The organism is Microvirga sp. VF16 (genome assembly GCF_016864375.1).
Taxonomy (GTDB): domain Bacteria; phylum Pseudomonadota; class Alphaproteobacteria; order Rhizobiales; family Beijerinckiaceae; genus Microvirga.
Genome location: NZ_CP069355.1, coordinates 1,310,307 through 1,367,977 on the forward strand (window position 1 = coordinate 1,310,307; position 57,671 = coordinate 1,367,977).

Sequence of the window (57,671 nt, forward strand, 5' to 3'; positions counted from 1 at the left end):
GTCGGAATCGATGCGTAGGACCGCTCGTCCAGAATCGCAGGCGACCACCTCCGCTAGAAAGGTGTTGCTGGCGCCGACAAAATCCGCGACGAAGGTACAGGACGGCGCCTCATAGATCTTCGACGGGGTATCGTATTGGACGATCCGCCCTCGATCCATCACGATGATTCGGTCACTGAGCGACAGCGCCTCGATCTGGTCATGCGTCACGTAGATCGTCGTCACGCCCGTGCGCTGCTGGAGATCGCGCAGCCAGTCGCGCGCGCGGTCCCGCAGCTTGGCGTCGAGATTCGACAGGGGCTCATCGAGCAGCAGAAGCTTCGGCCTGTAGACCAGCGTGCGGGCCAAGGCCACGCGCTGCTGCTGGCCGCCGGACAGTTCGCCCGGGTAGCGGCTGGCGTAGGAGGCCATGTCCACCAGCTCCAGCGCCTCCATCACGCGTTTTCTGGCCTCGGTGCCCCTTATGCGCCGGATCTCCAGTGTAAAGTCGAGATTTTGCGCGACCGTCATGTGCGGCCAGAGCGCATAAGATTGGAACATTAGCCCAAGATTGCGGTACCGCGCATCGACGAAAATATCTCGATCGCCGTCATAGAAGGTCTCACCGCCGATAACGATGCGGCCGGAAGATGGACGGTCGAGTCCGGCCAGTGCATTTAGCGTCGTCGACTTGCCGCAGCCAGAAGGGCCGAGCAGCGTGAGGAACTCGCCCTCCCGGACCCGGAACGACACCTCCTTGAGAATTTCGATGTTGTCAATCCTACGACAGAGATGTTCGACCGCGACTTCAGCCATGTAGCTTCACTCCGAACTGGCGCGTGGCAATGAGGATGAGCACGGCCGTGATCGCAATCTGAAGCACGGCCAGCGAGGAGACAATTCCCGTGTACCCGGGGATCCAGGCGGTGAGCATGGTCATCGAGATCACCTCGTTGCCGGGCCTGTAGAGGAAGATCGCGGCGGCATATTCCTTGAGGAACAGGATCATCATCAGCGTGTAGCAGGCGAGAAAAGCCGGCTTCAGCACGGGGGCGATGATGCGACGCATGGTGAGTGCCCAGGAGGCCCCAACGACCTGCGCGGAGCGGTCGAAGTCGCGCGTCACCTGCAACAGAGCCGGCGCCACAATGCCGTATCCCGCCGGCAGGTGGCGAATGACGTAGGCCAGCCCGAGGATCCACAGCGTGCCGGCGATCACACCGAGGCCGGGCATGAATATGGCGGCGTAGAATACCCCTAGACTGACGATGAGGCCGGGCACGGCACGCGGCAGTTGCGCCAGAAGGTCCACCGTGGCGCGGAAGCGGAAGGTCGATCTCTGGGCGACGAAGGCGATGACCCCGACCAGTGCTGTGGCAACGAAGCCGCCGATCACTGCCAAAAGCAACGTGTTCATGACAGACTGTCGATAGGCTGAGTTGACCAGCAGGTCGCGATAGTTCTCCAGTGTCAGCACCTCGAGCGGTGAAATGAACGGGGACAGGATGCTGACGAAGGAGCGCAGCAGAAGCCCGAACGCAAGCGCACCCATGGTTAGCGCGATATAGGCCGTGACAAAACCGAAAGCCGGCCAGCGCCAGGCGCCAAGGTCGAGCGGCTGGAGCCGCGTTCCCTTCGGACCGACGCTGATGAAGCGATGGACACGGCACAGAAGAACCTGTTGCAGGGCGACAAGGCTGCACACCATCACAAGCAAAATAATGGCCGCCGCCGAGACGAGCCCATAATCCGGGCGCCCGGCCTCGAAGCCCTTGTCGTAGATGAAGGTAGTGATAAGTTGGATGCCGACCGGACCGCCGAGCAGTAGCGGGATGGCGAACATCTCTAGCGCAGCCACGACATTCATGATGAAGGCGGAGACGAGGGCCGGCCGCATGAGCGGGATGGTGATGCGCCAGACGATGCGCAGCGGGCCTGAGCCGGACGCGCGGGCTGCGGCTTCCAGCCGCGGGTCCTGCTGCTGCGCCGAGGAGATGCAGTAAAGGATTGTCATGGGCGCCATCGCCACGCCCGACATCAGCGACAGGCCCCAGATCGTGTAGATATCCCAAGGTGCGGGCGCACCCATGATGCGCATGTAAGCACCGCTGAGATAGCCGGAAGGCCCATAGGTTAAGATCGCTCCGAAGCCGATGACCAGCGGTGAGACAAACATCGGCCAGAGGAGGATGTTCGACAAGGCACCGCGTAAGGGAATGTTGGTGCGCCCGACCAACAGTGCGAGAACGGTGCCGAAGACGGTCGAGAACAAGATTGAGATCACGCAGAACAACAGCGTGGTGCCGGCCAACGCGGGAATTTCCGGCAACCCGAAGAGGTGTTGGAAATTCCGGAGCGTGAAAGATCCGTCCCATGCATAGATCGGCTGCGCGCTGAAGGTTTGCAGGAGCAGCGGCGCGAGCGGAATGGCCACCAGCACGAGGCATAGAAGCGCGATCGCGTACTGGCCGATGGCCTCACTGCGCTGGCTCTGGCGGCGCTGGGCGAGTGCCGGCGCTCCAACAGTATAATCGATGCTGCTCATCTCAGAACCCCTGCACCCTTCGTGGCGCTTTACTTGGCGCTGAATGCGTCCTTCCACTTCGCAGTGAAAGCCTCCCGATTGGCCATCAGGTCCCGGTCGTAGCCGACGACGATCACGTTTTTTGCGCCGATCTGGTCGACGATCGCACTGTAGCTGAAGAAAGGAACGTCCTCCTTCTTGACGTCCGCGCGGTAGGGCGTGACGCCTCCCTTGGCGAGCGCGATCTGGCCCGCGCGCGACAGGAGCGTGTCGAGCAGCAGCTTGGCCGAGTTCGGGCTGGATGCCGCCTTCGTCAGCGCAAGGCCCCGCAGCACAAGAGGTGTACCGTCGGCTGGGAAGGCCCAGTCCACCACCTTCTGGGCATCCGGCCGGCTCAGGCGGGGAATGTTGACTCCCGACAGAAAAATTCCAGTTGCATATTCGCCGGTGAGCACTTTGTCGCGGATCGTGCCCGCGCTCCGCTCCGGCCGGCTCGAAACGCCGATCGGCTTGATCACCTCGTCCCACTTGCCAGGATTCGCCTTGTTCCATTCCCAGAACAGCGACAGGCCGAGCGGATTGGCCGCCGCGTCGTATGTAGAGATCTTGCCTTTCAGGCCCGGTGCAAGCCTGGCGATATCGGCAAGGGATTTCGGCGCCTTGTCCTTAGCGATAAGGAATTTGTTGTAGGCGATAATAAAGGGATCCGTGGAAGCGGTGTAGAGCCCGGGAAGCGGGCGGCTCCAGGCCGGCAGATCCGGCGTGTGCGGCGAAACATAGTCGACGATCTCGCCCTTGTCCGCGAATTCGAGCCAGCGGTCGGCGCTCCCGGTGAGAATCAAGTCTGCAGTGCGCGTCTTGGTGGAGCTCTCCGCATAGTATTTCTCCCAGAGGTCACCGCCCATATTGGTAGTCGCGACCTTGATCCAGGGATATTTGCTCGCAAACAACTCGAGCACGGGTTCCCAGTACTCCGGCTCCAGGTTGGAGTAGACCAACACGCCCTTCTCGGCCTTGCTGGCTTCGACCAGCGCCGGATTGTCCTTGATTTCGGCCTGCGTGGAAAAGAGACCTGCGACGGTGAAGCACACCGTTAATCCGGCCTTCAACAATGCTTTCATGTTTTCTCCCCGGGACTTGAATCGGCAAGAGTGCGCATTGATAACATCTCCTCGACCACGCGACGCGAGCGTTCGATGTGGCGGCGCATCAGGAGTGCGGCGAGCTCGCTGTCCCGCTGCTTGAGTGCTTCGAGAATCGCGACGTGCTCGAAATGGGTTTGGCGGCTGCGCTCAGTCAGGGTTTCCCAGACACGCTGGTAGTAGTTGCGCGCGTGACGCCAGAGATCGTGCGATAGCAGGCGAAGCAGTTCCTGGTTGCCGGCAATCTCGGCGATGCGCGTGTGGAAATCGCGGATCGGGGGCAGACGGTCGCGCTTGCCTCGCTCGATGCCATCGATGTTCTCCGCCTCGCCGGCGAGCAGGTGCTCGAGCTCAGCGATCTGATCTGGTCCGATGAGCGCCGCGGCCCGCCGGCAAGCCAGCGCCTCCAGTTCAGCGCGGATCTCGTAGAGGTCGCTTGCCAGCTTCACCGACAGCTCCGTCACGCGCACCCCACTATAAGGCAGGCGTTCGATCAGCCGGCGTTCTTCCAATAGCCGGAGCGCCTCGCGCAGGGGGGCCCGGCTTACCCCATAGCGCTGGGCAAGCTCGGATTCGCGGAGGCGCGCCCCGCCAGGCAGATCGCCGGATATGATCGCGTCGGCGATCGTTTGCACGATGCGGTCGGAGAGCGGAGACTCCGGGTCGCCGACCAGAGTGTGAGGATTTTTGTCGACAATCATCATGGTAAGAAGATTGACGGCTCACTTTCTTTCTGTCAAGTTGCGGTCATGCCGGTGAGGCGCACCAAATTTCGCCATAAATTGTCGACAAATGGGTCTGCCGCCTGGGCAGACGGTGGTCACAGTGTGGGGTCCAGAATGTCTGAGGGGGTACGTTTCGTCTGCTCGTCCGGGGCAATCGGCGCAGGCATTGATCTCCCGTCCTTTCGTGAGACCTTGGCCCGCAAGCCGCATTTCGTCGCCTCGGATGCCGGCACCATCGACGCCGGCCCGTATCACCTCGGCGCGGGCAAGGGGGCGTATGCGCGGGAGGCGATGCACCACGACCTCGACATCCTCCTCAGTGAGGTCCCCAAGGGCACACCCATCCTGATCGGCTCGGCGGACACTGCCGGTGGCGACCCGCATGTCGACCGCATGCTCGACATCGTGAAGGAGATCGCCGAGACGCGCGGCAAGTCGCTGCGTGTCGCGGTCATCCGTTCCGAGCAAAGCAAGGGCTATCTCAAGGGCCTCATGGACGAAGGGCGTTTACGTCCACTGGAGAACGCCCCTCATTTCGACGAGGCAGCCCTCGAGCGCAGCACGCGCGTCGTGGGGATGATGGGCGTCGAACCCCTGCAGGATGCCATCGGGCTCGATGTCGACCTTGTGCTCGCCGGCCGGTGCAGCGACTCAGCGCTGTTCGCCGCGGTGCCGATCCTGCGGGGGATCCCGGAGGGCCTCGCCTGGCACGCCGGCAAGATCGTGGAATGCGGAACGCTCACCTGTGAGACCTACAGGAAAGGCACGATGTATGGCGAACTCTACCCGGATCACGGGATCATCACACCGCTCGGCGAAGGTCTGCGCTGCACGCCTCAGAGCGTGGCGTCGCACAGCCTCTATGAGAATGGCGATCCCTATCTGCACCGCGAATGTTCTGGCACGCTTGACCTCACCCATTCGGTATTTACTCAGCACGATCCGGTCAGCGTGAAGATTGTCGGGGCGCGCTACATTCCCGCCGACCAATACAGCGTCAAGCTGGAGGGGGTGGAACTTGCCGGGTACCAGACGGTCATCATTGGCGGCATTCGAGATCCGTTCATCATCCGGCGCTTCGATGTCTGGATTGCCGAGGTGAAGGCGGAGATCGCGCAGAAGGTTACAAAGCTCCTGGGAAGCCGCCTGGCACCGGACGACTGGCGCATCGACGTGCACGCCTACGGCCGCAACGCCGTGATGGGCAGCCGGGAGCCGCTGATCGACCGGATGCCGCACGAGATTGGCCTCGCCGTCTGCCTTACGGCGCCCACGCAGGAGCTGGCAACGAAAATCGCCGAACTAAGCCGGCAGCCACTTCTGCATCATCCCATCCCGGACTGGTCGGGCTCTATCACCGGCTTCGCCTGCCTGTTCAATCAGGCCTATCTCGAGCGCGGGCCGTTCTGGCGGTTCAACGTGCACCACGTTGCCCTGCCTCACCATTACCGTGACATGTTCCGCACCGACGTCGTGACGTTCGGGTGACTGGAGGCCGACATGAGACTGCATGAGTACACCAGCCTGATCCGCAGCAAAAATGCGGGCCCGTTCTCCCTGACATTCGATATCATGTTTTCGGATGAGGAGATGTATCGGCATGTCAAGACATCTGGTGTACTTAATGTCCGGCGCCTTGCCGAACTGTTGTGCTGCTCCGAAAACCAGATCCGGTTCTTCGAGTGCGATAATGCTCTGGCCTTCAAGGTGACCATCCCCCGCGCCCTGCCTGCAGGCGACCCGGCCGATGCCGACCTGCACGGCGGACAGCAGTTCGCGCCGCTGATGGATATTGAGATAGGACCCCTGAGCTAGTATTTTGGTCAGGGAGATGCCGCGATCATTCAAGGTTTGGCCCTCCGCTCCGAGAAGAATGATGGAGCAGAGACTGCATGGCACCGGCACGATAACACTTACCGTCCGAGCTGAAATGGAGCGATCAAAGGCTCGGGTCAAAAACGTCCCGCCCGACCGGGGGCACTTGGTGCCATGATAAGGGCGGTTGCGGGGCGTGACCCAGCGGTGAAAGTAACACGCCTGATGGATCCAGCACGGCGGCAGTGGGGAGTTGAGTTCCTGCGTTACTGCCTTTGAGGAAGCCATGTCCCTTGTTGAACACATCTGCGCGTACGCGAACGATCTTGTCACCATCCGGTGTGATCTACATGCCCACCCGGAGATCCGGTTCGAGGAGGAGCATACCTCCGGTATCGTGGCCGAGCGCCTGGGGAGCTGGGGCATCGAGGTGCACTGTGGCATCGGCAAAACCGGCATCGTCGGCGTGCTGCACGGAACTGGATCGGGCTTTCGCCGCATCGGCCTACGGGCTGATATGGACGCGCTTCCGATCGAGGAGGCAACGAGCGTTCCTTACCGATCCAAAACACCCGGCAAGATGCATGCCTGCGGGCACGATGGCCACACCACAATGCCGCTGGGGGCAGCTCGCTACTTGGCCGAAACCCGCGCCTTCGGCGGGAGCGCGGTGTTCATCTTTCAGCCAGCCGAGGAGGGCCTCGGCGGCGCCCGTGCGATGATTACAGACGGATTGTTCGAGAGCTTCCCATGTGACGAAATCTATGGCCTCCACAACTCGCCTGATGCTCCAAAAGGATTGGTGTCCGTGCAATCAGGCTTCGCTATGGCAGCGGCGGATTTCTTTGACATCCACATCACCGGGCGGGGCGCTCACGGCGCCCGTCTGAACTAGGCAATCGACCCCACGGTCATCGCGTTCACCCTTGGACAGGCGATGCAGACAATCGTGAGTCGCAACGCTAATCCGCTCGAAGCCGCGGTGATATCAGTCACTCAGATCCATGGAGGCGCAGCTTACAACGTGATCCCCGAGACTGTGCGCATGGCCGGCACAGTGCGAACCTTCGATCAGAGTCTGCGGGAGCTCAGCCACCGACGCATCCGTGAGCTTGCCGCGGGCATCGCCAGTGCCTTCAATGCCACCATCGATGTCGAAATCCGGGACATCTTCTCGGTTTTACACAACAGCACGCGGCCGCTGCAGCGCAAGCCGCAACCGAGCTGTTCGGCCCATCTCTTGTCGATTCGACTGCGCCGCCGAAGATGGAGAGCGAGGAGTTCGCGGACATGCTGCAAGTTGTACCGGGCGCCTATGTATGGCTGGGTCAGACGCCCGGTCTGACGCTCCACAACGCTGGCTACGACTTTGACGACGGTATAATCCCACTTGGGGCATCACTTCTGGCACGCCTCGTTGAGAAACGCTCGGAATAGCAGGCGCAATTATAAAAGCGGATAGCTCCGCCCGTTTGAGTGAGAGCTGGAAGCGACTGATAAAGCCCACGGAGCCAAGACGGGATGTCGAGATCGTCACGTTCCATCTTTGCAGCGAGCGTCAGGATCCCCCGGCAATGTGGTCCGGTAGCTCCTCGACACTATACGCCCGGCACGGATCGGTTTGAGCGGTTTTGCGGTCGACGTCGGCTAAGGCTGCATCTCTGATGGTGGTGCCGAACTCTTGGCTGGGCGTCGTATCTGGTCAAGTGCCTCCAGCCTCAAGACTCGCATGGTCGATGACAGAGAGATCCGCCATCAAAGATGACTACCACATCCTTAGCCTTTTCAGGCGGCTGCGCGTCTCCAGCAACGCCGTGACGGTAGCCTGATGCCGGCTGCGCCATTCCTCCGCTTCGCCGAGAGCGTTCTCGTAGCGCTGCTCAAGGACCGTCTTCTCTTTACGAAGCTCCGTCAGTTCCTGCGCGAGGCGCTTGATCGTGTTGCGCAGGGCCAGCTTGATCATGGCCGCTCGGCCGGCGGAGCGGGCAGGGACGGTCTCGCCCTCCACCTCCACGACCTGATGCTGCCCGTTCGTGCGGAGCTACTCGATGGCGTCCAATGCTGCTATGTGCATCCTGCATGTTGCGCATCGGGAATTTTTTCATTCCGCTGTTTTAAGGCATGTGGACAATCAGGTGCCTTTGGGATTCCCGCCGTAGAGAAAGTTTGATTCAAGGCTGCAAACTGGAGGTCAGCTTTGAATCGGTGGGTGCTCAAGGATGAACAGTGGGAGCGTGTCGCACCATTGCTCCCCGGGAAGGCCGGCGATCCAGGTCGCACAGGCTCGGACAATCGGCTGTTTCTGGAAGCGGTGTTGTGGATGGTGCGCACCGGGGCACCCTGGCGCGACCTGCCCGAGGCGTTTGGCTCCTGGAACAGCGTGTTCCGGCGCTTTCGTCGCTGGGCGCAGGCCGGGATCTTCGAGCGGCTCTTCCAACTCCTATCCGGTGATCCCGATTTCGAGTACGCGCTCATCGATGGCACGATCATCCGCGTCCACCAGCGCGGGACGGGCGCTAAAGGGGGACTTGTCGTCAGGCCATCGGGCGCTCACGCGGCGGCCTAACCACCAAGATCGTGGCCCTGGTGGATGCACTCGGCAACCTGGCGGACTTTCTGCTACTGCCGGGCCAGCGTCATGACAGCGTCGGAGCCGATCCCTTGCTCGAGGGGCTCGAGATGGGCGCTCTGATTGCTGACAAGGGCTTCGACAACGATGCGCTGCGCCAGGAGCTCGATGCCCGTGGCGCGACCGCGGTTATCCCGCCCAAGGCCAATCGTGCGCGGCCGATGGCGTGTGACTCTGCGATGTATCGATGGCGTCATCTGGTCGAGAACTTCTTCTGCGCCCTGAAGCAGTTCCGCCGCATCGCCACTCGCTATGACAAGACCGATCCGAGCTTTGAGGCCATGATCTATCTCGCCGCCAGCTTCATGGCCCTCAAATGATTGTCCACACGCCTTAGATGCCGTAATGGGCCTGCCGCTCACGAGGTAGCGGAACGGGGTGGCTGTCCCTCAGAGTGATGGTGTTGAAACGGGGGCCGAACGGATCGGCCCCCAAGCATCGCGAGGGACAGCCATGGACTACTATGCCGGAATTGACGTGTCTTTGGAACTGAGCAGCGTCTGCATCCTCGATGCCTCCGGGCAGATCATCCGCGAGGCGAAGGTCGCCAGCGAGCCTGAGGCGCTTGCCACCTTTCTCGCCAGCCTGAACCTGCCGCTCACCCGCGTCGGCCTGGAGGCCGGGCCACTCTCGCAGTGGCTGCATGCCGGCCTTGTGCAAGCCGGGTTCGAAGTCGTGCTGCTGGAGACCCGGCATGTGAAGGCGGCGCTCTCGGCCATGATCGTCAAGACCGATCGGCGCGATGCGCGCGGCATCGCCCAGCTGCTGCGCATGGGCTGGTTCCGCCCCGTCCACTGCAAGTCGCCGCCGGCGCAAGAAGTGCGGGCCCTGCTCATGGCCCGCAAGCAGCTGCTGGCCAAGATGCGAGATATCGAACTCAGTCTGCGTGGGCTGTTGCGCGGCTTCGGCCTGAAGATCGGCGAGATCAGCAAGGGCCAGTTCGCCACGCGGGTGCGTACCCTCACGGCAGGCCATGCGATGCTGGAGAAGATTGCCGAGGCCATGCTGCGCGCTCGAAAGGCTCTGCAGACGGAGTTTGCCAGGTTGCATCGGGCCATGCTGGCGATTGCTCGAAAGAACGAGGTCTGCCGGCGGTTGATGAGCGTACCAGGCGTCGGTGCGCTGATTGCGGTCACCTTCACGTCCGCGGTGGACAATCCCGAGCGGTTCTCGCGATCGCGAGCCGTGGGGGCGCATTTTGGCCTCACCCCGAAGAAGTACCAGTCGGGCGAGACCGACATCACGGGAGCGGTGAGCCGAGTGGGCGATCCGATGGTGCGCACGGCGCTGTATGAGGGCGCCCACATCCTGCTGACCCGCGCGGTGCGCTTCTCCGCGCTCAAGCGCTGGGCGCTGGAGGTGGCCAAGCGCCGGGGCATGCGGCGGGCCAAGGTGGCGCTGGCCCGGAAGCTTGCGGTTATTTTGCATCGCATGTGGATCGACGGCACGACCTTCCGCTGGAACCGGGAGGGCGTCGCCGCATAGAAGGAGCAAGCGTTCGGAACAGGGCGCGTTCAGCTCTGTTCTCCTGAGGTCCCGTCGCCGGGACGATGGAGGCGGTCAAGCCGTAAGTAGTGCCGTGAGCACCTCATCGAGGTGGAACACGCGTCTTAGATGGGCTGACCGCATCCTCTCTGATGGCATGGTGGGGCGGCCGCGCGCCGACCCCGAACAGAAGCAAGACTTCGGCGACGTGACAGTCACTCAGGGACTTGACACCCAACGGCCCATTACAGAAGCACTACTTTGGCGTTTTCATCAGTGATCCAAGGGTGAAGTTGGCTCGGCAGATCGGACATCGCAGGCGCATGGCGTGCGCGAGATGATCAAGCAGCATGCGCCGAATGGCCGGCAGCGTCGGTTGTGGCGGTGGCCCGCTGGATCTTCTTTTTTTCCCGCTGAGCGGCGCGCAAGCGCAGATGCTGCAAGAACAAATACGCAATTAGCGTCAGCAGGGCATGCCGATGCAAGCCCCGCCACGAGCGGCCCTCGACGTGATCAAGCCCAAGTTCTTCCTTGAGTTGCTGGTGCGCCTGCTCGCAGATCCAGCGCGCCTTGATGAGGGAGGCGAGCTGTTTCAGCGAAGTGTCGGGCGGTAGGTTGGACAGATAGTACTTGCGCTCGCCCGACGAGCGGTGCTCGCCCACCAGCCAGACCTCGTCGCCGGGCAGATGCTGGCCAGTAAGCCCGTGCAGGCGCACCTCGGGCCCATCGGCCACCCGCACGCGCACGGCCGCGCACTTCGCCCGCAACGGCCCCTTGGTGCCGCGTCGCCACGTGATCCGCTGCCATGAGCTCTTCGCCAGCTGGGCTTCGGCCGCAATAGAATCCTCGTCCGGGACAAGCGTCTTGCGCGGCCCTCCACGGGTGACGGGTGGCAGGACTAACCGCACGTCTGCCGGATACACCTTCTGAATGCGCGGAATGCCCACCGCCCATGACAAGCCGAGCGCTGACAAGCCCTGCCGGAACGGAGCACTGATGCCGTAGCCGGCATCGGCCAGAACCGCCCCGAAGCTCACGCCCGCTTGCAGCAGGCGTTCGAGTTCATCGAGCGCGATCTCGGGCTTGGAGCGCTCCACCCAGAAGGTCTCAGGCACCCCGGCGTGCTGCAGGCGCTCCGGATCTTTGATCCAGGTGTCGGGCAGAAACAGCCGTAAGGCGATTGGGATCGGCACTTCACCCTTGGCAAGGGTGAGCGAGACCAAGCTCTGGCAGTTCGCCTTCATGCCCAGAGCTCCGGCATATTGCGAGGCCACGCCTACGGACTGCGTGCCCTTCTTGGGCAGAGCGGTATCCTCGATCACCAGGACGGCATCAGGCCCGCCGACGAGCCGGTTGGCCTGCGCCAGGAGTTCAGCTTCCAGCGGCGCCTCGTCCCAAGGGCCCACCGCCACGAAGTGATGCAGTTGGGCATAGTCGGCCGGAGCCACGCGCGCCGCCATCGGCTGCAGGCTCTTGCGCTCACCGGGACCGATCAGCCCGGCCACATAGAGCGGGCACATGCGCCGGCGGGCCGGGTGACGAAGAGGTTTGAGAAACGGCTCAAGCCAGGACTGAAGTTCGTGGTCCCACGCGACCGAGGTGCTCATGACTCACCTCCAACCAGGATCTCTCAGCGGAAGAAATCTTCTGAATTCGCCCGGTTCCTCATACCTGCCAAAGTAGTGTTAGTATCGAGAAGCAATTGCGTTGTCGTAGAGCGCGCAATAGTCTGCGGCGACGTCCGCGGCGATTGACGCGATCAGCGGGGAAAGCCGTGAAGAGGGGTTCTCTAGATAGACAGCAAAGTAATCTGTCGAGGGGAAATCTTGATTTACATTTAGTACCTTCAAGTTGCCCGAGCGGAGCTCATCCTGAATAACGATTGGCGGCAGTATAGAGATACCAATTCCTGCCGCGACCATGCTGATTGTCGTCGTAAGTGAATCTGAGTAATGAATGACGCACTCCTCCAAACGGCGTTGCGACATGTACTCGACTAAGCGTCGGTGATTATGAGTTCCGATGGCGTATGAGATTATCGGGTGCAGCAACAGGTCTTCTTTGGTAAGGATGTCGTCATGAGTCTGAAGCCGGCGATCAGCGATCCAAAACATCCCGAAGGTGCAAAGATTGACCACCCGGTATTGGTCTTCGTGAGGCTCGTGAAAGCCCAAGACGACGTCGAGTTCTCTTTGCTGCAACTTGCCCAAGATCATCCGGGACGTATCGGTGGTGATTGAGACACGTATGCGCGGGAACTGATTCCTGAGAGTCTCCATGATGCCCGGCAGGATGGTCAGAGCCATACTAGGCAAGACGCCAATGCGGACCGTTCCTTCAACGGTTTTTTGTGGGATTACTTCACTGACCAGGTTATTGTATCGGGCAATTATATCGCGCGCGCCGGAAACGAAAGTTCGTCCCTCATCCGTCAATCGCACATCGCGGCTATCGCGCTCGAAGAGCCGAATGCCCAGCTCCTGTTCGATAGCAGCGATGCGGCTGGAAATCGCTGCTGGCGTGATGTTCATGCGATCCGCGGTGACGCGGAAGCTCCGCAGCTCGGAAAGCCAGACGACGGTCTGCAGGAAACGAATGTTCATCGCATGAATAATGTCTAATCGCGTGTGCGATAGTCGTGATCTGAGAGAGACTCTAGCCTGGGCAACCTACCAAACCTCCGGTATGCCTTCCTCCAAAATTTCAGTCTGCCACCACCCAGGATATGACAACGCGCAAGTCGATGAATGTCGCCGCTTGCCAAGGGCGCCGTACCCGGAACGTTGTGTTAGGGTACGGCTGTACAACTTACGAAGCAAGCTTGGCAAGGACTTTCGCGGAAGCACCCGTCACAGCGCCGAGCTTTTCACCTTCACGAATACTTGCCTCGCGAGTTCTGCTGGTCGCTTGGCGCCTCAGCGCCTCTTCCGAAATGGCGTGCACTTCGTTGGCGGGAATGACAAGAACGCCACTTTCGTCAGCGAGAATGGCGTCCCCGGGCATGACGACGGCACCACCGCAGGAAATCGGAGTGTTCATTCCGCCACCGAGATCATAAAGCCGGGTCGTAATAGGTGACAGGCCGCGGCACCACATCGGAAAATCAGATTCTTGAATTTCCGTCAGGTCCGTGCACGGTCCGTCGACGATGCCGGCTACGGCGCCTGCCGCCTTGGCGGCAACCGTCACTCCTCCGCCCCAGCAGGCATACTTGTCATCGCCAAGACGATCGACGACTAGAATGTCGCCCGGACGCAGCAGCCCGGTTGCATGGTGGAGCAGCGTGGAATCCGCACCGGCAATCGCGAGCGTAACGGCAGTGCCGACCACACGCCGGCCAGGTAGCAGCGGCTGAATCGCGCGATCCATGAATCCAAACAGCCGCCAGTGTCCAACCGTTGCTGTCTCGACCTGGCTCAGAAGCTCGAGATCTGCCTGCGGAATCTGCGCAGGCATGTCCTTTATGACATACATGATTCTGCCCCCGTTACGCGCAAGCCAGACGCCGATGCTGCGTCATCGGGATGAGCTCTCGAACACGCCTGATTTCCTCAGGGTCGATCCGGGCGGTGACAAAACCGACGGAGTCCGAAGCGCGCGCGATCGTGTGACCCCACGGATCACAGACCAGCGAATGTCCATAGCAGGAACGCTTTTCGCCGTTGACCGTGACGCTCCCGATCTGGCCGCAGGCGACAAAATAGGTCTGCGTCTCGATCGCGCGGGCGCGAGACAGCACCTCCCAGTGGTCTTTTCCTGTCTGGAGAGTGAAGGCAGCAGGCAACACGATAATATCGCAACCAGCCTTCTGAAGCTGCAGGAAGAGTTCAAAGAAGCGGATATCGTAGCAGATTGCACAGCCGACCTTCAGGCCGTCAATCTCGTAAGTGATAACATCCTCACCCGGCTTGACGACGGCGGACTCGTGATAAGCAGTGCCGTCAGGCGCGACAATGTCGAACATGTGGATCTTGCGATACGAGGCAATTTCCTCGCCGCTGCGATCGAAGACGAAAGTGGTGTTGTAGATACGATTTTCGCCCTCAATCTTTTCCGAGACGGAACCGGCATGGACGTAGACCTTATTGTCCCGCGCAAAAGCTTGAGCCATGCGATAGGCGGCGCCCCCGCGAGGCTCGGCTAGAGCGAGCTTCTCCGTCGTCGTGGTGCCAAAGACTTCGAAATCTTCTGGCAGCACGATGAGATCGGGCTTATCGGTCTTCATGGCTTCTGCCATCAAATCCCACGCGACCTTGAGGTTGGTGTCGCGATCCTGCTGCGGGTTGGTTTGGATAAGGCTGATTTTCATAGCTGATTTCTCTAAAGGGCCTTCAGTTGAGACATGGGCCTGCCGGATCAGGCGACGATCTTCTCTTGCTTGAGCGCGCTCAGAGTGGACATGATGCCGGCCCGCACAGCCATGTTCTGGGTTGCGACGACAAGCATCTCGGCACCATTTTCGAGCGCGAAGGCGCGCTCGTCAGGAGTCCACGCCGGCATGATCCATCTCTTACCGGCGTCACGTGCCGCACGCGCGATGCGAGACAGATCGGCGCGATCCTGATCGTTAAAGGCATACGCGCCGCGACCTCGGGCCAGAGCCAAATCGGACGGCCCGGGGAACAGCCCGTCAACCGTCTCCAGCGCGATGATCTTTTCGACGTCGGCTAGGCTTTCTGCCGTCTCGATCATCGCATAGCACTTCGTCCGCTTGTTTTCGGTCTCGAACGCATCATCGGAAGGCCGGGAGTACGCAAAAACCCGTCCGCCTGCATACGAGCGGGTGCCCACCAGTGGATACTTCGACGCCTTCGAGACTTCTCGGGCGTGCTCGACGTCGAGAATGTGCGGCAGAATGACACCGTCGGCGCCAAAATCGAGGGCCTGTTGGATCGCCTCCGTGGTAGGGGCCATGACCTTGGTGAGGGCAGGGATGCCGAGCGATTTACTAAATGCCAGGAACTGGTCGAGCGTACCAAGATCGAACGTACCATGTTCAAGTTCGATGACGAGCTGCTTGACTCCGCAGTTTTTCGCAATTTCCAGGAACCCAAAATGCGGTTGGGACATCCATAGAGCGATGTTGTTCATTTCAGAGATTCTCCAGTGCAGGGGTATTACTTTCCGATGGTCTTGGAAAGACCAAGCGAGCGCTCAATGAGGAAGATGATGAGCAGGGTCGCAGCCACGAGTACGACTGAGATGGCGGCCGTCATCGGGTCGGCCTGGCTCTCGACATAATCGTACATGGCCACCGGAAGGGTGCGCAGCCGTGGCCCAGTGATGAAGAGCGAGATCACCACCTCATCGAACGAGAGCAAGAACGACAGAGCTGCGCTCGCCGCAAACCCTGGCAGCATCAGAGGGATAGTAATCCGACGCACCACGGTAAGCGGGGAAGCACCGAGCATGGTGGCAGCGTCCTCGACCGATGGCGGCAGGGTAGAGAATGCCGTCAGCATGATGCGAATGACGTACGGCGTTGTCACGATCAAGTGGGCAATTACGACGCCTGTATAGGTGCCCAGAAGTCGCGCCTGCACGAAGACAAGAAGAATGGCGAGGCCAAGGACGATCGACGGCAGCAGCAACGGTGCGGTGAAGAGGTTGAGAAGGAACTCAGATCCCGCAAACCTCCGTCCCCGGATTGCAAATGCAGCAGGGACGCCCGCCAGAAGGCCAAGGACGGTCACGATCGCCGCAATGATCAGACTGATCCAAAGGGCATTCATCAGGCGGGTATGGGCGATCATCGCCGCATACCAGCGGAATCCCCAAGTCTGCGGCGGGAAAGTCAGAAAGCTATCGTTGCTAAAGGATAGCGGCAGCACAATCAGAATCGGCGCCAGCAGGAACAGATAGATGCAGGCAACGAGCAGCCTGAACGGGAAGGTCATTTGACCGATCATGGCTGGTCCTTTCAGTCAAAGCGCCGGATGACGCGAGAGTAGATCGCGAGTGCCAGGCCGAAGATGATCAGAACTACGACGGAGATCGCGGCTGCAGTCGGCCAAGCGAGCTGAACAATGGCCTGATCGTAGATCTCGGTCGCCAGCAAGAAGACGCGACCGCCACCCAGCAATTTCGGTGTGATGAAGGAACTGATCGACAGGACGAAACAAAGCAGGCAACCGAGGGCGATGCCCGGCATCGTCAGAGGCAGTATCACCCGCCGGAAGCGGACCCAGCTATTGGCTCCAAGCGATGCCGCTGCTTCTTCGAACACGACGTCTAGGCGGCCGAACCCTGCAATCAGCGAGAGCGTCATGTAGGGTATCAGAACCTCGACCATGCCGATAAAGACACCAAGCATGTTGTTGGTGAGGCGGATCGGAGTGCTGATGATCCACGATGACATGAGAATGCCATTGACCAGCCCTTGATCGCCGAGAATGACCATCCAGCCATACGTGCGAACCACGCTGCTCACGAGCAGTGGCGAGACGGTGATCACGAAAAGCAAGTTGCGCCACTTCGACGAGACGCGATGTAGAAACAGCGCGATCGGGTATGAGAGGATAAGCGTGATGATCGTAACGCCGAAGCCGAGGACCAAGGAGTTATAGATCAGCTGAAAGCTGTAACTATCTCTTATGAAGTTCGCATAGTTCTCCAACGTCAGCGTGTTAGTGAGCACCCCGCCGCGGCTCTCGAGAAAGGAGATCATCCCGAGACGAATCACGGGAATAACGAAGGCGATCAAATTAATGATCACCATCGGCAGGAGCAGCGCTACCACAATGAAGGGAAATTTCCGTGTGCGCGGCGGTGCCTGGCCAATCGAGGCATTGATCGCAGCAGTCGTTGCCATTGCTCAGCCTCCGAACACCTGCATGTCCCGCGGCTTCCATTCACAAAGCAGCTTTTCGCCACGCTCAAAGCTGTGGCCCGAGCTTGCTGTGTGGACCTCGGTGGTGAGCACATTGCCGCCGATGTCGATGTCGTACTGCACGAGGTCACCGACATACGTGACCCGCACCACCCGACCATGAATGGAATTGGTGGCGATGCTTACGAGGCTACGGTCTCGGTTAGCTGTTAGATTGATGCGATGAGGCCGGATCGTTGCCTTTGCCTTGCCGCTCGTCAGCCCGTGCGTATTGCAAGGAAAAACGGAGTCGCGGATGCGGATGCGATCGAGTGCTTCGATCTCACAGTCGAGTACATTGGTTCGCCCCACGAACCCGGCGACAAACAGGTTGGCAGGACGCTCGTAGATGTCTTCAGGCGATCCGAGCTGGGCCAGTTTCCCCCGGTGCATGACACCCACCAGGTCGCACATCGTCAGCGCTTCAACCTGGTCATGTGTTACGAAAACAGTGGTGATGCCGAGGCGCTGCTGAATCTCACGGATCTCAATGCGCATGTCATCGCGCAGTTTCGCGTCGAGGTTCGAGAGCGGTTCATCGAGCAGCAGAATGCGCGGGCGGATAACCAACGCACGAGCGAGGGCAACACGCTGCTGTTGTCCTCCAGACATTTCCTTCGGTTTGCGGTTTCCGTAGCCGGGAAGGCGGACCATTTCGAGGGCTTGCTCGACGCGGTCTCGGGCCCCGATCCGCGACACGCCACGCATCTCGAGACCGAAGGCAACATTTTGCGCCACGGTCAGGTGCGGGAACAGGGCATAATTCTGGAAGACCAGGCCGATGTCGCGCTTATGGGGGGGCTTATGCGAGATGTCGTCCCCGCCAACCGTGATCTGGCCATCAGTGATGTCCAGCAAGCCGGCGATCATTCGAAGCGTGGTCGTCTTGCCGCAGCCGGAAGGGCCGAGCAGGCCAAGTAGTTTGCCTTTTGGCAGGTTGATGTCGAGATCATCGACGGCCAGGTGGCGAGTACCGTAACGCTTGGTGATGCCCTTGAGCTTGAGAAAGGCGTCGTCACCTGAGGAACGAGAAGGCGCGACCACGGTCTGCGGAGCGCGCCGCATTTCTGAGGTATTCATATTATCACCATGTGAAGTCAGGAGGGAAGGCGTGGCGGTCCGCGCCGCTGTGCGGTGGGGACTTTGCGCACGCCCTTTGCACTCCGAGCTTTGTCCGCCGTGGTGTGATTAAGTCGGGCGGACCGACATCAAACCTATCGACCTGCCGGAATGATCTGGCGGCGCCATTGCTGCAGAAAGCCTTCGCGCATTTCGCCGATGCTCATCCAGTCAACAGGGATAAGCTTTTTGCGCTGCTCCGGATCCATCATCGGAATGCGCTTGGCGGTCGCCTCATCAACCTTGACCTTGGTATTGGTCGGCGCGTAGAACATCGCCTTAGAAAATGCAGCCTGCGCTTCGGGGCTTATGGCGTAGTTGATGAAGGTTTGGGTAGCGTCCGGCTCCGAGGCGTTCGTGACCATGCTCATCACATTGATTTGCGAAGCTGTTCCCTCCGAAGGGCTGACGGCGCGAACGCGACCTTCAGTCTGATCGAAGAAGAACTGGGCGCGCGCGTTGTAGCCAGCCGAGAGGGTTGCCGTGCCATTTGCAACCAGGGTGTATTGATCCGGCTTGGGCTCCCAAGTCTGAACAGCGGGGGCGAGTTTGATCAGTTTGTCGACGCCCGATTTAATCGACTTCTTGTAGTCCTCTTCTCCCGCCAGGCGGTTAGAAATGATTGTCAGGAGAATGGCCTGAATGTCGCCACCACCCTCGGCGGGAACAACGACCTTGCCCTTCTGCTTGCCATCCCACATCACTTCCCAACTCGTCGGCGGAGTAGGAAAGGCGTCGCGATTGTAGAGAAGTGTGAGTGTGTCGTAGGTAAGCGGGATCGCCGAACCTCCAAGGTCCTTACCAATATTAGCGATATCCGCGTAATTGGAGAGCTTTGATGTATCGAGATTGGCGACGAGACCTTCTTCCTTCGCAATTTTGGCGACGGACAGGTCAAAAATGACCGCGTTGACCTGCGGCGCGTCTCTCTGCGCACGCATGCTGCCAAGGGCGGTGGCAGCACCGACCGTGCCGTAGTAATTCACCTTGATGTCGGGGTGAGCTTGCATGAACGGCTGAATAACAGCCTTCTTGTAGTTCTCCTCGAATGGGCCACGGTAGCCCATCACAGTAATCTCGGCGGCGCTTGCCGCCAAGCTCCCGGACAAGACCGTCGTTGCGAGAAGCGTTATCGAGAGAATCGACTTAGGGGCCCAGCTCATTACGTCATTCCTCCATCTGGCTTTGGGGTTTATTTCTTGAGACTCAATAAGCAGTATGAGGGGAGGTGGGTCCAGCGACTAAAATTTGTCGGCTGTTCAGAATCCTTGTTCTCAGCGGCCTCCGAGGGGAGCATGAGATTTTGTGGAGCAGTTTGGTAACGGGTCGGCTGTACAAGGCTCTCGGCCAGACGAAACAAGGTTGCGAGAAACCCTCACTTGCCGAAGTGCGCCCAATCCGAACGGATGCGTCGCAAATTTGGAGCTGGCACGCAAAGATGGTCGATCGCTTAAATTCAGGCAGCGATCATATCGAACTGCTCGCAAATCCAGATTTGAGCCAGTGAAATAGTGAGATTGGTCGTTTAACGGTCATGCGGCGAGTCGATCAAACCGCTCGCTCAGTGATAGTTGAGCCTCACGGACACACTTCGCCTGTCCTTTGCGGATCATGTGCACCATTTCAATCCCGCCCAGGATGGCGCGAGCGCTGTTTATGGACCTGAAGCCGAGCATCGGTCGGATCCGCTGTTTGATGGCGCGGTGATCCTGCTCAATCCGATTGTTGAAGTAGCGACTCTGGCGGATGCGGATCGGCTTCAGCCGTGATCGGCCCTCCAACTGGTTTGCCGTATCACAGGTAACGATCGCCTTGCGGTTGGTCAGGCTGCCGTCGATCACAATCCGCTCAGGACGGCCGTGGCGCTTCAGCACCTTGCGCAGGAAGCGCTTGGCAGCGGTGAGGTCGCGCCGCTCGCTGAACCAGAACTCAACGGTATCGCCGTTGCTGTCGATGGCGCGATACAAGTAGCGCCACTGACCTCGGACCCTATTGTAAGTCTCGTCAATGTGCCATCAACCAGTGACAGCCCTCTTTCGCGAATTGAACCGCTCCAGCAGTTCAGGTGCGTAGCGCAATATCCGGCGATGGATCGTGGCACGGTCGACGGAGACACCGCGCTCGGCCATCATCTCCTCCAGGTTGCGCAGGCTCAGATTTTAAGCCAAGTACCACCGGACGCAGAGCAGGATCACCGCGCAATCAAAATGCCTCCCCTTGAACATGGTACCCTCCGCGACTGACCTGCCGGTCACGGTAGCTGAAACTTTAAAACAAGTTCTTGCGACAGATCCCGCCTTTCTTGCATAGCGATGCCGTAAGGGGGCCGTCTACCCCAACGTGGGGATGGATAGCAGCCCAGGCTCTGGCAGACCGTATGTTCGCGGAGTGAAGGTGGCCCGCCCCCGCGGTAAGCTGAAGCCGGGGGTTGCTTCGGATGGGCCGGAGCCGAGCCCCAAGCTTAAGCGAGGGCGAACCATGGAGCAGCATAGCGAGATTTTTATCGGATTGGACACATCGAAGCTGAAAATTTCCGTGGCAGTTGCCAACGGCGAACGGAATGGTGAGGTGCGCTTTTACGGGGAGATCCCGTCGGACCCTGGGTCGGTGAGGTCGATGGTCGACAAGCTGGCCACTCGAGGAGCACGGCTTCACTTTTGCTACGAAGCCGGGCCGACGGGCTACGATCTCCATCGCCAAATTATCGCAATGGGCCATGACTGCGTCGTTGTCGCGCCGTCGCTGGTGCCGAAGCGCCCGGGCGATCGTGTGAAGACCGACCGCCGCGATGCCGTGCGCCTGGCGCAACTGCATCGTGCCGGCGAACTCACCTCCGTGTGGGTTCCGGACGCAGGGCATGAAGCGGTCCGCGACCTGGTTCGGGCACGGGAGGCGGCCAGCGACGCGCTCAAGCGGAGCTGCCAGCAGTGGCAAGCGTTTCTGTTGCGCCACGGTCGGATCTATCGCGGTCGGACATCCTGGACTCAGGCTCATCTCCGATGGCTTTGCAGTTTGCAGTTCGAGCACCCGGCCCATTACATCGTTCTGGCGGAATATCGGCAAGCCATTGAGGAGGCCGAAGTTCGCCTGGATCGACTGACCAAACAGGTTGCCGAAACGGCAGTCTCCTGGTCGATGTCGCCGGTGGTGGAGGCGTATCAAGCCATGCGCGGCGTTGGGTTCATGACGGCGGTCACCTTTGTGGTCGAGATCGGTGATGTACGCCGCTTTGACAGTCCGCGGCCGTTGATGGCGTTTCTTGGCCTCGTGCCGTGTGAGAGCTCAACCGGTGAGCGGGTCAAACGCGGGGGCATTACCAAGGCCGGGAACATGCGGGCGCGGCGGGCGCTCGTCGAAGGCGCCTGGACCTACCGTTTCCCGGCACGCGTAAGCACGAGGATCCAGGCGCGGCTGGAAGGCCTGCCAAAAACGGTACGCGAGATTGCCTGGAAAGGGCAGGTTCGGCTGTGTGCGCGCTACCGCAAACTCATCATGGCTGGGAAGCTCAAGACCGTCGCAGTGACCGCGATCGCGCGTGAAATGGCGGCGTTTCTCTGGGCAATCGGGCAGGAAGTCGCTCCGACCACCCAGGCGCAAAGCTAGACGATCGATGAAATACAAACGCTGAGAAACGCCGAGAAAACGAAATATCTGTCTGTTGTGCAAAGTTGGAGACAGGGCTCCGGTGGGGATTCCTCGATCACTTTGAGTGGCCAACTCCCGTTGACGCCCGATGGCAGACAAGAGCAGCCCCATACGAACCAACGGAGATGCGGTCACCAACCCGCGCATGAGAGTATGTTAACCGTCGTCGATATGCCCTGTCTCCTACCATGCACAGCGGACTTTGACAGATTGATTTCGCCTCTATCGACGGAAGGACGCTAATCATGCCTCAGGTACTTGAAAACGAACATAAGAGAGTGAGGGTGCTGTACACCCACCCGTGAGGCAACCGAGAGGCAAACAGTCCATCAACACCTCTGCTTCGGCGCTGGAAAGGATATTAGGGGATGGGCTGGAAGCTGCCATCACGAGGGCCGTATTCTACGATCGCGCCCTTCGATTCAACCATGACCAGCGTTAGTGCTGAAACCCGCCAAGGGAAAGTCAAATGCGCGAAAATCCGCACATTGATGGTGCGCGAGACCACCGAAACCGCGGCAAAAAGGGCGGAATCGGTGCATTTTTCTGTTTGGCACGCCACTTGCTTTCGAGACTGCAGCAGCGTGCGACCGGAGCGCCGCGATGGGAGAAACCCGGGACGGGCAGCAGAGCCCACCCCGATCCGGTCAGGGAGAGAAACATGACCCCACAAGCTCACAGCGCAAACCTCTCGCCTCACAAGAACAACCAGTTGAGACGCATTGGTGGCGCCATGTGCGCGCTCGCTGCCACGGCACTGATGACGGGTACCGTCCTGGCGCGGGAGGCGGAGCGAACCAATACCGAAGCCATCGAGATCCAGGGCCTTAAGGCCCCTGGTGAAGTCATTGTCGATCAATGGGGCGTCCCGCATATCTATGCGAAAAGCGAACGCGACGCTTTTTTCCTGCAAGGCTGGAATGCCGCGCGCGATCGCCTCTGGCAGATCGACCTGTGGCGCAAGCGCGGGCTTGGCCGTCTTGCTGCCTCTTTGGGTCCGGATTATGCCAAGCAGGATCAGGCGCTCCGGCTTTTTCTCTATCATGGCGACATGGACGCCGAGTGGGCTGCTTACGACAAGGGCGCCCGCGCGGCGGCCGAGGCCTTCGCCGAAGGGGTGAATGCTTATGTATCGCGCGTCAAGGCCAATCCGAACCTGTTGCCGCTCGAATTCCGTCTTACCGGATCGGAACCGGAAATGTGGAACGCCAAGGATATCGTGCGCATCCGCTCCAATGGCTTGACCCGCAATCTGACCTCCGAAGTGAAGCGCGCGCGGTCCGCCTGCGCGGCAGGCATCGAGGCGGATGCGCTGCGCAAGAAGCTGCTGCCGCCGGTCAAGCCAGCCGTGCCGGAAGGCCTCGATCCGTGCGCCATTCCGGAAGATGTCTTGCGCGATTTCGTGCTGGCCACGGAACCTGTTTCTTTTGCGGGCGAGAAGAAGAAGGCCTCCCTCGACGATCCGCAGGAGTATCAGTCGCGCCTTGCCGCACTTGAAGAGAGTATCGCGACGATCGGCTCCAACAATTGGACCATTGCCCCCTCCCGCACCGTCACCGGACGGCCGATCCTGTCAGGCGATCCCCACCGTGACCATGCGGTACCGTCGCTGCGTTATGCCGTGCATCTTGACGCGCCCGGCCTCAACGTCATCGGCGCGGGAGAGCCGGCGTTGCCGGGCATTTCGATGGGCCATAACGATACCATTGCATTCGGCCTGACCATCTTCGCGATCGACCAGGAAGACCTCTACGTCTATGAGCTCGACCCAGCCGATCCCAACCGTTACCGCTACAAGGACGGCTACGAGACGATGCGGACGGTGACCGAGGAAATTCAGGTCAAGGGCGAGGCACCGCGCCAGGTCGAGTTGAAATTCACCCGGCACGGTCCGGTCATCTATACCGACACGAAAAACAACAGGGCTTTTGCCTTGCGGTCGATCTGGTTCGAGCCGGGCTCGTCCCCCTATTTCTCCTCGCTTGGCTTCATGAAGGCAAAGAACTGGCAGGATTTTCGCAAGGCCGCGGAAGGCTGGGGCGCGCCCTCCCTCAATCAGGTCTACGCCGACACCGAGGGCAATATCGGCTGGACTGTGACCGGGTTCGCGCCGGTGCGCTCGAACTGGGACGGGTTAATGCCCGTGCCGGGCGACGGGCGCTACGAGTGGAAGGGCTTGCGTCCCGGCCGCGAATTGCCGTCGCTGTATAATCCGAAGGAGGGGTATTTCGCCAGCGCCAATGAAATGAACATTCCCGAAGGCCACCCGTTGCGCGAGAAGATCGGCTTCGAATGGTCAAGCGACTCGCGCAGCCGACGCATTCGGGAAGTGTTTGCGGCCAAAGAAAAATGGGCGCTGATCGATGCGATGGCGCTGCAGACCGACGACACCAATGTGATCGGTCGACGGATTGTCAGGTTGCTGGCGTCGCTCCACTCCGATGACGCGCAGATTGCAACCGGCTTGAAACTGCTCAAGAACTGGGATGGACGCACCCCGGCAGACAGCGCGCAGGCCGCCCTGGCCGAGGTGTGGCTGTCGAAGCATCTCGGGCACGCCGTGGTGGCGGTTGCAACACCCGAGGCAGCGCGCGCGATTGTTGGCAACGGCGATCTCGATGCGATCGCGGATCTGCTCGAAGCGCCCGACGAGCGGCTTGGCAAGCAGCCGCAAGCCGCGCGCGACCGGATCCTGCTTCAAACCCTTGGTGAGGCCATGCAGGAGGTGTCCGAACGGCTTGGCCCCGACCCGGCCGACTGGGCCTGGGGCAAGCTGCATCATGCGGCGTTCGAGCACGCCCTATCTGCGCGCGCGGACGAGCCAACGCGGGCGCAATTGAACATTGCACGCCTGCAGCAAGGCGGCTCCTACTACAGCCTGATGATGGCGTACTATCGAGACAAGGATTTCCGCACCACGTCGGGCGCCTCGTTCCGCATGGTGCTCGATGTCGGCCACTGGGATGAGAGCGCCTTCATCAACACGCCGGGGCAGTCGGGTAATCCGATGGACCCGTTCTATCGCAATCTCACACCGCTGTGGGCGAACGGGGCCTATGCGCCTTTCCTCTATTCGCGACCAGCGGTCGAGGGGGCTGCCTTCAAGCGCTACGAACTGACGCCCAAGAGTGCCGACTGATGGGTTCGCTGATTGTTGCTTCAGCGAACCGGTGTTCGCGGCCACGTCCGCACTGGGCATTGTCGGTGGTCGGGATCTGTCCCGCTACTCGGCTTGCCGGGTGGCGGTTCATCTCCCCGTCCGCGTGAGGGATAGACCGCCGTCCCTCACGTCGCCCATTTGTTTACTTGCGGGGCCGGGCACATGTCCGGCCTCGGTTCCCCGCCGTCCCATGCGGCCCGAACGACACCGGCGGGATTTGGCCGCGCCGTAGAGAGGTGCAAGAGGCAAACTCTCTGCTATCGCGGCCCTTCGGTTGCGTTGCTCCCCGTCTGGGGCCTTGACCGCCAGACAGGGAGCATGAGGCGCCGAAGGAGAGAACTATGAACCAGAGGTCGACCGCCACCCGAACTGGCCAACAGGATCGGCAGCGCCATCGAGGCTGGCGCTGGTAAGTTAGAGGCTGGTGAGCAATTATCTTTCGCCTTTGCGAGTGAGACGGCGCAGCAGGATGCGGCTCATCGCGAGATAGAGCAGCATCTCGCCGGTTTCGACGAAGCGCTCATAGTCCTTGGCGAGGCGACGATTGGTGGTCAGCCAGCCGATGGTCCGCTCCACCACCCATCGGCGTGCGAGCACCTGAAAGCCGCTCGGGCGCGTCGGTGGCTCTGCGTCAATCCGCATCCAGGTTCCGCCGCTCCACCAATGCTGCGGGATGGATAATCTCCAGCCCAGGGCTTTCTGAAGCCAGTCCCGCAAACCTCGATAAGCGGTGTCTGCCCACATCAGCTCGATGGCCGGAAACAGATGCTGCAGACCCTCCAACAAGACCTCAGCTCCGGCGCGGTCATGGATGTCGGCGGGCTGCACCTTGTTCTTCAGCAGATTGCCTTGCGTATCAACGAGCAGATGACGCTTGCGGCCCTTCACCTTCTTGGCGCCGTCATAGCCGCGCGGCCCTCCCATCTCGGTGGTCTTGACTGACTGGCTGTCGATGATCGCCGCACTCGGTTGAGCAGACCGGCCGATCGTGCGCCGATAACTCTCGCGCAGCGCCTGAGTGATGTGCTCCCACGTGCCGTTCTCCCGCCACTGCGTATAATGGTAGAAGACGGCGTCGCGTGGCGGATATTCGTGCGGCAGCATCCGCCATTGAGCTCCTGTCCGCAGCAGGTAGAAGATGGCGTCGGCGATGCGGCGTAAGGGATAGGTCTGTCGTCGCCCGGCGGGATGACTGCGGGCGATCAGCGGCTCCAGCAGCGCCCATTCGGCATCGGTGAGATCACTGGCGTAGGAACTGACATCCATGGCACGGGCCTCGATCGTGAAACAGCCCGCATCCGCCTCCGCGGCCCAGCACCAAACCGATTCTGAATCAAACACTTGGATCGAGCAATAAAATTGCTCACCAGCCTCTTATTGATCTTCACGCGACAGGTGTAACATAGGACGGTGTCCGTCATCGTGAGGAGGTGCGCGATGGAAGACAACGTTTGGCGGCCGACGCATTTGACGTCGGAGCAGATGGAGGAGCGTCGCCTGGTGGCCGCGACGCTGCTGCGGCAGGGGCGGCTCTCTCAAGCAGACATCGCCCGGCATGTGGGGGTCAGCCGCGCCAGTGTCTGCCGCTGGGCCGCCACCCTGGCCCAAGAGGGCCCGCGCGGCCTGGAAGCGCGCCCCATCCCGGGACCCTCGCCCCGCCTCGATGAGAAGGCTTGGGCTCGGCTGGGCCGGCTGCTGGATCGGGGTGCGGTGGCGGCGGGCTTTGCCACCGAGCGCTGGACCCTTGGCCGCATCGCCGCCGTGATCGAGCGCGAGTTCGGGGTGCATTATCATCCGCGCTACCTGGAGCGACCACTGAAGGCGCACGGCTTCAGCGTACAGCGCCCGGCCACACGGGCGAGGGAGCGCGACGAGCTGGTGATTGCGGTCTGGCCCAAGCGCGACTGGGTGGCGTTGAAAAAAAGGCCCAGCGCGAGCACCGCACGCTTCTTCTCTGGGACGAGACCGGCCACAGCTTCCGGATCCGGCCGGGCACGACCTGGGCGCGACGCGGGCTGACCCCCGTGCTCCAGCGGGTGAGCAAGCGACGTGAGGTGTCGAGCATCGTGGCGATCACGCCGGACGGGCGGCTGTATGCGCGTCATTTCCGCACCTCCATCTCGAGCCGCTGTGTCATTCAGGCTCTGCGCTCTGTCCGCTGCAAGATCGGCACGCCGCTGCTGGTGGTCTGGGATCGGCTCAACGCGCACCGCTCACGGGCGACTACGGACTTCATCGCTTCGCACGCACAGGACTTTGCGGTGGCCTATCTGCCAGCCTATGCCCCGGAGTTGAATCCGGAAGAGCAGTGCAATGCCTTCGTCAAGCGCGCCATGGCAAACGCTCTGCCCGGATCAGTCGATGACCTGCATCGGCTCGCCCGTCGCGAGTTCGGCCGCCTCAAACGTCACCCCGAGATGATCGTCCGCTTCTTCCGCCATGCAGGCCTCTCCATTACCGGCATCCCGTGAAGATCATTAGATGGGCCTTTGGCTCGCGCGGCCGAGACCGAAAGCTTGGATCGTCAGCACCTCGAACGGATGACCTATGACGTGGAGGTCGATCCCAATTACAGGCTTTTGCCGACGCCCTGGCGATGGACTGGAGCGACAAGCTGCAGCTTCACGCCGAAGCAACCGAGGCGTATGAGCGGAAAGCTCGCGAGCTGATCGCTGTGCTTGACGCCGAGGCGCGGCGGCGCATTCTTGCACTCGCCGAGCAGCTCCCGTGCGTCTGGCATGATCCCCGGATCGGCCCGCGGGGGTGCAAACGTGTCCTGCGTCTGCTGATTGAGATGTGACGCTGGTCAAAGCTGATGCGATCACTGACCATGTCCGCCTCCCGGGCGGCGCCACGCGGACCCTCTCCCTTGAGAGGTCCCTTCACATCGCGCAAATCCGCACGATCAAGCCCGAGATCGTCTCCGAGGTGGATGAATTGCTGGACGCGCACTGAGATCGTGAAGTCGCCGATATCCTCACCCGGAAAGGACGCCGGACCTGGGAGGGGAAGGCCTTCACCCTCAAGAACGTTGCGCTGATCCGAGGCACCGATCAGCTGCCGAGCGGGCGAGGCGCACATCCTGCCAGACGGGTGCCCATCCATTCATCGCGATCCAAGCCAGGTGCAGTAGGACACAACCGCTTGATCGTGAGGTGCGCAGCCTCGAGGGAAGCACAGCTGTCTTGCAACCTACCAGTCAATATTGAGATGCGAAGGTAAAGACGGCCAGTGCCGTATGCCCGAAGCAATCTTCTCCTGTTCCGTCGATCCGAAACGGATATTCGAAAATCGACGGCAACCGATCGAGCGAGAACAATGAAAAGGCCAGGCGCTCACCATGCGCCTGGCCTTTTCAAGCGTCGTTCGTGCGTTGGCGCCAGTGTTTATTCCGCTTGCTGCAGCGCGGGGGCCGCTTCGGCAGCGGGCTGAAGGCCGCCAAGAGCAGCGGCGAGTTTCTCCTCATCGAGTTCGCCTTCCCAGCGGGCGACGACAATGCTTGCCACGGCATTGCCCACGAGGTTGGTCAACGCCCGGCATTCCGACATGAAGCGGTCTATCCCGAGGATGAGTGCCATGCCGGCGACCGGCACTGCTGGAACCACCGAGAGCGTCGCCGCAAGCGTGATGAAGCCCGCGCCAGTGATGCCGGCGGCACCCTTGGACGACAGCATGGCGACGAGCAGCAGGAGCATCTGGTCGGCAAGCGACAGCGGAATATCCATCGCCTGGGCGATGAACAGCGCGGCGAGCGTCATATAGATATTTGTGCCGTCGAGATTGAAGGAATAGCCGGTCGGGATGACGAGGCCAACGACGGATTTCTTGCACCCCGCCTGTTCCATCTTGTCCATCAGCGAGGGGAGAGCCGCTTCGGAAGAGCTGGTGCCAAGAACGAGCAGCAGTTCCTCCTTGATATAACGGATCAGGGCCAGAATGGAGAAGCCGTTGTAACGCGCAACCGCGCCAAGCACGACCAGCACAAAAAGAAGGGCCGTCAGATAGAAGGTGGCGACGAGCATCGCCAGGTTAAGGATTGAATCGATCCCATATTTGCCGATGGTGAAGGCCATCGCGCCGAAAGCGCCGATGGGAGCAGCCCGCATCAGGATCGCAACGAGCTTGAAGATCGGGGCCGCAAGCGCCTGCAGGAATGAGACGACCGGTGCATTCTTCTCGCCGACCATGCCGAGCGCGATGCCGAAGAGGACGGAAAAGAACAGGACCTGCAGGATGTCGCCGGAGGAGAAGGCGCCGACGATCGTTTGCGGGATGATGTTCATCAAGAAACCGGAGATGGTCTGCTCATGCGCCTTCTCCGCATAGGTCGTGACTGCCTTGGCATCGAGTGCGGACGGGTCGATGTGCATTCCGCTCCCCGGCTGGACGACATTGGCTACAATCAACCCGACGATCAACGCAAGGGTCGAAAAGGTGAGGAAATAGAGCATCGCCTTGCCGGCGACGCGGCCGAGCTTCTGCAGGTCGGACATGCCGGCGATGCCGGTTGCGACCGTCAGGAAGATGACCGGCGCAATGATCATCTTGACGAGACGGATGAAAGCGTCGCCGAGCAGCTTCAGGCTAGCGCCGAACTCGGGGTAGAAATGGCCGAGCGCGATGCCGGCGGCAATCGCGATCAGCACCTGCGCATACAGATGGCGATAGAACGGCGTCTTGCTCCGCGGGTCGATGGCCGCGGCGGGGTGTGCCCAGTTCATGAATTCCTCCAGTTGTGGTGTTGGATCCGTGTGTGCGACAGCTTCTCCGCCACCCTCCCGGACCCGCAATGAGACGGAAGCTTGCGCCGGCCGCCTACTGGAACCGCCTTGAGCAACGACCGTGCCAACCTGCGGCATTCAATTTAACGGGTTGATTTTGAAGGATAAGGCGAGCTGAACGGCAGTGTGTGCCAGAGAAGCGTGCGAGAGTTCGCACAACGTTTCTTGCCTTTCGTACCGATTTCTGCACAGTCTTACCATGACCAGTGCGACGACAGAGGGCCTTTCGGGCCACCAAAACAGCCGCAGGCAGAAGCATGCGTCCCGGTCAGGCCTCGCTTGGAGCGTCTATTGCATCTTCGCTCTGGCGCTCCTTCTCGGCACGCTCTGGCTTGCCGGCGGCTATGGGCGCCAGCAAGCTGCTCTCCGGCTCGATGCACGCACGCGCAACACGGCGACGCTCAACGCCGTGGTGCTGCGCACGGTGCTTGAAAAGCAGCGCTCGCTGCCCTTCGTCTTGTCGGAGGACAGGGACGTCAACAAGGCCCTTGCTTCGGGCGACCAGGCACTTTTTCGCGCACTCGACTTGAAGCTCGAAACGCTTGCAGGGGGAACGAACGCTTCCGTCATCTATATTCTCGACAAGGATGGCATGACGGTCGCCGCCAGTAACTGGCGCGAGCCGACGAGTTTCGTCGGCAATTCCTACGCCTTCCGGCCCTATTACCGCGATGCGATGGCGACGGCACGCGCGGAATATTACGCGCTCGGCACGTCAAGCCGGCTTCCGGGGCTTTATATCTCCCGCCGGGTCGACGGGCCGGAAGGGATCGTCGGCGTCGTTGTCGTCAAGGTGCAGTTCGACCAAGTGGAAACGGACTGGCGCAATGCGGCGGAAGTATCCTACGTCTCCGACCGGCGCGGCGTGGTGCTGATAACGAGCATTCCGCAATGGCGCTTCATGACACTCACGCCGATCGCCGGACCCGTGCAGGCGACAATCCGCGAAAGCCTGCAATTCGGCGCCGCGCCACTTCAGCCTCTCCCGCTGTCGACCCCGGCGGGCGGTGACCGGCCCGATCTGGTCGAGGCCGTGCTGCCCGGCGCTCCGAGTTCGGCCAGTTTCGTTCGGGTCGGCGTGCCGGTACCAACGACAAACTGGACGCTCAATGTGCTGGCGCCCGCGGAGCGGGACATGGCCGTCGGCGCGCGCGACGCCCGTTCGCTCGGCATCCTCGGCCTGATGCCGCTCCTGGCCGCCGCCGCCTGGCTCCTCTACCGGCGCCAGCACCTCCTCGAGCGCGAGGCGGAAAACTGGGCGGCGCGCGCGGAGCTGGAGCGCCGGGTGAGCGAGCGGACGGCAGAGCTCAGCACCGCCAATGCCTTGCTTCAGTCGGAGGTCGACGAGCGCAAGAAGGCCGTCACCCGCCTGCAGGAGGTGCGCGAGGAACTGGCGCAGGCCAACCGGCTTGCCATCCTCGGCCAGGTCACGGCGGGCGTCACCCACGAGATCAACCAGCCGGTGGCGGCGATCCGCAGCTTTGCCGATAATGCCCGCATCCTTTTGAGACGGCACGACGCCCGCGCGGCGGAGGACAATCTCGGCGCCATCGCCTCGCTCACCGAGCGCATCGGTACCATCACCGAGGGCCTCAGGGCCTTCTCGCGCAAGGGCACAGGCGGGGTAGGGCCGACCGGAATCGCCGAGGCCTTCGACGGCGTTTTTTTGCTCTTGAACAACCGATTGAAGCAGCAGGGCGTGGAACTCGTCTGCACCATGCCGCCGTCGAGCCTGCGCGTCATGGGCAACCGGGTGCGGCTGGAACAGGTGCTGGTCAATCTCGTGCAGAACGCGATGGAAGCGCTCGAAGAGCGGGTCGACGGCCAGGTCGAGCTCGGCTGGGGGCACGACGGCGAGTGGACGCTGATTACCGTCGCCGACAACGGGCCGGGCATTCCGGGCAAGGTCATGGAGCGGCTGTTCACGCCGTTTACCACCACCAAGACGCGCGGGCTCGGGCTCGGCCATGTCATCTGCCATGACATCGTCACCGAATTCGGCGGCAGGCTTGCTGTCGAGAGCGAGCCCGGGCGGGGCACGCGCTTCACCATCCGCCTCAGGAGTGTCGAATGAGCGAGTGTTTTGAAGGTGCCGCGGCGGTGGGCGCCCGGCCGAAGATCGCCTTTGTCGACGATGACGAGACACTCCGCCGCGCCAACACGCAGACGCTGGAACTTGCTGGTTTCGAGGTGCTTGCCTTCGAGGGTGCGGAGGCAGCGCTTCAACGGATCGACGCCGATTTCCCCGGCGCTGTCGTCACCGATGTGCGGATGCCGAGGATCGACGGCTTCCAGCTCTTCCGCCGCCTGAGCGAGCGCGATCCCGACCTGCCGGTCATTCTCATTACCGGCCATGGCGACATCGCCATGGCGGTCGATGCGCTGCATGAGGGCGCCTATGACTTCATCGCCAAGCCATATCCCGCCGAACGGCTGGTGCAGAGCGCGATGCGGGCAGTCGACAAGCGCAGGCTTGTCATCGAGAACCGGGCGCTGCGCCGCGCCGCCGCGATGGCCGAGGAAGACCTTCCGCTGATCGGCGAGACACCCTCCATGGACCGGCTGCGCCGCACGCTGAAGCAGATCGCCAACGCCGATGTCGACGTGCTGGTCGCCGGCGAGACCGGTAGCGGCAAGGAGGTTGTGGCGGAGTTGCTCCACCGCTGGAGCCGGCGATGCGCCAGCCATTTCGTGGCGCTCAATTGCGGCGCGCTGCCCGAAACCGTGCTTGAAAGCGAACTGTTCGGCCATGAGCCCGGCGCGTTCACCGGCGCGCACAAGAAGCGCATCGGCCACATTGAACATTCGAGTGGCGGCACGCTGTTTCTCGATGAGATCGAGAGCATGCCGCTTTCGGCCCAGGTGAAGCTCCTGCGCGTGCTCGAGAAGCGCGAGATCACCCCGCTCGGCAGCAACGAGGTGCGCCCGCTCGACCTGCGCGTGGTCGCCGCCGCCAAGGTCGATCTTGGCGATCCGGCGGCGCGCGGCGAGTTCCGCGAGGATCTGTTCTACCGCCTCAATGTGGTGACGGTAGCGATTCCGCCACTCCGCGAGCGCCGCGAGGACATTCCGCTGCTCTTTGCTTATTTCCTGAGCCGCGCCGCCAAGCGCTTCCACATCGAGCCGCCGCCTGTGGCCGCTGAAACCCGACGCTATCTTCTTTCGCATGACTGGCCCGGGAACGTACGCGAGCTTGTCCATTTCGCCGAACGCTTCGTGCTCGGCCTGATCGAAAGCCCCGGCCCCACCACATCCGGCGAGGCCATGGCAGATGGTGGCGCGGGGCTTTCCCTGCCGCGGCGCATGGAGCTTTACGAGGCCGAGCAGATCCGCCAGACGCTTGCGGCCCATGCTGGCGACGTCAAGGCCACGATCGAAGCGCTCGGCATCCCGCGCAAGACCTTCTACGACAAGCTGCAACGCCACGGCATCGTCCGCACCGGCTATGCGAAAGGCTCCTAAGTGTTCAGATGGGGTACTCGACTTGATCTCCATCTCTGATGGCAACAGCCAGAGGTGCGGCGCTTCGAGCTGGTGATAGCGTGAGGGTGATCCCTCACAAGCATCAGGAAACGGCGCAGCATGAAGCACCACGCTGGACTGGACGTCTCCCTCAAAGAGACCTCGATCTGCATTGTGGACGAGATGGGTTCGATCTGCCGTGAGCTGAAGGTCTCCAGCCATCCGGAAGATCTCGCTCGTGCTTTACAGGATCCCTCATGGCGGTTGAGCCGGATCGGGCTTGAGGTCGGCCCCCTGTCATAGTGGCTGTTCAGCGGTTTGGCTGAGGCCGGGCTGCCGGTGACCTGCATTGAGATGGCGGCATACGAAGGCGTTTCTCAAGGCGCAGGTGAAAGACCGACCGCAATGATGCCCGCGGCATCGCTCAGATGATGCGCGTCAACCTGTTCCGGCCCGTTCATGTGAAGACGCTCACCAGCCAGAACCGACGCGCCCTGCTGACGGCGCGCAAGCTGTTGCAGGAGAAGGCCATTGCCACCGAGAACGATATCCGCGGTCTGCTGCGCAACTTTGGGCTCAAGGTTGGGGTCATAGGCAAGGTCAGGTTCGAGGACCGGATCCGCGAGCTCGTGGTCGGCATGCCGGAGTTGGCCGAGATCATGGCGTCTCTTCTGACCGCTCGCCAGAGTCTGCGGGATCGGTTCGCCATCTTGCATCGCAAAGTGCTGGCGATCACTCGCGACGATGAAGTTTGCCGGCGCCTGATGACCATTCCCGGTGTCGGCCCTGTGGTGTCGCTGGCCTTCCAAGCGACCATCGACATTCCGGCGCGGTTCAGGAATTCGAAGGCCGTTGGCCCAGCTTTGGGCTGACGCCAGTTCTCAACCAGTCCGGCGAAAGCAATCGCATTGGACGGGTCTCCCTGTGCGGCGATGCCATGCTGCGAGCGCTGCTCTATGAGGCGGCTCAGGTGCTGCTGACCCGGGTGCAGAAATGGTCCTGGCTGAAGGCCTGGGCCATGAACGTGGCCCGCCGGCGCGGCCGGCAAAAGGCCATCGTGGCTCTGGCGAGGCGTCTGGCCGTGATCATGCACCGCCTCTGGAGCGATGGCACCGAGTTCCGCTGGACGAAGGAGAGTGCCTTGGCTACCGCCTGATCGCTCACGGCAACAACATATCACGAGAACAGAAGGATAGACGAGTTCCGCCTGCCGGTGGAGAGACGTCCCTCGCGGGACGATGGATGAGGTAAGGTCGCTAGGGTTCTTGTGTCGGTCGTGTCATGCGCGATCAGAACGTGCAACAGATTGGGCGGCCTCATTCTTCTGATCCCATACTGGGAGAGCCACAGAGCTGATCCCGAAGAGAAGCAAGAGCTCGCGAGTGATGTTAAACATCCGGAAGATGGAAGGCCTGAAAGCGCTTGACCTCAAACCACCGAATAGAGAAGAACCGTACCCGACGAGGAGCGGGCAGCGGGGTCGTTCCCGCGCTGCCCCGCGTGATCTTCAACGTCACTTGGCCGAGACGGTCGAGCGACCGCTTCAGGTGATTGCGATTGTTGCCGCGTCCGTCTTGCCCAGCTGGGTCAGAACGTCGACCATCTTGGTCTCGACAAGGGCCTAGGTGTCGAAGGTGCACGGAAGATAGCGCCGAAGTACTCGTCGGTGCTGCGCTGCGACCGTTGGGCCATCGCGCAGAGCACCAAGAGCGTCTTCAGGTCCTCGTGGTCAAGCAAGAACTGGCTGCGGAATTCATACTCTGTGCCGGTGGTGTCTCTCTTCGTGACGACGAACGGCTTCCAGCGCTCCGACTGCTCGCCCTCCTTTGCCGCCTTTTCCCGCGTGAGGCACCGGAATACCGAATCGCTCGGATACCGGGACCGAACGCCACCGAACTGCCTTTCGGGTCCCGGCGGCGTCAGCGGGCGCGCCGCACGGTCTTGAGCCGGCGCTCGCGAACGATGCGGGCCAGGGCCGCGAGCACGACTTTTATGACTGCCGGGCTGAGCGTGCCGTATGCAAAGACAGGGGGCGAATAAGAGAGAGGCTCGAGGTGGTATGACTGCGGCAGGCGGTCGACGTTGGCCTCGTCAACGATGATCCAGGTCGGGCTATCGCCCCTCAGCTTGAGCCGGCGGCGTTCCGTCTCCGGCACTTGCACGGCGCCGCGATCTGCGCCGGGTTGCTGGGTCGTGAGCGGCAGGAGCACGACTTCTTCGCCCGAGCCGACCGGGATGACGACGCAGGCGGGGCGGGCCTTTCGGCCGGTCTCCTCGCCGGCGTCATGCTGACGACGCCAGAGATAGCGGTAGCGGTAGCGGACGACGAGGCCCGTTTCAGGCTTAAGGCTGGCCATCGCGGTCGGCCGCCTCGTACTCGTCGGCCAGGGCGAGGATGCCGTCGGCGATGTGGTCAGGGAGCTCTTCGACGGTATAGGCGCGGCGCGGATCGTCGACGGGCGCGTGCGTCAGGCCCTGGTAGGCTTCCATGGACATGAGCACGAATTTCGGCTTTTTGTGATGGGTGATGACGACTGGCTCCTTCCGGGCGGCCTCGGTGATGTCGCCGACCCGCTTGTTGAGGTCGACGGTAGTGAAACTGCGCATCTGGCGGTCTCCGTTTCTCGATCTGTTCTCATTGTAAAACAACATATCCATAATATCCAGTGTTTCCTAGAGAGCCGTTGTGCGGATCCTGGCGGGGCTACTGGCCCCGCCGCCTCAGGTCCGGCCGCGCCTGCGCCAGCAGCCTGTCGGCGTTCCTGCAGGTCGCATGCGCATCATGGCGGGCGCGGTTCCAGAAGAGCCGCGCCAAGTGGCGCTCGGGGAGGCCGCCCCAGCAGCTTCGATACTCCAGAAGCTGCCGCCGAAACTCGCGGCGGCAGAGTGCGCGCTCCAGGCGGCCGATCTGAGACAGCGGGCGCGGCGGAGTGCCTCCGGTCCAAGCAGTCATACCAGGTAGCTCGGAGTGAAGGGAGGCGGCCATTACGCCGTCTCCCGCTGATCGTCTGTGCTGCTCTCGCCGACCGTCGACGTGGTACCGCTGAGGAATCGCACGGCCCGCTCGGCATGGCTGGCTGCGCTGAAAATCGCGCGGGTGTCACTTTTCAGCGTTGTGATGATCGTCTCGCGGCGCGAGGGTCAGCCGAGGTCGGCGCAGAGGAAAGCCGCCGCAAGCTCTGCAACATATCCTGACAGTCCAGAATCTTTTTCGGAAAGTTTGCCGCGATGGAGATGGTGTAGATCATGCTGCGTCGCTAAGATGTCAGCTGACAAGAGCTATCTGGACGACGAACGACCGAACACCAGAACCCGTGATTTGCGCTCAATGATATCATCGATCTCGGCAAAGACGCTGGACGCGATGATGACTTCGTCGCTTGGCTGGCAGGTCCGCGCCGCCGCACCATTCAGGATGCAGCACCGGGAGCCAGCGTCTCCGTAAAGCACATGTGTGCTGATCCGGGCACCAGACGTCTTGTTCCAGATTTCTACATATTCAAGTGGATTGATACCAACTTGCCGGCAGAATTCGGCATCAATCGTGCTCGAACCATGGTCATTGAGTTTTGCGGCCGTCACTCAAAGACCCTGCAACTTCGCGCCCACGTAATTTTTCCAACATGATGCTCCGTGCTCAGAGTTTAAGTTTGATCTACATTCGATAGGCGACTGCTCCACCCATCATTCCCGCACCCGCAGCCGTGAGCGTTTCGCCCTCGGCAAAACGCTTCTCCCTGTTGGCGATCGATAGCGAAAGAGGGATGGTGGCAGCAGAGGAATTGCCGAAGGTTTCGATCGTGCGGATTGTCCTTGCCGGATCGATGCCGGGATTGTTGCAAACAGTATTGAACATACGGGCATTGGCCTGGTGCGGAACGAACCGGTCGACATCCGTTTCCGCAATCCCGGCCTGTGCCAGTGCGCGCTCGGAGGTCCTCGTCATCAGCGTGACCGCGCGGGAGAAAACCTCGCGGCCGTCTGGCATCGTCATCAGGAAATCCTCAGCCTTCGTATCGGGGGAGAAGGGCCGACTGCTGTCTCCTGCCGGTATCTTAATCAGATCATAGCCGGTCCCATCCGATGCGAGCTCGGCGGAAAGGAGGCCACTTTGCCGACCCCGGCCTGGTTCGAGCACGACGGCGCCTGCCGCATCGGCAAAGAGTACCGCGCTCGCCCTCTCGGCGGGATTGATGCGGCGGCTCAGAATGTTGGCGGCGATTACCAGGACGGCACGGCCGTGTGCACGGACAAAGCCGTCTGCGAGAGTCAGCGCGTAGAGAAAGCCGGAACAGGCGCCGGCGAGATCGATCGCACCGGATTTTTCCAGGCCGAGCTTATGAACGAGCAATGGTGCCGAAGGCGGGAGCAGGTGATCCGGCGTGGAGGTCTCAAGCAGCGTCAGCGCGATCTCGCCGCGGGCGATCTGCGCATCTTGCAACGCCATCCGGCCAGCTTCGGCGGCCAGGCCGCTCAGCGTCTCCCCGTCTTGAGCCCAGTGGCGCGTCCGGATGCCGGTCCTGCGCAAGATCCAGCCTGCTTCAAGACCCAGACGCGCCTCGATTTCGGCATTGTCGACACGCCGCCCAGGCACAGCATGCCCGAAACCGACCATCCGGGAAGAAAACGTCGTCATCGTCACATCTTCCCAAGAACAGTCGATGTCACGTCGTCTATGGCGTCGTAGGCACCGGCAAGCTCTTCAGCGGTTACGCAATAGGGCGGCATCAGGTAAACGACGTTGCCGAGCAGGCGGATGAGCAGCCCGCGCTCGCGGAAGAGACGCCGCATGCGAGGACCGACATCCGCAAGATAGCCGCCTGACGGCACGACGAGATCGAGTGCCGCAATCGTCCCGGCCTGCCGGATATGGGCAAAGCCCTTATCGCCCTGAAACCGCTCGAGGTTTGCCCGATGCAGCGTTTCGAGGTTTTCGACCCGCTCAAGAACGGGCTCGCTCCGCCAAATTTCGAGGTTGGCGACAGCAGCCGCGCAGGCGATCGGATTGGCGGTGTAGGAGCTCGAATGGAAGAAGGTCTTGCGGCGGTCGGTGGAGACGTGGGCATCGAAGATGTCGCCGGTGCAAAGGGTTGCCGCCAAGGGCAGGGCACCGCCGGTTAGTCCCTTGGATGTACAAAGGATATCGGGCGTGATCCTGGCCTGCTCGCAGGCAAACATCGTCCCCGTTCGGCCCCAGCCGGTCATGACTTCGTCGGCAACGAACAGGCAGCCATGGCGGGTAGCGATCTCTTTCAATCCGGCAAGCACGTGCGCATCATAGATCTTCATGCCGCCGGCGCCGAGAACCAGAGGTTCGATCACCAATGCCGCCACGCGACCCGAACGACAGACGGTTTCGAACATGTCGAGTATCTTCTGCTCACGGCCGTTTCCGGACATGGGAGCCGGTCGACGTCGAACAGCAGCGGCTCGTAAGCCGCATTGAAGACACCTCGCTCTCCCGCTGACATGGTGCCGATCGTATCGCCGTGATAGCTGTGCTCCATCACGACGATGCGGTCGCGCGGCTCTCCGCGGTTGTGGAAATAGCCAAGCGCCATCTTGATCGCCACTTCGACCGAGGTCGAACCGCTGTGGGAATAGAAAACGTGCTCCAAACCGGTCGGTGCGATCTCGATCAGACCCGCCGCCAGTTCTTCGGCCGGAGCATGCGAAAATTCGGCAAAGATAATCTGGTCGTAGGCATCGGTTGCGGCGCGGATTGCCTCCATGATCGCGGGGTGTCGATGGCCATGCGTGATCACCCACCAGGATGAAATGGCGTCGAGAATACGATTCCCGTCCGCGTCGATCAGATAGGCACCCTTTGTCGATGCGACGCGTGTCATCGGCGGTTCGAGCGCATGCTGGGTGAAGGGGTGCCAGAGGGTCGAGCGGTTCATGCGGGCACCGCCGCAAAAGAAGCGGGATCGAAATGGTCCCGGAATACCTGGCGAAGGGTCTCGCGGCCGACATCCTGAAGCCAAGGCAGCCGGCCGAGCGAGCGGACGCCGCCCATCTTCACGATGATACGTTGTGTCTCGCGGTTCTCATCACCGATGAAGACAATACCGAAAACCGGAACGCCGCGCCGCTTAAGCGCTTCCAGCGACAGCAGCGTGTGATTGATGTTGCCGAGAGAGGTCCTGGCGCAGAGAATGGCGGGAAACTGCCAGCGGGCAAACATATCGGCGAGGACCAGATCGTCCGAGAGCGGCACCAGAAGCCCGCCGGCCCCCTCGATCACCAGCGGCCGGTCGGTCACCGGCGGCACGAGCCGTTCCGGGTCGATCGCCACACCATCGAGACGAGCTGAAAGATGCAGCGAAGCCGGTGTCGACAGGCGATAGGCTTCCGGCAAAATGCGCTCGCGCGGCACGTGCCCGAGCCGTGCAACTGTCTCGCTGTCTGTCTCATCGCCGAGCCCGGACTGGATAGGCTTCCAGTAATAGCCCGTCCAAGGCACCAGTGCGTGCGGCGGCAAAGATCGTCTTGCCGATGCTGGTATCAGTGCCGGAGACGACAAAGCGCGGGATCATGGCCTGTCCTCCCCGATCGCTCTGGCAAGCCGCTCGAACATCTCCGCGATCTGGCCTTCATCGACATTAAGCGTGATGGAAATTCTCAGCCGCGCCGTGCCGCCCGGCACGGTCGGCGGCCGGATCGCCCGCACATCAAAACCGTCGGCCCGCATGTGATCGGCGATCCGAAGCGCACGGGCATTGTCGCCGATCACAACCGGCTGAATCTGCGAACCACTCGGATTGACTCCGAGACGGGAGCGCAGCTGTTCGCCTGCAAAGTTCTTCAGACACGCCAGCCTCGTTCGGCGCTCCGGTTCGTCAGCGATCATGCGCAACGCTTCCCGCACTCCAGCCACTATCAGCGGCGACGGCGCGGTCGAATAGATGAAGCTGCGCGCGCGGTTGACCAGATACTCAGCGAGTATCGAAGGCAGGCCGAGAAGTGCGCCGGAGACGCCAAGCGCCTTGCCGCAGGAGTGCAGCGCCAGCACATTGCCACGGCTCTCCAGTCCCGCAGCGAGACCCCGGCCGCCAGGGCCGAACACGCCGGTAGCATGCGCCTCGTCGACGACGAGAAAACCGTCATGCCGGTCGGCGAGATGCGCAAGCTCGAGAATCGGCGCCTGGTCTCCGTCCATCGAATAAAGGCTCTCGACCGCGATCCAGGGATGCCCTCTGCCGCCGCTCTCGCGCCAGCGCCGGATTGCCTGATCGAAGGCCTCGACCTGGTTGTGCGGCACGGCAATCGCCTCCGCCTCGCTGGCCGCTATACCGTCATGGGCGCTCGCATGAATCAGCGCATCGTGGACGATCAGGTCGTCGCGCTGTGGAAGCGTCGAAAAGAGCGCCGCATTGGCCGCAAAGCCGCTGCCGAAATAAAGAATCTTCTCGACCCCGAAAAATGCCGCCGCTTCCGCCTCGAGCGCCTCATGTTCGGCGTGATTGCCGCGCAGGAGCCGTGAACGGCCGGCACGCCCCTGTCGATCGCAGCGGCAATGGCCGTCTTCAGGCGCGGCGCATGGGCGAGCCCCAGATAGTCATTAGAGGTGAAGTCGACGCCTTGCTGCTTGGTGAATTCGCGGATCCGCGACCTGCGCCGCTAACCCGCAAGCGTAACCTCATAGCGGGAGATCGCCGGCGAGCTCAACGCGATAGCTCCAGTTCCATCGGCGTGAGCCCGAGCCGTCGGAGGAGCGCCGCATCATGATCCTCGCCAGGATTGTCTGCTGTCAGCAGCGTGTCCCCGATGAAGATGGAATTGGCCCCGGCAACGACGCAGAGGGCCTGCATCTCGTCGCTCATCTCGGTGCGGCCGGCCGAGAGCCGTACATGCGAGCGCGGCATCAGGATGCGCGCCAGCGCGATGGTGCGCACGAAATCGATCGGATCGACAGGTGCTGCAGTGGCGAGCTTCGAGCCGGGGATTGGGATCAGCCTGTTGATCGGCACACTCTCCGGCGGCGCCGGCAGATTGGCGAGCGTCACCAGCATCGAAATACGGTCCTCAACCGTCTCACCCATGCCGAGAATGCCGCCCGCGCAGACCTTGATGCCGGCGTTGCGAACATTGGCGAGCGTTTCCAGCCGGTCCTCGAAGGTGCGGGTGGTGATGATCTCAGAATAATAGCGCTCGGACGTATCGATGTTGTGATTGTAATAGTCGAGGCCAACCTCGGCGAGCCTACCGGATTGTTCCGGCGTCAGCATGCCGAGCGTCATGCAGGTTTCCATCCCGAGCGCCTTCACGCCCTCGATCATGGCGACCAGCACATCCATGTCGCGCTCCTTGGGATTGCGCCAGGCAGCTCCCATGCAGTAGCGCGTTGCGCCACCTTCCTTCGCCTTCTGCGCCTCAGCCAATACACGCTCGACCTCCATGAGCTTCGAGGCCTTGAGGCCGGTCGGGTAATGGGCGGATTGGCTGCAATAGCCGCAATCCTCGGGACAGCCACCGGTCTTGATCGACAAAAGCCGGCTCATCTGAATGGCGTTCGGATCAAAATGCGCGCGATGAACCTGTTGGGCGCGGAAGAGGAGCTCGTTGAACGGCAAATTATAGATAATTTTGGCATCTTCAAAGGAAATGAACGCGTCGAGCGACGGCTCATCTTTGATTTTACTCGTCAGCAGCGTTGCACTTTCCGCCATCGAACTCCCCTCTTAGCAAGTTTGACGTCGCAGAGCTAAGTTGCCCTCGCTTTTAGCGCCCGTGCGAGCGATCGTACCCATTGACGCCGGGTGCCGCCCAACCTTCGGGCAGGCGCTTGGCCTTATAGATTTCGACAACCAGCGGATAGCAAGCCGCCGTATCGGACGAATGCTCCGATGAGCAGTCGCCGCCCGGACAGGCCGAAAGTGCGCCCAGGAGATCGATCTCGGCGAAGAATTCCAGGTAGTCGCCAGGCCTGACGGGGCTCGCCTTCATGAAGTACTGCCCTGTGTCGCGGGTGAAGCCGGTGCACATGAACACGTTCAGCACGTCGTGGACATAGGCCTCGGCCTCGCGCACCGGCATCCCGGTCGTCTTGGCGAAAGCCCGCGTCAGGTTCGAGTGGCAGCAATGATGATACTGCCCGCCGTGGCTCAGCAGGTTGTGGGTATACGGATCGCAGCGCGTGCCGATCACGTCATGGACGGAGCCGCCGAACTCGTCAAAGCCGTACCAGTCCAGGGTATCGTGCGTGATCGTGGCGATCGGCCGAAGATAGGGAAAGTTGGAAAAGAGCTGGTCGCCAAGGCCGACATGGGTGCCGTTCAGGGCCCGCGTCTTGCCAGTATAGAGCCGCTCCTTTGGATCCTGGGCATTGAACAGGTTCAGGTCACCCACCTGCGCCCCCTCGCTGCAGACGATGCGGAAGAAATGACCCGCCGGCACGGTCCACGTGGCTGCGTCCCGTGGCGGCACGATCACGGTCTCGATGAGTTCGAGGTCGTCGCGCAGCGCACGGTATGCGGAGAGGTTGGGGCGCGGCAGCGCGTCGACCGGATAACAGACGACCGGCTTGATCGCCTGGCGGGCGGCGGCATCTGCGGGCGCGTCAGTGATGGGGTTCGGTCTCATGGGCTCTCTCCGTTTCGTTGCGCCGTCAGCGGCAGCGTTTGTGGTCGGGATTTTTGGCCGGTTTTCTCATCCGCCCGCCTCAATCGATCAGCGCCAGCTCCGCGCCGAGGCCGACTGCGTTTCCAGGTTCGACCTTGATGTGAATGCGGCCGGCCTTTGGCGCGAGGACGCGCGTTTCCATCTTCATGGCCTCGATCAGCGCCACGGCCTCTCCCTCGGCAACATCTGTTCTGTCTTCGACCAGCCATTGCTGGAGCGTCCCGGGGATCGGGGCCGTCACCGCGCCCTCACTGGCCGGTGCGCTTGCGACGGTGGCTGGCTGCGATGCGGAAACTCCGGAGAAGAGAGCGGCGGGCAGGCTCAGCGCATGACGCTTGCCGTCGATCTCGATGAAGGTGCGCAGAAATCCCCCCTCGACAGGATCGACGCGTGGCGCCGGCTCAATGCCGCGGAAGGCCGTCTCGATCCAGTTGGTGTAGACGCCAAAGCCGTCCTCGCCGGTGAAGGCGCGCTCCTCCAGCACCGCGCGGTGGAACGGCAGCACCGAGGCGACACCCTCGATCCGGAACTCGGCCAGGGCCCGGCGGGCGCGGATCAGCGCCTCCGCGCGGGTCGCGCCGGTGACGATCAGCTTCGCCATCATCGAGTCGTAGAGGCCCGGGATCTCCGATCCGGTCTCCACCCCGGCATCGAGCCGCACGCCCGGACCCGAAGGCGGTCGGAACCGGGTGATCCGTCCGGGCGTCGGCAGGAAGCCACGGCCGGGATCCTCGGCATTGATGCGGAACTCAAAGGCATGGCCACGCGGGGCAGGCGTTTCCGTCACGGAGAGCGGCAAGCCGTCGGCGATGCGCAGCTGCTCGATGACGATGTCGACGCCGGTCGTTTCCTCCGTCACCGGATGCTCGACCTGGAGGCGGGTGTTGACCTCAAGGAACGAGATGACACCGCTGTCCGACAGCAGGAACTCCACGGTGCCGGCGCCGGTGTAGCCGGCCGCTGCGCAAATGGCGCGGGCGGCATCATGAATGCGGGCGCGCTGGTCCTCCGAAATGAAAGGAGCGGGCGCCTCCTCCACGAGCTTCTGGTTGCGGCGCTGGAGCGAGCAGTCGCGCGTGCCCAGCACGACGGTGTTGCCGTGGCGGTCGGCGATGACCTGCGCCTCGATATGGCGCGGCTTGTCGAGAAACTGTTCGGCGTAGCACTCGCCGCGGCCGAAGGCCTCGGTTGCCTCCCGCACGGCAGACTCGAAGAGCTCACCGACCTCCTCCAGCTTGCGAGCCACCTTCATGCCGCGCCCGCCACCGCCGAAAGCAGCCTTGATGGCGAGCGGCAGACCTGCCTCCTTCGCAAAGGCAACGGCGTCCGCCGCTGAGGCGAGCGGGCCATCCGATCCCTTGACCAGCGGGGCGCCGACCTGTGCCGCAATCCGGCGGGCCTCGACCTTGTCGCCGAGTGCCGTGATGACGGCCGGCGCCGGCCCGACCCAGACGAGGCCGGCGTCAATGACGGCCTGCGCGAACTCGGCGCGCTCGGACAGGAAGCCATATCCGGGATGGACGGCGTCCGCGCCAGCACGGCGGGCGATCTCGAGGATCTTCGGGATATTCAGATAGGTGTCGGCCGGGCGGCCGGGGCCGAGGCCATAGGCTTCGTCGGCCAGCTCGCCGTGAAGCGAGTGGGCATCGGCATCGGAATAGATCGCCACGGAGGCGACACCGTAGTCGCGTGCGGCACGGGCAATGCGGATGGCGATTTCGCCACGATTGGCGATGAGAAGCTTTTTCATCGGGCGAGTTCCCTGACGAGCGGGTCGAAGGCAGCGGTGGCGTTGAAGCGGATGGTCGCGCCGATCGGGATCTGGCCGGCGAGGTCGAGGTGGTGGCGCGCGACAACCGCGATCACCGGATAGCCGCCGGTCAGGGGATGATCGGCAAGAAAGAGTACCGGCTGCCCGCTGTGCGGCACCTGGATTGACCCAAGTGCGGCACCCTCGGACGGCAGCTCCGCCGTATCGCGTCGCTCCAGCGGCTCAGTACCAGAAAGGCGCATGCCAACCCGGCTCGACTCCGCCGTCACCTGCCAGTCCTGGGAAAGCAGGGTGGCGACGCCCTTGTCCGTGAACCAGTCCGTACGAGGCCCAAGCACCACATCAAGTGTCACGGGGTTCCCTGCCCTTGGCATGGTCTTGAGCACAGGCCGGAGAGGATCGACAGCGGCAGCCGGTTCGTTTGCCGGTACCAGGATGTCACCCGTCGTGATTGCCGGCGGGCCGACCTTTGCCAGGGTGTCGGTGGCCGCTGAGCCAAGGACGGGGTCGACGGCAAAACTGCCGCGCAGGGCCAGATAGCTGCGCATGCCGTCCGGTGGGAAGCCGAGCGTCAACTCGTCCCCTGTGTCGAGCGCGAAAGGCCGACCGAGAGGAGCCGGGACAATTCGGCCGTCTGCCGTGAGGATCGTAAGGGGTGCGGGCGCACCTGTGACCGCTAGCGTAACCGGCCGGTCAGCCTTCAGCGCAAAGCCGCCGAAGGTGATCTCAAGGGCTGCCGCTTCGCGTGGATTGCCAACGCAGAGGTTCGCCTCAATGAGGCTTGCGCGATCAACCGCGCCGGATTCCGAGATGCCCTGGTCAGCCCGACCGGGGCGCCCGAGATCCTGGTAGAGTGCCGGGCGGTCGGCCCGGGTGACCAGAAGGCCTGCGGCGGGAGTGACGGCTTTCGTCGTCTCCTCCGGGCTTGCCGAAACGGAGACAATGGCTCCCTTCGCCATCTCGCGGAAGCGGACGCGATCACCGGGAGCCAGGAGGGCCGCGCGGGGGCGGCTGGTGTCCCACATGGTAAGCGGTGTGTGGCCGAGAAGCTGCCAGCCGCCGGGGCTGTCGGAGGGATAGATGCCGCCGAATGGGCCAGCGAGCGCCACCGAGCCGGCTGGAATGCGCACGCGCGGGCTCTTGCGGCGCGGCACGTCGAAGGCCGGATCGTCGCAGGTCATGTAGGCGAAGCCCGGCGCAAAGCCCGTGAAGGCAACGGTATAGGTCGCCTCCGTATGGCGGCGGATCAGGTCCTCCACCGTCCAGCCGAGGATCTCGGCGACATCGCTGAGGTCCTCGCCGTCATAGACGACAGGGATCTCGAAGGTTTCTCCCTGGCGTGAGCTGTGGACCGACAGGTCGATCTTGGCGATAACCTCAACGAGATGCTCATAGCCCGTCAGCAGCGGATCGAAGCGGACCATCAGCGTGCGGGCGGCCGGCACCAGGTCGATGACGCCCGCCGGCCGGGCGGCGAGCAGGCTGTCGAGCAGGGTCAGTGTCGTGGCGAGATCCTCGAGCTCGACCAGGAAGGCGTCGGAGCCAGCGGGCAGGAAGCGCAGGCGCTCAGCCATTGGTAAAGGCCTTGAGCTCGATGCCCTGGCTGATCAGTGTGTCGCGCAGCGTGCGGGCGACAGCGACAGCCGACGGCGTGTCGCCGTGAACGCAGATCGATTGGGCCTCGAGCGCGATGTCCGTGCCATCGATGGCGGTGATGCAGCCCTCCGCGACCAGGCGCAGCATCCGCTCGGCGATTGCCTGCGGGTCGTGGATAACAGAGCCCGGCAAGCGCCGGCTGACGAGGCTGCCGTCAGCGTTGTAGGCGCGATCGGCAAAAGCCTCGCAGACGACCGTAAGTCCCGCCGCGCGAGCCTGGATGACGATCGGCGCGCCAGCGAGCGCCATCAGCACAAGTGAAGGGTCGATGGCCCTGATGCCTTCGATCACATCGGCCGCCTGGCGGGCGTCGTGCGCCATCGTGTTGTAGAGCGCGCCATGCGGCTTGACATAACGCACAGCTGTCCCGGCCGCTCTCGCGAGGCCTCGGAGCGCCCCGATCTGATAGATCGTATCCGCTACCAGCTCCGCGCTGGTCGGCTCCATGTTGCGGCGACCGAAGCCAACGAGATCGCGGTAGCCGACATGCGCGCCGACTGAGACACCCCGTTTTGCCGCTTCTTTGAGCGCGGACAGGACGCCCGCCGGATCGCCGGCATGGAACCCACAGGCGATGTTGGCACTGGTGACGATCGCGAGCATCGACATGTCGTCACCCATTGGCCAGGGGCCGAAACTTTCACCGAGATCGCTATTGAGGTCGATGCGGGCCATGGCGTAACCTGTTCAGACAATGATCTGTTTTGTTGAATATCATGAATTAGATTGTTCAACAATATGAATCTTGATCGTAGGGACCTCGAGCCTGCAGGGCCATTGATGACGAACCAAACGACTGTGGGAACCGATGACCAGTCCCTTGCGGAAGCCGTGGCCGCCACCATGCGCGAGTTGCTGATCGCGGGCGAGTTCGCGCCGGGCCAGAAGCTTTCGGAGCAGCAGGTTGCCTTCCGGTTCGGCATCTCGCGCAACACGCTGCGAGAGGTATTCCGCCTGCTGACAAGCCAAAGGCTGCTAAAGTATATTCCCAATCGTGGGGTCTTTGTCGTCGCGCCGGACGAAGCCGCGGTCATCGATATCTATCGCGTGCGCTCGGTGATTCAGAAGGGCGCTGTTCACGCCGCGAGCAGAGGGCATCCGGCCCTCGCGCGCATGCGACGGTTGGCCAAGCAGGGGAGGGAGAGAGGCTTTGTCGGAGATTGGCGGCAGGTCGGAACGATCAACATGGAATTCCACCGCGCCATGGTGGAGCTCTGCGACAGCCCGCGGCTCAGCGCCTGCTTCGACCTGGTGCTCGCCGAACTGCGGCTTGTCTTCGGGCAGCTGGAAGACACGGCTCATCTCCACGAGCCCTATATCGAGCTGAACGCATCTCTTGTGCGCGCGCTCGAGGAGGGTGCCATTCCGGCCGCAGTTGCGCAGCTGGAGGCCTATCTCCTCAAGTCGGAACGGGCGGTGCTTGCGGCACTCCAACGCAGAAGGCGATGAGTGGGCTATCGAGACGGTCGGTTCGCCCGCAGAACTGCCTCGTCAGGGATCCAGAACGACTGTCCAAGAATCACTCTTGTGTCCGCCGCCCAAGGCCTGCCGCGGCCTTCCGGGGTGCAGAGGAAGCCGGGGTTTCATCCCTGTTCGTCTCCGTATTGGTGAGAACGGGCGTGCTGCCCGGCGCAGGCGGTAAATTCTTGCTGGGGCGGGGTAAGTTCTGGGCACGGGCGGCCTCCAGCACCACACGTTCAGATTCTTGCAGATACAGCTCAAGCGCGCGGCTCGCACCGACGCGGTCGCCATCACAGAGCATTCCGCAAATCTCCACATCGCGCGCTACCCAGGGCTCCTGAAACCGGCGAGCATCTGGAGCCAGCGAGAATGCGAGACGAGCTTGTGCCGCAACGGTTGCGAAAACATCATTCAACCGCGGGCTGCCAATGAAGTTGACGATCTGGCGATGGAATTCTAGCGATGCCGTGCCACATTGTTGCCAGTCCTGATCGAGAGCCGCGCGCTGGACTGCTTCAACCCGTTCGACCAACTCTGTCATTGCTTCGGATAAAGCGTAGGCACTGCAGGTCACCCCGCGCAACTCAAGCGTCAACCGAATGGCATAGATTTCCCTGATTTCGGCGGCGTTCAATGCCCGAACAGTCGCGCCGTGATGGGCGCGATGTTCAATCAATCCTTCAGCCACCAGATCGCGGAGCGCTTCGCGTAACGTGTTCCGCGAAACGTTCAAGGCCTCGGCCCAGGATACCTCGCGAAGAGGTGTGCCCGGCGCCAGTTCACCACGAAGGATCTTGTCACGAAGCAACCCGGCTGTCGTCTGGGCCAGGACAAGGGGTCGATTAAGATTGGTCACGCTGATGTCCTTGTTCCTGTCTTTTGTTGAACAATAGCGACATGGCAAACATTAACCCATGGAGGCGCAAATTGTAGCGCATATACGTGTCCTCTCTGACCATCTTTAGCGAAAAAGCCACTCTTTAAGATCTTGAGTTGTCAATAATACGGACTCTGCACTGTCAATATGAACTCGATATCTAAACTTCTTCATCGTCCATGCGCGGCCGCTTAAAGGGATCCATTCCATATTAAGCGAAAAAAATTTATTAATATATTGAAATCGTTAGGTCATCCGCTTTCTATAAGGCGTTTTTCTTGAACGCCACGCGCCAGCTGATTTCACCAGCGAGGATAGTGACAGAGATTTCTGCATTTGTGGGGTTGCTTTCTGCAAATTGTTCAACAATTATGCGGGCAATAAGGGAGAAGCAGTCCATGAAGAAAAGTCTAGCCAGCACCATACTTCTGATTGCAGCGCTGACGGGCGCCCAGGCTGAAACGCTGCGGATCGGCGTAGACCTGACTTACCCGCCCTATAATTATCTCGATAAAGCCAATCAGCCCGCCGGCTTCGATGTCGAATTGATCAAGCTGATTGGCAAGAGAACCGGCAGCGACGTTTCTTTTCTTGATACGCGGTTCGAGAATCTCATTCTGGGCGTCTCTGGTAATCAGTTCAATGTCATCGCTTCAACACTTTACGTCACACCTACGCGCGCGAAGCAGATCGACTATGTTCCTTATATGAAAACAGGCGTTTCTATCGCCGTTTCGGCGAGCCGCGGCCAAGGGTTCGCCAAGCCGGAAGAGCTGTGCGGCAAGCGGGTGGGCTCGATCAAGGGAGCGGCATGGATTCCAGAACTTGAAAAGCTGAATCAAACGGTCTGTGCCGGCAATCCGATCGATTCACGCGAGTTCCCAACCTCTCCCGAAGTCACTCAGGCCGTAATGTCCGGTGGTGTTGATGCTCAGTTGGAGAACTCCGCAGTGCTGGCCGATGCGGCCGAAAAGCTGAAGGGCCGCTTGAAAATAACCTCAACCGAGCAGCTTTACCCTGTGATTGTCGGCTTTGGCGTGAAGAAGGGCAACGAGCCATTGGCAACCTTCCTGCGAGAAGCTCTGGCCAAGCTTGATGGTGATGCGGATTATGAAGGTCTCTTCGCCAAATACGGTGTTGCCAAATCGAGTGAAGCCGAATTCAGGGCCGCTATTGCCCAGTAATCAAGTTGCGTGCGGCAGGCTTCACCATCCGCCTGCCGGCCCTTGAGACATAATTGTGCGACGCAGGGGCGCCGCCGCTTTTGGAAACGCCCGGCCCATGAACTTCGACTGGAACTATCTCTTCAGCCTTGCGCTGTACCCTGATTTTTGGCGTGCCACGGCGCTGGTCGCCTGGCTCGGTCTTTTGACCTGGGTTATCGGAACGGCACTCGGCTTTCTTTTCGCGCTGGCGCGTCAATCCTCACTGCGTCCCCTGCGGTGGTTCGCCAAGACCTATATCTGGCTGTTCCGCAGCTTGCCATTGCTGGTGCTGCTGATTTTCGTCTACAACTTGCCGCAGTTCATGCCGTCGCTTGGGCCGGTGCTGTCTGTGCCGTTCTGGGCCGGGTTGATAGCACTCGTGATTTCAGAAACCGCCTATCTGGCCGAGATTCACCGTGCAGGTCTGATTTCGGTGGATCAAGGCCAGCATGAAGCCGCCCATGCCCTCGGCGTCCGTCCGGTCGGCAAATACAGATATATCATTCTCCCGCAGGCAGTCCGGGTTGCGTTGCCCGCGCTCGGCAACGAATTCATCACCATCGTCAAGCTGACTTCGTTGGTCTCCGTGATCTCGCTGGCTGAAATCCTGCTCGTGGGACAGCGGCTCTATACCCGGAACTTCATGGTCATCGAGACGCTCGTTGCTGTGTCGTTCTACTATGTATTTGTTGTATCGGTCTTCAGTTTCTTCTTGTCGCGCCTGGAAAGCCGTCTCGACATCACACGCATGACGGGCGCGGAAATCCGCGCACCAGCGAGCGCTTTGTCCAGCAGAACGACGAATGAGCGTTGCATCGGACAGGAGGTCATCGTAGAGCTCGACAATGTTCGCAAAAATTTCGGTGACAAACGCGCGCTGGCAGATGTGTCACTCAAAGTCTGCAAGGGCGAAGTCGTCAGCATCATCGGTCCGTCCGGCTCCGGCAAGACGACCCTGATCCGCACGATCAACGCTTTGCAGGATATCGATGCTGGGCGTATCACGCTGGATGGCGTCGACTGGATCAGGGCAGGCGACAAAGGCTACCGGGTTGCTTCCGATTTCCATGACCGCGTCACTCGCCTCGGCATGGTTTTCCAGTCATTCAATCTCTTCCCGCACATGACTGCTCTCGAAAACGTCATGTTCGGCCCGCGCTATCATGGCAACCGCGACAAGGAAGCACTGCGCACAGCAGCGATGACCCATCTGGCGCGTGTTGGCATGGCCACTCACGCAAACAAGTATCCCCACCAGCTATCTGGAGGTCAAAAGCAGCGTATCGCGATCGCACGTGCCCTTGCAATGAACCCGGAGATCATGCTGTTCGATGAACCCACATCGGCACTCGATCCAGAACTGGTCGGTGAAGTCTTGCAGGTCATCGAAAGTCTCACCCGCGACGGCATGACGATGATCATCGTCACCCATGAGATGCGCTTTGCTCGCCGCGTCAGCGACCGCGTCATCATGATGGAGAACGGACACATCGTAAATGACATGAACGCTGATGAACTGAAAGATGCGCCGGCCGACAGCCGTATCCGAAAGTTTATGTTGCAGAGTTAAGATTCAGGCGATGCCTGTTGCGTACCGCGTATGAAGTAGGAACGGGAACTGGAGGAGAAACGTCTATGAAACGTCACGTCTTAAATTGGTCGTGCGGATTAGTCTTAGCAAGCTTTGTGGTCAGTGCTGGGCAAGCTGCCACGACAGCAAAAAAATCGGATTTTTCTGAAGCTGACGTGGTGCGCGATATCGCCTATGTGCCTATGAAGGACGGAACGCGCATCGCCTATATCTCCTATCGCCCAAAAACCGGCCGCTATCCGACCGTTTTCTTCTATTCGCCATATACAGGAGGTGCGACATCTTTCGAAACCGCGAAGGAATTTCTCGACGCTGGCTACGCTTTCGTTGGCGCCAACTTTCCCGCAACGGGTTGCTCGGAAGGTGTGATCGACTATTGGGTCGATGGCTTTGACCACAAAGTGGGGCGTTATGGCGCCGAGGTGGTCGAATGGATCTCAAGGCAGCCCTGGAGCGACGAGAATGTCGGAATGATCGGTAATTCATCCGCCGGCACGCTTCAGGTCTGGGTCGCTGCCGAGCAACCTCCTCATTTGAGAGCCATCGTGGCGAGCGGCGTCGAGGATGGCTACGAGGATTGGCTCCACCTCGGCGGAATGATGCAGCTGGATTCCACGGCAGGATGGGCGCTTAACTCGGAGTTCGGCGTTCAAGTTCGAGGCGCGGAGTGGCGGATCAGCCAGGGCGACAAGGAGTGCGCCGCGATTCGTCAGAGCGACAAACGTGTCGTCAAACGTTCATTTATTGACGAGGTTCGAAAGCATCCACTGAAGGATGAATGGTGGGAATCGGCCTACCTTGCCACCGCGAAGGTCGCCGGGAAGGTCAATGTGCCCACTATGCTTATTGCCTCCTGGCAGGACACCTACGGCGGCGCCGCCAGGGAAAGCACCCGGCTATTTACTCAGCTAATACCAGACGTGAAGCACAAAAAACTTGTCCTGATGAACGGTGATCACGGTATCGCCGGCCCCGGGCCGCGAGGCTATAGCCTTGTCGACTCTGAGCGGATGAAGTTCTTAGACCGTTGGGTGAAGGGCGTTGAGAACGGCGTAGACAACGAATTGCCGGTGACCGTATTTTGGGACGTTCGGGAGCCCAACGGAGATGCTAAGAAATCGGTTGCCGGTTGGGTTACACATCACAAGACCTGGCCAGAACCGACGGTCGAGCGTCGTCCCTACTATCTCACGGCCGATGCCAAGATCTCGCCTGACAAACCGGCAGATCGCCCGACGGAAGGACCGCGCGCCTACATCTACCCGACGGGAGCGGAACTCTACGGGAGCAATCAGCAATTCGCGATCCAGCCATACTCCAAAGGGGTGTTGAATTACCGAACGGCCCCGGCTGCCTCGGACATGGTGTTGCTTGGAAACCCGGAAGTCACGCTCTATCTCAGTATCGACCACGGAGATGACGCCGACCTCGAACTAACATTGAAGGACGTCGATCCTGACGGCAATGTCCTCTTCCTCCAATCGGGCCTGCTGCGCACTTCGCTTCGCGCGGTCGACGAAGCGCGGTCACATGCGGACGAAGTCGTTCCCTTATTTCGGAAATTTGAGAAACTCGTACCAGGTAACATCTACGAGGTAAGGATGTCGTTGCTGTCACCGATCGCTCACGTTGTCCGGCAAGGGCACAGCATCGAGCTAACCATCGGTGCCCCCAATCCTATTCCGCACCCCAATATCGGCAGCATTCCTGCCGGTAGCCCGTCTATCAACAGGGTCTATCACTCGGAGAAGTATCCTTCGAAAATTCTCCTTCCCGTAATCCCCGGAGCCGTGGCCCAAGCGCCCGCTCCCGAATGCGGCACGCTGCGAGCTCAGCCTTGTCGAAAGGTGACTGAATTCGTTCCCGGGGGACTGCCAATTCAGTGATTTTCAACACAGGCGCTACGATTCTAGCTCCGCCCATCGCATGCGAAACTTGGATGCCGGCTTCCGCTTCTATGTGCGGAAGCCGTACTATCCTGATAAAAGTGGCGGCACGGTGTTTCTCGACGAGATCGAGAGCATGCCGCTTTCGGCCCAGGTGAAGCTCCTGCGCGTGCTCGAGAAGCGCGAGATCACCCCGCTCGGCAGCAACGAGGTGCGCCCGCTCGACCTGCGCGTGGTCGCCGCCGCCAAGGTCGATCTTGGCGATCCGGCGGCGCGCGGCGAGTTCCGCGAGGATCTGTTCTACCGCCTCCATGTGGTGACGGTAGCGATTCCGCCACTCCGCGAGCGCCGCGAGGACATTCCGCTGCTCTTTGCTTATTTCCTGAGCCGCGCCGCCAAGCGCTTCCACATCGAGCCGCCGCCTGTGGCCGCTGAAACGCGGCGCTATCTTCTTGCGCATGACTGGCCCGGGAACGTACGCGAGCTTGTCCATTTCGCCGAACGCTTCGTGCTCGGCCTGATCGAAAGCCCCGGCCCCACCACATCCGGCGAGGCCATGGCAGATGGTGGCGCGGGGCTTTCCCTGCCGCGGCGCATGGAGCTTTACGAGGCCGAGCAGATCCGCCAGACGCTTGCGGCCCATGCTGGCGACGTCAAGGCCACGATCGAAGCGCTCGGCATCCCGCGCAAGACCTTCTACGACAAGCTGCAACGCCACGGCATCGTCCGCACCGGCTATGCGAAAGGCTCCTAAGTGTTCAGATGGGGTTGTCTAATCGCAGCCCCTTGATCAAGTCCTTTATCGAAATTGCTCGACGATGCCATTGCCGATCGGTCGACGGATCACGAACAGATGGTATTGCGACGCGCTGCTTGTTCTTCTTGGCGCCAGTGATGGTTGCTTGCCGGGGGCACGGTTGTCTTCGCGGTCGACACCAGTTCGCCGCATGATGGTCTTCGCAGGTGGAGGCCTTCCAATGTATTCGACGCAGTCTGCGGGTCGATCACGCGCACCTGCAGTCCCATCAGCGGAAGATCGTGCCCCGTGGCGTGGTGTAAGAGCGCCAGTCTTCGGCTGAGCCGAGTTGCTCAGGCGGTCATGGCCGACAGCCTGCGAACGGGATCATCGCTCAGCAGGCTCCGACTTTCCAGCGACATGTAGCGCCGGCTCACCGCCCACTCGTCATTCTGCTCCAGCATCAGCGCTCCCACGAGCCGGATCACTGCCCGGTCATTGGGGAAGATCCCCACCACATCCGCACGCCGCTTGATCTCGCCGTCTGCGGCCAGTGTTCGCGCGGAAAGCTCATGGAGACCAGCACCTCCTCACGCGAGCGGTCCATCAGCTCGGTGAGCTTGGGACTGCGCTCGCGCAGGGCATCGGCCATCGAAGTCCATTGCTCTCTGGCCGTTTCAGCATTCTCCTGGGCAAAGATCGTCTTGAGCATCGCTTTACGCTCTCGCCTTGTTCCAGAGTGGCGCTGAGCGTCTCCAGGACCTGATCCACCAGGTCTGACGCGTGCTCGCGTGTGACGTAAACCTGTTGTTCTCAGTCAGATCTGCGCGCGTGATACTCTTGCGGGCCATCAGGAAAGTCTCACTGAAAGAAAGGGGCTGCTGTTGCCAGCAGCCTGAGTTGGGGAGGAACGACTTTCCTCAGAGGAGCGGTACCGCAGGGCAACTGCGAACCGCGCAATGAAATTATCATTATGGGGTGTGTTTTGAAGTCTAATTACGTATATGTAATCGTTTGCGAAACTTTCGTAATGCGTTTTCGTATGAGCTGTGGCCAGGAAGCCACAGATCCAGGGCGTCGATGCGGCTACCACGGTGCGGCTTGCGCTGGAGCGGCTCCAGTGGCTTAAGCAATCGAGATCCTGAACCCGGCCAGGTCCACAGACGGGAGGGTTTTCGGATCAGGGACTTGGCCGGAAGTTCGGCTGGGCAGCCGCCATGTACGAATGATCCTGCCTCGTTGAAGCATCAGTGAATGCAGCGGCGTGGCTCCCCCACCCATCTTGTCGCGTGTTCCGGCTCCATCACGCTTGGATGGAGTCATGCAGGCGCTCTGCCATAAGGCCAGAGGCTGGGTGCAATCCGGAGCCAGTGAGATCGAAAATTCGGTCTGGCCTGATCGCGTCGCCCCGTTCGACAATCCTTTCGGCTCTTCCTGGCGGCGTGCGATGACGAAAGAGGAAGTCTCGTATGATGAACCTGCGCCCAGGCTGGCCGCCAAAGTTGCCGCGCATCGGCGTAATCGATGAATGCCGCGTGCCGGTAATAAACGGGCGCGTTGCAGGATTGGGCGTTTTGCGACAGCTTGACGAATCGATACGGGACCGACATCGTCAAACGGGCGTGACCTGCGCCTAACCTCCTCGGACCTTCCCCAGCATGGTCCTCAACGGAGGCAAAGGGACTTCCGTCTCGGGTCGCTGTCTTGGTCCGATCGTTTCGGGCGTGGTTGCTGGGGAACGTGCGTCCGGGACATGAAAGACCTGACAAATGACGCAAAACGGAAATCTCAAACGCCGTGTCCGTGCTCGCGCGGCCAAAACCGGCGAGTCTTACACCGCAGCTCTCCACCATATTCGCCAGCCGCCGGACGAGTCTGCGGCCCGTTCAATACGGATGGCTGTCGCGCAAACATCGCTATTCAATGATCCCCGTGATCGTTCGGCGCTTCATGCCAGCGGAAAAGAATTGCGCCGCCTCATGCGTGACGCCCACAAAGCCGGCGCTCGCCTTTTACATTTCCCGGAAGGAACAACCTGCTGGCCACATAAACGAATCATGTCCGAAATCGGGCCTAGAGAAATCGGGCCTTCCGACTGGACGCGCTTCGAATGGGGTGCTTTGCGCGAGGAACTGGAAGCGACCACAAGACTTGCGAGTGAGCTTAAGCTTTGGACGATCTTCGGTTCCGTCCATCAGCTCACCTCGCCGCACCGGCCGCATAACAGCCTTTACGTGGTATCCGATCGTGGAGAGCTGGTGACGCGCTATGATGAGCGCCTGTTATCGAACACGAAAGTCTCGTTCATGTACTCGCCGGGGAAGATTCCTGTGACCTTTGAGGTGGATGGCCTTCGTTTCGGCTGCGCGATCGGCATGGAGGCGCACTATCCGGAAGTATTCATCGAATACGAGAAGCTTAATGTCGATTGTGTCCTGTTCTCGACAGCTGGAGATAGCCCGTCTAATGCTCCGGCATTTGCCGCCGAGGTGTTGGGGCATGCCGCAAGCAATACTTATTGGGTCAGCTATTCCACCCTTGCACCCCAGAGCACGGCCGTTCCGTCGGGGATCGCCGCGCCAGATGGTCATTGGGCCGTGCAGTGCCCTGCGAACGGGTTACCCGCTATCGCTGTCGCGGACATCAGAACTAATCCAGAGGATCCTGCGCGGCCGTGGCGGCGAAAGGCCCGTAGCGATCTTTATATCGCTCATCAAATAAACAGCGATCCGAGGAGCGACGGCCGCGACCTGTTCTGACAAATAAAGTGTTCAGCGGGGCGGTTTGCCCCGCTGGCAGCCCGGCGCGGCAGGAACAGATTGCATGTCTTTGTCCCGAAAATCCTACGTTTCGCGACCAAATCGGCGGCGCTGAACAATGAGGGAGCTTTCTATCGCAAAACTCGGGCGCAAAAGACAGAATTTCGTGACCGAGTTTTGCGACAAGGACTGGCCGTGTTGTTATGCGGCCTGCCGATTCATGGCCACGTCCCTCTCATGCAGGGCCCATACGTGCCCGAAAGGATCGAAGAACGCAGCGACGCGATGACCGTCATCGGCAACTTCAAGCCTATTGCGAATGGTGGCTCCGGCAGCAACAGCCGTCTTTAACACAGCGGCCGCATCCCGCACCTCCAGGCGGAAAATCGTGCTTCCTGAACCGTTTTCCTTCAGAAAGAAGGGACCGCCGCGTGATGGCTCAGCTTCGCGATGAGGGTTAGAGCCACAAATCGAGATCGTCCGATCACCAAGCTGCATGTCCACTGCCATCAGCTCACCCTCGTGAAGATGATGGGCTTTTGTCTGCACCGCGCCAAGTGCGGCTTCGTAAAACAAGGCGGCTTCCCGCTCGCGACCGTGCTTGACGAAAATTGTGAACGACAGCGACATCGCATTGTCGAACGCTGCCTTCAGAATATTCCAATCAGAAAAGCCGAACTGGCGAGCGACGATCTCAAGGCACGCACTGTGCGGCAATTCTATCTGATGTTGGGCCAAAGCTTTCCGCAACGCTTTGGCCATAGATTTCGA

45 protein-coding genes and 8 pseudogenes (2 of these 53 cut by a window edge) are annotated in these 57,671 nt (G+C 61.1%); 19 read left to right on the forward strand and 34 right to left on the reverse strand.

Translation table 11 applies throughout. The features are described 5' to 3' along the window. The 4 genes in view from JO965_RS31755 to JO965_RS31770 are tightly spaced (at most 29 nt apart) and all read right to left on the reverse strand, a layout consistent with a single transcriptional unit that may run on beyond the window. Positions 1-795: the 5' portion of an ABC transporter ATP-binding protein gene (locus tag JO965_RS31755; protein WP_203444859.1), read on the reverse strand. It extends 282 nt beyond the left edge of the window; only the first 795 of its 1,077 coding nucleotides appear in the window; the start codon lies at positions 793-795; the stop codon falls past the left edge of the window. Then, complete coding sequence (locus JO965_RS31760; RefSeq protein ID WP_203444860.1) at positions 788-2,524, reverse strand: iron ABC transporter permease; 1,737 nt, start codon at positions 2,522-2,524, stop codon at positions 788-790. Before JO965_RS31760 ends, JO965_RS31755 begins: the two co-directional genes overlap by 8 nt. Positions 2,525-2,553: 29 nt before the next feature. Beyond that, complete coding sequence (locus tag JO965_RS31765; protein WP_203444861.1) at positions 2,554-3,624, reverse strand: ABC transporter substrate-binding protein; 1,071 nt, start codon at positions 3,622-3,624, stop codon at positions 2,554-2,556. Further along, complete coding sequence (locus JO965_RS31770) at positions 3,621-4,349, reverse strand: GntR family transcriptional regulator (RefSeq protein ID WP_203444862.1); 729 nt, start codon at positions 4,347-4,349, stop codon at positions 3,621-3,623. Before JO965_RS31770 ends, JO965_RS31765 begins: the two co-directional genes overlap by 4 nt. A gap of 213 nt (positions 4,350-4,562) precedes the next feature. Here JO965_RS31770 and JO965_RS31775 point away from each other — a divergent pair, with 213 nt between their 5' ends. From JO965_RS31775 to JO965_RS31785, 3 genes and pseudogenes are all read left to right on the forward strand, one after another. Further along, positions 4,563-5,858, forward strand: a complete 1,296-nt coding sequence (locus JO965_RS31775; protein WP_246776977.1) for an acyclic terpene utilization AtuA family protein — start codon at positions 4,563-4,565, stop codon at positions 5,856-5,858. A gap of 12 nt (positions 5,859-5,870) precedes the next feature. Then, the gene (locus JO965_RS31780) at positions 5,871-6,185 is read left to right on the forward strand and encodes a DUF4387 domain-containing protein (RefSeq protein ID WP_203444864.1); all 315 of its coding nucleotides are present in this window, start codon (positions 5,871-5,873) and stop codon (positions 6,183-6,185) included. Between the two features lie 286 nt (positions 6,186-6,471). Next, positions 6,472-7,622, forward strand: a pseudogene (locus JO965_RS31785) (M20 aminoacylase family protein). 328 nt (positions 7,623-7,950) lie between these two features. On the opposite strand, the gene JO965_RS31790 reads toward JO965_RS31785, so the two are convergent. After that, on the reverse strand, positions 7,951-8,148 hold the full coding sequence (locus tag JO965_RS31790; protein WP_203444865.1) for a hypothetical protein: 198 nt from the start codon (positions 8,146-8,148) through the stop codon (positions 7,951-7,953). Positions 8,149-8,382: 234 nt separating this feature from the next. On the opposite strand from JO965_RS31790, the gene JO965_RS31795 reads away from it, so the two are divergent. Further along, a protein-coding gene (locus JO965_RS31795; RefSeq protein ID WP_203444866.1) for an IS5 family transposase occupies positions 8,383-9,134 on the forward strand; the annotation gives its coding sequence in 2 pieces (ribosomal slippage) (positions 8,383-8,716 and positions 8,716-9,134; 753 coding nt in all). 133 nt (positions 9,135-9,267) lie between these two features. After that, the gene (locus JO965_RS31800; RefSeq protein WP_203444867.1) at positions 9,268-10,299 is read left to right on the forward strand and encodes an IS110 family transposase; all 1,032 of its coding nucleotides are present in this window, start codon (positions 9,268-9,270) and stop codon (positions 10,297-10,299) included. A gap of 341 nt (positions 10,300-10,640) precedes the next feature. Here JO965_RS31800 and JO965_RS31805 read toward each other — a convergent pair whose 3' ends face one another. The 10 genes and pseudogenes from JO965_RS31805 to JO965_RS31850 form a co-directional block, all read right to left on the reverse strand. Continuing rightward, positions 10,641-11,906, reverse strand: a complete 1,266-nt coding sequence (locus JO965_RS31805; protein ID WP_203444868.1) for an IS701 family transposase — start codon at positions 11,904-11,906, stop codon at positions 10,641-10,643. Between the two features lie 78 nt (positions 11,907-11,984). Next, entirely contained in the window at positions 11,985-12,902 is a 918-nt protein-coding gene (locus tag JO965_RS31810; protein WP_203444869.1) for a LysR family transcriptional regulator, read from the reverse strand. Between the two features lie 205 nt (positions 12,903-13,107). Continuing rightward, positions 13,108-13,773: an RraA family protein gene (locus JO965_RS31815; RefSeq protein ID WP_203444870.1), complete on the reverse strand. Its 666-nt coding sequence runs from the start codon at positions 13,771-13,773 to the stop codon at positions 13,108-13,110. A gap of 13 nt (positions 13,774-13,786) precedes the next feature. Next, positions 13,787-14,608 carry a carbon-nitrogen hydrolase family protein gene (locus tag JO965_RS31820; RefSeq protein WP_203444871.1) on the reverse strand — a complete coding sequence of 274 codons (822 nt, stop codon included), beginning with the start codon at positions 14,606-14,608 and terminating at the stop codon, positions 13,787-13,789. Positions 14,609-14,655: 47 nt separating this feature from the next. Beyond that, positions 14,656-15,390, reverse strand: coding sequence for an HpcH/HpaI aldolase/citrate lyase family protein (locus JO965_RS31825; RefSeq protein WP_203444872.1), 735 nt, complete (start codon positions 15,388-15,390; stop codon positions 14,656-14,658). A 26-nt stretch (positions 15,391-15,416) separates the two neighbouring features. Then, complete coding sequence (locus JO965_RS31830) at positions 15,417-16,208, reverse strand: ABC transporter permease (protein ID WP_203444873.1); 792 nt, start codon at positions 16,206-16,208, stop codon at positions 15,417-15,419. 11 nt (positions 16,209-16,219) lie between these two features. Next, positions 16,220-17,110, reverse strand: coding sequence for an ABC transporter permease (locus JO965_RS31835; RefSeq protein WP_203444874.1), 891 nt, complete (start codon positions 17,108-17,110; stop codon positions 16,220-16,222). Positions 17,111-17,113: 3 nt separating this feature from the next. Further along, positions 17,114-18,232, reverse strand: coding sequence for an ABC transporter ATP-binding protein (locus JO965_RS31840; protein ID WP_203445577.1), 1,119 nt, complete (start codon positions 18,230-18,232; stop codon positions 17,114-17,116). 149 nt (positions 18,233-18,381) lie between these two features. After that, a complete protein-coding gene (locus JO965_RS31845; protein ID WP_203444875.1) occupies positions 18,382-19,449 on the reverse strand; it encodes an extracellular solute-binding protein in 1,068 nt (355 codons plus the stop codon). 369 nt (positions 19,450-19,818) lie between these two features. Further along, a pseudogene (locus tag JO965_RS31850) lies at positions 19,819-20,511 on the reverse strand (IS6 family transposase). A gap of 253 nt (positions 20,512-20,764) precedes the next feature. Here JO965_RS31850 and JO965_RS31855 point away from each other — a divergent pair. Continuing rightward, on the forward strand, positions 20,765-21,889 hold the full coding sequence (locus tag JO965_RS31855) for an IS110 family transposase (protein ID WP_203444876.1): 1,125 nt from the start codon (positions 20,765-20,767) through the stop codon (positions 21,887-21,889). Positions 21,890-22,592: 703 nt separating this feature from the next. Next, the gene (locus JO965_RS31860; RefSeq protein WP_246776979.1) at positions 22,593-25,070 is read left to right on the forward strand and encodes a penicillin acylase family protein; all 2,478 of its coding nucleotides are present in this window, start codon (positions 22,593-22,595) and stop codon (positions 25,068-25,070) included. A 453-nt stretch (positions 25,071-25,523) separates the two neighbouring features. Here JO965_RS31860 and JO965_RS31865 read toward each other — a convergent pair whose 3' ends face one another. Continuing rightward, positions 25,524-26,357: an IS5 family transposase gene (locus JO965_RS31865; protein WP_203439360.1), complete on the reverse strand. Its 834-nt coding sequence runs from the start codon at positions 26,355-26,357 to the stop codon at positions 25,524-25,526. 171 nt (positions 26,358-26,528) lie between these two features. Here JO965_RS31865 and JO965_RS31870 point away from each other — a divergent pair, with 171 nt between their 5' ends. Together JO965_RS31870 and JO965_RS31875 are read left to right on the forward strand one after the other, a co-directional pair. Next, positions 26,529-27,110 carry a winged helix-turn-helix domain-containing protein gene (locus JO965_RS31870; RefSeq protein ID WP_203444435.1) on the forward strand — a complete coding sequence of 194 codons (582 nt, stop codon included), beginning with the start codon at positions 26,529-26,531 and terminating at the stop codon, positions 27,108-27,110. Next, positions 27,074-27,562: a transposase gene (locus JO965_RS31875; RefSeq protein ID WP_246777059.1), complete on the forward strand. Its 489-nt coding sequence runs from the start codon at positions 27,074-27,076 to the stop codon at positions 27,560-27,562. Before JO965_RS31870 ends, JO965_RS31875 begins: the two co-directional genes overlap by 37 nt. Positions 27,563-27,660: 98 nt before the next feature. On the opposite strand, the gene JO965_RS31880 is transcribed toward JO965_RS31875, so the two are convergent. Beyond that, positions 27,661-27,831, reverse strand: coding sequence for a hypothetical protein (locus JO965_RS31880; RefSeq protein WP_203444877.1), 171 nt, complete (start codon positions 27,829-27,831; stop codon positions 27,661-27,663). A gap of 56 nt (positions 27,832-27,887) precedes the next feature. Here JO965_RS31880 and JO965_RS31885 point away from each other — a divergent pair, with 56 nt between their 5' ends. Beyond that, positions 27,888-28,046 carry a hypothetical protein gene (locus tag JO965_RS31885; RefSeq protein ID WP_203444878.1) on the forward strand — a complete coding sequence of 53 codons (159 nt, stop codon included), beginning with the start codon at positions 27,888-27,890 and terminating at the stop codon, positions 28,044-28,046. Between the two features lie 431 nt (positions 28,047-28,477). On the opposite strand, the gene JO965_RS31890 is transcribed toward JO965_RS31885, so the two are convergent. Continuing rightward, positions 28,478-29,812 carry a dicarboxylate/amino acid:cation symporter gene (locus tag JO965_RS31890; protein ID WP_203444879.1) on the reverse strand — a complete coding sequence of 445 codons (1,335 nt, stop codon included), beginning with the start codon at positions 29,810-29,812 and terminating at the stop codon, positions 28,478-28,480. A 259-nt stretch (positions 29,813-30,071) separates the two neighbouring features. On the opposite strand from JO965_RS31890, the gene JO965_RS31895 reads away from it, so the two are divergent. The 3 genes and pseudogenes from JO965_RS31895 (at position 30,072) to JO965_RS31905 (ending at position 34,490) form a co-directional block, all read left to right on the forward strand. Beyond that, on the forward strand, positions 30,072-31,946 hold the full coding sequence (locus JO965_RS31895; RefSeq protein ID WP_203444880.1) for an ATP-binding protein: 1,875 nt from the start codon (positions 30,072-30,074) through the stop codon (positions 31,944-31,946). Further along, the gene (locus JO965_RS31900) at positions 31,943-33,334 is read left to right on the forward strand and encodes a sigma-54 dependent transcriptional regulator (protein WP_203444881.1); all 1,392 of its coding nucleotides are present in this window, start codon (positions 31,943-31,945) and stop codon (positions 33,332-33,334) included. Before JO965_RS31895 ends, JO965_RS31900 begins: the two co-directional genes overlap by 4 nt. Before the next feature lie 120 nt (positions 33,335-33,454). Beyond that, a pseudogene (locus tag JO965_RS31905) lies at positions 33,455-34,490 on the forward strand (IS110 family transposase). A gap of 763 nt (positions 34,491-35,253) precedes the next feature. On the opposite strand, the gene JO965_RS31910 reads toward JO965_RS31905, so the two are convergent. The 13 genes and pseudogenes from JO965_RS31910 to JO965_RS31970 form a co-directional block, all read right to left on the reverse strand. Beyond that, positions 35,254-35,691: a hypothetical protein gene (locus JO965_RS31910; RefSeq protein WP_203444882.1), complete on the reverse strand. Its 438-nt coding sequence runs from the start codon at positions 35,689-35,691 to the stop codon at positions 35,254-35,256. Then, on the reverse strand, positions 35,678-35,941 hold the full coding sequence (locus tag JO965_RS31915) for a type II toxin-antitoxin system Phd/YefM family antitoxin (RefSeq protein WP_203444883.1): 264 nt from the start codon (positions 35,939-35,941) through the stop codon (positions 35,678-35,680). The genes JO965_RS31910 and JO965_RS31915 overlap by 14 nt, the downstream gene beginning before the upstream one ends. 97 nt (positions 35,942-36,038) lie before the next feature. After that, on the reverse strand, positions 36,039-36,320 hold the full coding sequence (locus JO965_RS31920) for a hypothetical protein (protein WP_203444884.1): 282 nt from the start codon (positions 36,318-36,320) through the stop codon (positions 36,039-36,041). Positions 36,321-36,613: 293 nt separating this feature from the next. Beyond that, positions 36,614-36,916: an aspartate 1-decarboxylase gene (locus JO965_RS31925; RefSeq protein ID WP_371826917.1), complete on the reverse strand. Its 303-nt coding sequence runs from the start codon at positions 36,914-36,916 to the stop codon at positions 36,614-36,616. Positions 36,917-36,989: 73 nt separating this feature from the next. Then, positions 36,990-37,970: a beta-ketoacyl-ACP synthase III gene (locus JO965_RS31930; protein ID WP_203444885.1), complete on the reverse strand. Its 981-nt coding sequence runs from the start codon at positions 37,968-37,970 to the stop codon at positions 36,990-36,992. Positions 37,971-37,972: 2 nt separating this feature from the next. Then, a pseudogene (locus JO965_RS31935) lies at positions 37,973-39,237 on the reverse strand (adenosylmethionine--8-amino-7-oxononanoate transaminase). Continuing rightward, positions 39,234-39,873: pseudogene (bioD, locus tag JO965_RS31940) on the reverse strand (dethiobiotin synthase). The pseudogenes JO965_RS31935 and bioD overlap by 4 nt, the downstream one beginning before the upstream one ends. Then, positions 39,870-40,942 (reverse strand): annotated as a pseudogene (locus JO965_RS31945) (8-amino-7-oxononanoate synthase). The pseudogenes bioD and JO965_RS31945 overlap by 4 nt, the downstream one beginning before the upstream one ends. 59 nt (positions 40,943-41,001) lie before the next feature. Next, positions 41,002-42,006, reverse strand: coding sequence for a biotin synthase BioB (bioB, locus tag JO965_RS31950; RefSeq protein WP_203444886.1), 1,005 nt, complete (start codon positions 42,004-42,006; stop codon positions 41,002-41,004). A 52-nt stretch (positions 42,007-42,058) separates the two neighbouring features. Next, complete coding sequence (locus JO965_RS31955; RefSeq protein WP_203444887.1) at positions 42,059-42,919, reverse strand: DUF1989 domain-containing protein; 861 nt, start codon at positions 42,917-42,919, stop codon at positions 42,059-42,061. 79 nt (positions 42,920-42,998) lie between these two features. Continuing rightward, the gene (locus JO965_RS31960) at positions 42,999-44,708 is read right to left on the reverse strand and encodes a biotin carboxylase N-terminal domain-containing protein (protein ID WP_203444888.1); all 1,710 of its coding nucleotides are present in this window, start codon (positions 44,706-44,708) and stop codon (positions 42,999-43,001) included. Continuing rightward, positions 44,705-46,303, reverse strand: coding sequence for an urea amidolyase family protein (locus JO965_RS31965; RefSeq protein WP_203444889.1), 1,599 nt, complete (start codon positions 46,301-46,303; stop codon positions 44,705-44,707). The genes JO965_RS31960 and JO965_RS31965 overlap by 4 nt, the downstream gene beginning before the upstream one ends. Beyond that, positions 46,296-47,060: a LamB/YcsF family protein gene (locus JO965_RS31970; RefSeq protein ID WP_203444890.1), complete on the reverse strand. Its 765-nt coding sequence runs from the start codon at positions 47,058-47,060 to the stop codon at positions 46,296-46,298. The genes JO965_RS31965 and JO965_RS31970 overlap by 8 nt, the downstream gene beginning before the upstream one ends. Positions 47,061-47,165: 105 nt before the next feature. Between JO965_RS31970 and JO965_RS31975 the strand changes: the two genes are divergently transcribed. Continuing rightward, positions 47,166-47,834 (forward strand): GntR family transcriptional regulator, encoded by a 669-nt coding sequence (locus JO965_RS31975; RefSeq protein WP_203444891.1) that lies wholly within the window; start codon positions 47,166-47,168, stop codon positions 47,832-47,834. A 70-nt stretch (positions 47,835-47,904) separates the two neighbouring features. On the opposite strand, the gene JO965_RS31980 is transcribed toward JO965_RS31975, so the two are convergent. Continuing rightward, on the reverse strand, positions 47,905-48,654 hold the full coding sequence (locus JO965_RS31980; RefSeq protein ID WP_246776980.1) for a GntR family transcriptional regulator: 750 nt from the start codon (positions 48,652-48,654) through the stop codon (positions 47,905-47,907). Positions 48,655-49,001: 347 nt separating this feature from the next. On the opposite strand from JO965_RS31980, the gene JO965_RS31985 reads away from it, so the two are divergent. The 4 genes and pseudogenes from JO965_RS31985 to JO965_RS32000 form a co-directional block, all read left to right on the forward strand. Beyond that, positions 49,002-49,907: a transporter substrate-binding domain-containing protein gene (locus JO965_RS31985; protein ID WP_246776981.1), complete on the forward strand. Its 906-nt coding sequence runs from the start codon at positions 49,002-49,004 to the stop codon at positions 49,905-49,907. Between the two features lie 97 nt (positions 49,908-50,004). Beyond that, positions 50,005-51,498, forward strand: coding sequence for an amino acid ABC transporter permease/ATP-binding protein (locus JO965_RS31990; protein ID WP_203444892.1), 1,494 nt, complete (start codon positions 50,005-50,007; stop codon positions 51,496-51,498). A 65-nt stretch (positions 51,499-51,563) separates the two neighbouring features. After that, positions 51,564-53,405 carry a CocE/NonD family hydrolase gene (locus tag JO965_RS31995; protein ID WP_203444893.1) on the forward strand — a complete coding sequence of 614 codons (1,842 nt, stop codon included), beginning with the start codon at positions 51,564-51,566 and terminating at the stop codon, positions 53,403-53,405. Between the two features lie 100 nt (positions 53,406-53,505). Next, positions 53,506-54,159, forward strand: a pseudogene (locus JO965_RS32000) (sigma 54-interacting transcriptional regulator); the annotation flags it as partial. Between the two features lie 335 nt (positions 54,160-54,494). On the opposite strand, the pseudogene JO965_RS32005 reads toward JO965_RS32000, so the two are convergent. Continuing rightward, a pseudogene (locus tag JO965_RS32005) lies at positions 54,495-54,856 on the reverse strand (transposase); the annotation flags it as partial. 1,054 nt (positions 54,857-55,910) lie between these two features. On the opposite strand from JO965_RS32005, the gene JO965_RS32010 reads away from it, so the two are divergent. Continuing rightward, entirely contained in the window at positions 55,911-56,900 is a 990-nt protein-coding gene (locus JO965_RS32010) for a carbon-nitrogen hydrolase family protein (protein WP_203444895.1), read from the forward strand. A gap of 201 nt (positions 56,901-57,101) precedes the next feature. Here the strand turns inward: JO965_RS32010 and JO965_RS32015 are convergent, their stop codons facing one another. Beyond that, positions 57,102-57,671 carry the 3' portion of a glyoxalase superfamily protein gene (locus JO965_RS32015; RefSeq protein ID WP_203444896.1) on the reverse strand. The gene runs 18 nt beyond the window's last position, so only the last 570 of its 588 coding nucleotides appear in the window; its start codon lies off the right edge, out of view; the stop codon is at positions 57,102-57,104.

What these genes read in the sequence shown, in the direction of transcription:
- JO965_RS31870 (WP_203444435.1), top strand. Translation starts at nt 26,529, where the DNA reads ATGGAAGACAACGTTTGGCGGCCGACGCATTTGACGTCGGAGCAGATG.
- JO965_RS31880 (WP_203444877.1), bottom strand. Translation starts at nt 27,831, where the DNA reads ATGCCAGACGCACGGGAGCTGCTCGGCGAGTGCAAGAATGCGCCGCCG.
- JO965_RS31895 (WP_203444880.1), top strand. Translation starts at nt 30,072, where the DNA reads ATGACCAGTGCGACGACAGAGGGCCTTTCGGGCCACCAAAACAGCCGC.
- JO965_RS31955 (WP_203444887.1), bottom strand. Translation starts at nt 42,919, where the DNA reads ATGAGACCGAACCCCATCACTGACGCGCCCGCAGATGCCGCCGCCCGC.
- JO965_RS31790 (WP_203444865.1), bottom strand. Translation starts at nt 8,148, where the DNA reads ATGATCAAGCTGGCCCTGCGCAACACGATCAAGCGCCTCGCGCAGGAA.
- JO965_RS31780 (WP_203444864.1), top strand. Translation starts at nt 5,871, where the DNA reads ATGAGACTGCATGAGTACACCAGCCTGATCCGCAGCAAAAATGCGGGC.
- JO965_RS31860 (WP_246776979.1), top strand. Translation starts at nt 22,593, where the DNA reads ATGACCCCACAAGCTCACAGCGCAAACCTCTCGCCTCACAAGAACAAC.
- JO965_RS31995 (WP_203444893.1), top strand. Translation starts at nt 51,564, where the DNA reads ATGAAACGTCACGTCTTAAATTGGTCGTGCGGATTAGTCTTAGCAAGC.
- JO965_RS32010 (WP_203444895.1), top strand. Translation starts at nt 55,911, where the DNA reads ATGACGCAAAACGGAAATCTCAAACGCCGTGTCCGTGCTCGCGCGGCC.
- JO965_RS31800 (WP_203444867.1), top strand. Translation starts at nt 9,268, where the DNA reads ATGGACTACTATGCCGGAATTGACGTGTCTTTGGAACTGAGCAGCGTC.
- JO965_RS31830 (WP_203444873.1), bottom strand. Translation starts at nt 16,208, where the DNA reads ATGATCGGTCAAATGACCTTCCCGTTCAGGCTGCTCGTTGCCTGCATC.
- JO965_RS31770 (WP_203444862.1), bottom strand. Translation starts at nt 4,349, where the DNA reads ATGATGATTGTCGACAAAAATCCTCACACTCTGGTCGGCGACCCGGAG.
- JO965_RS31920 (WP_203444884.1), bottom strand. Translation starts at nt 36,320, where the DNA reads ATGGCCGCCTCCCTTCACTCCGAGCTACCTGGTATGACTGCTTGGACC.
- JO965_RS31915 (WP_203444883.1), bottom strand. Translation starts at nt 35,941, where the DNA reads ATGCGCAGTTTCACTACCGTCGACCTCAACAAGCGGGTCGGCGACATC.
- JO965_RS31965 (WP_203444889.1), bottom strand. Translation starts at nt 46,303, where the DNA reads ATGGCTGAGCGCCTGCGCTTCCTGCCCGCTGGCTCCGACGCCTTCCTG.
- JO965_RS31820 (WP_203444871.1), bottom strand. Translation starts at nt 14,608, where the DNA reads ATGAAAATCAGCCTTATCCAAACCAACCCGCAGCAGGATCGCGACACC.
- JO965_RS31760 (WP_203444860.1), bottom strand. Translation starts at nt 2,524, where the DNA reads ATGAGCAGCATCGATTATACTGTTGGAGCGCCGGCACTCGCCCAGCGC.
- JO965_RS31765 (WP_203444861.1), bottom strand. Translation starts at nt 3,624, where the DNA reads ATGAAAGCATTGTTGAAGGCCGGATTAACGGTGTGCTTCACCGTCGCA.
- JO965_RS31890 (WP_203444879.1), bottom strand. Translation starts at nt 29,812, where the DNA reads ATGAACTGGGCACACCCCGCCGCGGCCATCGACCCGCGGAGCAAGACG.
- JO965_RS31835 (WP_203444874.1), bottom strand. Translation starts at nt 17,110, where the DNA reads ATGGCAACGACTGCTGCGATCAATGCCTCGATTGGCCAGGCACCGCCG.
- JO965_RS31910 (WP_203444882.1), bottom strand. Translation starts at nt 35,691, where the DNA reads ATGGCCAGCCTTAAGCCTGAAACGGGCCTCGTCGTCCGCTACCGCTAC.
- JO965_RS31990 (WP_203444892.1), top strand. Translation starts at nt 50,005, where the DNA reads ATGAACTTCGACTGGAACTATCTCTTCAGCCTTGCGCTGTACCCTGAT.
- JO965_RS31855 (WP_203444876.1), top strand. Translation starts at nt 20,765, where the DNA reads ATGGAGCAGCATAGCGAGATTTTTATCGGATTGGACACATCGAAGCTG.
- JO965_RS31840 (WP_203445577.1), bottom strand. Translation starts at nt 18,232, where the DNA reads ATGCGGCGCGCTCCGCAGACCGTGGTCGCGCCTTCTCGTTCCTCAGGT.
- JO965_RS31815 (WP_203444870.1), bottom strand. Translation starts at nt 13,773, where the DNA reads ATGTATGTCATAAAGGACATGCCTGCGCAGATTCCGCAGGCAGATCTC.
- JO965_RS31970 (WP_203444890.1), bottom strand. Translation starts at nt 47,060, where the DNA reads ATGGCCCGCATCGACCTCAATAGCGATCTCGGTGAAAGTTTCGGCCCC.
- JO965_RS31930 (WP_203444885.1), bottom strand. Translation starts at nt 37,970, where the DNA reads ATGACGACGTTTTCTTCCCGGATGGTCGGTTTCGGGCATGCTGTGCCT.
- JO965_RS31960 (WP_203444888.1), bottom strand. Translation starts at nt 44,708, where the DNA reads ATGAAAAAGCTTCTCATCGCCAATCGTGGCGAAATCGCCATCCGCATT.
- JO965_RS31845 (WP_203444875.1), bottom strand. Translation starts at nt 19,449, where the DNA reads ATGAGCTGGGCCCCTAAGTCGATTCTCTCGATAACGCTTCTCGCAACG.
- JO965_RS31805 (WP_203444868.1), bottom strand. Translation starts at nt 11,906, where the DNA reads ATGAGCACCTCGGTCGCGTGGGACCACGAACTTCAGTCCTGGCTTGAG.
- JO965_RS31975 (WP_203444891.1), top strand. Translation starts at nt 47,166, where the DNA reads ATGACGAACCAAACGACTGTGGGAACCGATGACCAGTCCCTTGCGGAA.
- JO965_RS31865 (WP_203439360.1), bottom strand. Translation starts at nt 26,357, where the DNA reads ATGGATGTCAGTTCCTACGCCAGTGATCTCACCGATGCCGAATGGGCG.
- JO965_RS31810 (WP_203444869.1), bottom strand. Translation starts at nt 12,902, where the DNA reads ATGAACATTCGTTTCCTGCAGACCGTCGTCTGGCTTTCCGAGCTGCGG.
- bioB (WP_203444886.1), bottom strand. Translation starts at nt 42,006, where the DNA reads ATGGCGGAAAGTGCAACGCTGCTGACGAGTAAAATCAAAGATGAGCCG.
- JO965_RS31900 (WP_203444881.1), top strand. Translation starts at nt 31,943, where the DNA reads ATGAGCGAGTGTTTTGAAGGTGCCGCGGCGGTGGGCGCCCGGCCGAAG.
- JO965_RS31825 (WP_203444872.1), bottom strand. Translation starts at nt 15,390, where the DNA reads ATGAACAACATCGCTCTATGGATGTCCCAACCGCATTTTGGGTTCCTG.